Source organism: Janthinobacterium aestuarii, from assembly GCF_051380835.1.
Lineage (GTDB): Bacteria > Pseudomonadota > Gammaproteobacteria > Burkholderiales > Burkholderiaceae_D > Janthinobacterium > Janthinobacterium aestuarii.
The window spans coordinates 1-55040 of record NZ_JBNYXU010000006.1; the positions used below are offsets into that span (position 1 = coordinate 1).

Below are 55040 nucleotides of genomic sequence, written 5' to 3' on the forward strand. Positions count from 1 at the left end.
GGGCGGATACGGCATCCAGTTACCCGGTCTTGATATGCCTACCAAGATTTTGACAGCGGTCGATACCGTTCGCAATATCACGAACGGCATGAAGGGAATAATACAAGGTCGGATTAGGCGGGGCCGCCGAGGCCGGAAGGCCGTAATCCGACAACATTGTTGGCTGTTCTTGTCGGATTACGCGGTTCGCGCTAACCCGACCTACACCGCCCGCACCGCTGGTGCAAACACCGGAGCGAGCAGGCGCGATTATTTTTACACCGCTGGCAAGCTGATCTGAAACGCCAGGCCGCCGCCTTCGCGGTTGCGCACCTGTAATTCGGCGCCGTGGCGCAGCAGCACGCGGTCGACGATGGCCAGGCCCAGGCCGGCGCCATTTGCCTGCCCGCGCGCCGTGTCGAGGCGGGTGAACGGCTTCATCAGCTGCTCGATCTTTTCCGCCGGCACGCCCGTGCCATGGTCTTGCACCTCGATGATGACCTTTTTCGCTCCGTGGCTGGTGCGCACCTGGCAGGCGATGTCGATTTCCGTCATGTCGCTGCCGGGCGTCTTGCCATAGCGGCGCGCATTCTCGATCAGGTTGTTCAATACGCGGCGCAAGTCGGTGGGGTTGCCCATCGCATGCGCGCCGTCGGCGATGGTGGCGTTGATCTTCACGTCCGGCAGGCGCATCGCTTCGCGCGTCATGTCGCCCAGCAAGCCGCTCAGGTCGACGTCCGTAAAGCTCGACGTTTCCGTCGGCTTGGCATAGTCGAGGAACTGGCCGATGATGGCGTCCATTTGCCCGATATCGGACTGGATGCCTTCGCGCGCCTCGTCCGACAGGTTGGCCATTTCCACTTCCAGCTGCATGCGCGCGAGCGGCGTGCGCAAGTCGTGTGAAATGCCGGCCAAAATCACGGCGCGGTCCGATTCCACCTGTTTCAGATCATCGACCATCTGGTTGAAGCTACGGTTCGCCTCGATGATTTCGATCGGGCCTTTTTCCGGCAGTGGCGCCGGCTGCTTGCCCTTGGCGATGTCGCGCGCGGCCGCCGTCAGGCGCGACAGCGGCAGATTGATCAGGCTGGAAATGATGGCAGCACCCAGCAGTGACAGCAGGGACACCAGGCTGGCCCAGCCCAGCCACTGGAAGCCCGTCAGGCCGCGCAGGCGCTCGCGGTCCAGCATCAGCCAGTACTCGTCGTCGTCGATCTTGAAGCTGACCCAGAAGCCGGCCACGCCATTGACGCGCGCGGAAAAGCGCGTGTCCTTGCCCAGCTTGGCCTTCACCAGCGCCTCGATCTCGGGCATCAGATAATTGTCGGGCGGCGGCTCGATGCGGTCGTCCTCTTCCAGCGAGAAGATGCGGATGCCTTCATTGCTGACGAGGTCGAACAGCAGCTCGCGCCGTAGTTCGGGAGCCGAGTGCGTCAGTGCCGCATGCGTGATGGTGACGACGGAAATGATCTGGGCGGAAATCTGCTGCGCCTGCGGCTCGCGCTGGATGACGGAAATCATGCCGATCCAGGTGATCATGCTGACGGTGGTCAAAGTACCCAGCAGCAAAAAGGTGCGCCAGAACAGGCCGCTTTTCAGCCGCGCCAGGCTGATATCGGGAACAAGCTTCATCATGCCTCGCCTGCGATCAGCGCGGCTGTCCGTCCGGAATAAAGACGTAACCGAGACCCCACACGGTCTGGATGAACAGCGGGCTCGACGGATCGGGTTCGATCAGTTTGCGCAGGCGCGAAATCTGCACGTCCAGGCTGCGGTCGAACACTTCGTATTCGCGGCCGCGCGCCAGTTCCATCAGTTTCTCGCGCGACAGCGGCTGGCGCGCATGGCGGGCAAACACTTTCAGCACGGAAAATTCACCGGTCGTCAGCGGCACCGTTTCGCCATTCTTTTTCAGGGTACGCGTACCCAGGTCCAGCACGAAGTCGCCGAACTCGAAGGTTTGCGGCGTTTCCGACGGCGCACCCGGGATTTCATCGGGACCCTTGCGGCGCAGCACGGCGCCGATGCGGGCCACCAGTTCGCGCGGATTGAACGGTTTCGGCAGGTAATCGTCGGCACCCATTTCCAGGCCCACGATGCGGTCCACGTCCTCGCCCTTGGCCGTCAGCATGATGATCGGCGTCTGGTCGCCCGCGCCGCGCAGGCGGCGGCAGATCGACAGGCCGTCCTCACCGGGCAGCATCAGGTCGAGCACCAGCAGGTCGTAGCGTTCGCGCAGCCACAACTTGTTCATGGCCGTCGCGCTCTCTGCCGTGAAGACGTTGAAGCCCTGTTCGGTCAGGTAGCGCCGCAGCAGGTCGCGCAGGCGCACATCGTCATCGACCACCATGATTTTTGCCTGGTGGCCGTGGATCGATTGCGTTGTTGTATTGCTGCCGGTAGTGGAGGTTGTGGTCATTTCAGGTGTCGTGTTATCTTATATTAGTTGCTATAGTAACGCCTCGCGCGGCGTCGGCAAGGGGCTGTGGCGACCCATTACAAAGTGTTACAAACTTTACCCAATTACTCTTACTGCACCGTGTAAAGCATCATACACTGGGGCCACAGTGGAAATCAGCTTTAGTTTATACGGCATCGCGGAAGAGGAACTCAATGAATATCTTTACTAAAAAAATTCACGCCGCTCCCAGCGCAGCTATTGCCGCACGTACAGTTGTGCTGTCCGCATTTGCCGTATGTTCCGTGTTTGCCGCCAGCCTGGCGTCGGCGCAAAACCAGCCGCCGCCACGCCGTGACGACCAGCAGCAAATGCAGGCCCAGCGGTATGAACAGGTACAGCGCAGCAACAGCAATGATACGCGACTGCGCGAACAGCGTGACGCACGCAGTTTCGACACGCGCGTCGAAGAGCAGCGCCGCGCCAACGAAGGCGCCGACGCTTCGCGCCGCACGGGCCGCATGACGCCCGACGAACGCCGCGACCTGCGCCGCCAGATCAACGAAGTGGGCCAGGACATCTATTCGAATCCGCCGCGCCGCTAGGCACCGCGCACCCCATCCGACAGGGCCATCTCGCAAGACATGGCCCTGTCTGCATTTGGCCACCAACATTATTGCCGAGTCAGGCACACGGCCATTCCCCGTGATATTGTTCTAACGCAATGAGGTAATTCTCTGACATTGTTGCTGGGGGAGGCAAGTGGTGAGCGACGACGACACACCGGTTCCGGATGCGGCCCCCGCAGGCGGCTTGCCGCTCGGCCTGCTCCAGCGCGACGACGGCGTGTTCCTGGACCTGTCGCTGGCGCCGGCGCAGCTGCGCGCCGCCGTCGACCAGCTGTTCCAGTCGGGCCAGCTGCTGGCCGGTCTCGATTACGGTTTGTTCCTGCTGACCCTGTTTCACGCTCCTGTCCCCCGTGCCGCGCCCAAGGGCGACGCCTTGCTGCGCATCGCCGTGCGCGTGGCGCCATTCCCGCCCCCGCGCCGCGCGCTGTACCAACAGATCAAGATCCGTGGCGACAGCGCCGAGTTTTACTTTGAAGCCTTGCCTGCGGACGCGGATGGCCAGGTGCCGGCGCGCCGCGAGTTTGACGAGCTGGTGGCGGACCTGTGGTGCAAGGGCGTGCACTACGGTATCGATAGCGCGGCCGTGCGCGCCATGCTCGCCAGCGGCAAGGCCGAGCGCATCACGGTGGCGCGGGTGCTGCCGCCGCAGCCGGGCCGGGACGCCCAGCTCGTTGAAGTGTCGCAAGGCATCCACCGCGACGATGCGCCGCGCGAACGCTCCGATGGCCGCCTCGATTTGCTCAGTTTCAAGAACCGCTTTCCGCAAGTGAAAAAACACGCGCGCCTGCTGCGTCTGCTGCCGGGTACGCCCGGCTTGCCCGGCTACGACCTGGCCGGCAAGGCGCTGCCGCCGCCCGCGCCGCAGGAACTGGACCTGGCCACGGTGGCGGGGCCAGGCACGGCGGTCGAGCATTTCAGCGATGGCAATTTCCTCGTTGCCACCCAGGATGGCTATGTAAATGTCGATGAGCACGGCAAGATGGCGATCGAAAACAAGATCGTCAGCCGCGAAGGCGTCAGCAGCCGCACCACGGGCAATCTGAAGCTGCGCGCCGCCTACGAGGAGTACGGCGAAGTGCAGGAGCAGCGCCAGCTCGACGGCAGCGACATCACCATCCATGGCGACGTGTATGGCCATCTGCACTCGCATGGCGGCTTGATCTTGTTACACCGTAACCTGGTGGGTGGCTCGGCGTTCAATGCGCATGGCGATGTGCGCGTCGAGGGCGTCGCTTCCGGTTCCGTGCTGCAGGCGCTGAACGGTGAAGTGCATGTAAAACGCGCGGAAAGCTGCGTCATCGCCGGCACGCGCGTGGTGATCGACAGCGCCAGCAATTGCGAGATCATTGCCGATGAGGTCGTCATCGAGCTGGCCGAAGGCTGCGCCGTGGCGGCGCGCACCATCCGCATCGGCAGCGCCGGTCCCCGCAAGCAGGTGGAGATGCTGCTGTTTCCCCTCGTGCCCGACCTGAGTGCGCTGGAGCAAAAGATCGCCGAGAGCCTGACGAAGGCGGCGCACTACCTGCAGGTGCAGCACAAACGCCAGCAGGAAATCGATGCCATCGCGCAATTGCCCGAGGTGCGCAATTACCTGACCCTGGCGGGCCAGCTGCGGCGCGGCGAATTGCAGCTGCAGCCAGCGCAACAGCTGCAGTACGACAAGCTGGCCGCGCGCATCGCTCCCGTCCTGAAAGAGGTGGCGCGCTTGCGCGTGGAGGTAAAACAGTCGGAAATCCTGCACGCGCAGATGCTGGCGCTGGTGGAGCAAGTGCGCCAGGAGCGGCAGGCGACGGCGGGCCAGTCGCGCTGCACCCTGGGCCTGGTCGATGGCGAGACGACGGTGCGCGCGCTGGTCGTGCCGCCCGGGCCGGCCAAGGCCTACGACCGGCCGCCAAAAGAAATCAAGGCCTTGCTGCGCAGCGCCACGCCGGCCACGCAGCCCGTGTTTGCGGACAGCACGGGCAGCCTGGACTGGACTTACCAGCCGCCGCCGTAATCAGTCCGTGACCTTGCCGCGAGATTGCTTGAGTACGCTGTGCGTGCTCTTGCTGTCGAGGCGGCGCCGCTGCGAGCCGCGCGTGGGCTTGGTGGCGCGGCGCACGGCGGGCAGGAAGGTCACGCTGTCGATGATTTCCTGCAAGCGCCGCAACGCTTCTTCCTTGTTCTGCTCCTGGCTGCGCGACTGCTGCGCCTTGAGCACCAGCACGCCATCCTTGCTGATGCGGCTGTCGCGCAGGGCCAGCAGCCGTTCCTTGTACGCTTCCGGCAGCGACGAGGCGGCGATGGGGAAGCGCAAATGGATGGCGCTGGAGACCTTGTTGACGTTCTGCCCGCCCGGGCCCTGGGCGCGGATGGCGGAAAATTCAACTTCAGCGGGGTTGACGAGGTGTTGCATGGCCTGCCTGTGGGGGAATGATGTGGGTATTGTAAGGGAAGATGGCTGCGCCGGCGCAAGGGCCGGGCGGCCAGCCGATGCCGCCTACCGGGAAAGTTGATGTTTCTCAACGCCGCCTGTGGTGATGCTGGTTAGCATGGGGCCAACGTTGCGCCACTGCGCATCCTGGCAGCGCTTACCGGATGAAAGGAACACCATGCAGCCCACGACCACGCCTGGCGCCGCAACCGCGCAATCCCTGACGCAGTACTTGAGCTTCCGGCTGGGCGGCCTGGAATATGGCCTCGATTACCGCTGCGTGCGGGAATTGCGTCCGCTGAAGGAACTCGACCGCTTTTCCTCGGAAGGGGAAGTGCTGCACAGCGTGGCCGTCTCGCGCGGCGTGATCATTCCCATCGTCGACATGCGCGCCGCGTTCGGCAGCGCCCACGGCGCGCCCGACCCGGCCACCGACGTGATCATCCTGCAGCTGAGTAATGGCGTGATGGGCATGGTGGTCGATGGCGTCACCGATATCGTCAGCCTGGCGCCCGGCGACATCGCCACCGTGCCGGGCCTGGGCGAGGCGGAAGCCGATTACCTGCTGGGCCTGGGCACGCTGGCGGGGCGCCGCTTGATCCTCGTCGACATCGACCGCCTGATGGCGATCCGCAGCCCCAGCCCCATGCAGGCGGCGTAAAAAAAGACGACCCATGAGTCGTCTTTTGTCGCTACTTGATTAGCCGAGCTTTTCCAGCTGATCCTGCAGATCGAGCCATTCCGCTTCCAGCTGCGCCAGGTCCTTGGTGAAGAAGGTCTGGTCGGCCAGCAGTTGCTTCAATTTCGCCTTGTTGGCGGCGTCATAGATGGTCGGCTCGCCCAGCTTGGCGTCGGTTTCCGCCTTTTGCGCATTGCGCTTGGCGATCTGCTCTTCCTGACGCTTGATCTTGTTTTCGATCGGCTTGCGCAGGGCAGCCGTTTTCTGGCGCTCTTCCGCTTCCTTGCGCTTGTCGCGCACGGGCGCGGCAGGGGCGGCGGCTACCGGCGAAGGTACGGAAGACGTCACGGGGAAGTCGGTCTTGTTGGCCTTGCCTGCGGCCGGCAGCACGTCCGTGCCTTTGCCCAGCTTGGTCTTGAACAGCCAGTCCTTGTAGTCGTCCAGGTCGCCGTCGAACGGTTGCAGCTTGCCGTCGGCAACGATGATGAATTCGTCCGTGGTGGCGCGCAGCAAATGGCGATCATGGGACACGACGACCAGGGTGCCTTCGAACTGGGCCAGCGCTTCCGTCAGCGCTTCGCGCGTTTCCAGATCCAAGTGATTGGTCGGTTCATCGAGCAGCAGCAGGTTCGGACGCTGCCAGACGATCAGGGCCAGCGCCAGGCGGGCTTTTTCGCCGCCCGAGAACGGTGCGATCGAGGCGGTGACCATGTTGCCGGGGAAGTTGAAGCCGCCCAGGAAGTTGCGCAGTTCCTGCTCGCGCACGGTCGGGGCGATCTTCGCCAGATGCCACAGCGGCGATTCGTCGTGGCGCAGCATTTCCACCTGGTGCTGGGCGAAGTAGCCGATGTTCAAGCCCTTGCCCATGGTGGCGTCGCCGCTCAAAGGCATCAGTTCGCCGGCGATGGTCTTGATCAGCGTCGATTTGCCGGCGCCGTTCTGGCCCAGCAAGCCGATACGCTGGCCGATCTGCAGCGAAAACTTGATGCCGTTGACGATGGTTTTATGCGTGATTGCGCCCGTCGCTTCGTTCTCGATCTTGTAGCCCGCATCGACGTCTTCCATCACCAGCAGCGGGTTCGGCGCGCTCAATGGTTCGCGGAATTCGAACGAGAATTCGGCGGCGGCGCGCAATGGCGCCAGCTCTTCCATCTTCGCCAGCGCTTTCATGCGGCTTTGCGCCTGGCGGGCTTTCGACGCTTGCGCCTTGAAGCGGTTGACGAACGATTCCAGGTGGGCGCGTTTGCGCTGCTGCTTTTCCAGCGCGCCGGCGGCCAGGATCATCTGCGCCGCGCGTTGGCGCTCGAAGCTCGAATAGTTGCCCGAGTAGCGTTTCAGCTTGCGCTCGTCGATATGCACGACCACGTTGACCACTTCGTCGAGGAAGTCGCGGTCATGGGAAATGATCAATAATGTGCCGGCGTAGCGCTTGAGCCAGTCTTCCAGCCAGATGATGGCGTCCAGATCCAAGTGATTGGTCGGTTCATCGAGCAGCAGCAGGTCGGACGGGCACATCAGCGCTTGCGCCAGGTTCAGACGCATGCGCCAGCCGCCGGAGAAACTCGCCACCGGCTGCTGCATCTGGTCCAGGGTGAAGCCCAGGCCCAGCAGCAATTGCTCGCCGCGCGACTGCACGGTATACGCGTCGGCATCGGCCAGCGCGCTGTAGATTTCGCCGATGGCGATACCGTTTTCCGACGTGGCCGGCTCCGATTCCAGGCGCGCCAGTTCCGCTTCCAGTTTGCGCAGGGTGACGTCGCCATCGATCGCGTAGTCGAGCGCGGCACGGTCCAGCGGCGGCGTTTCCTGCGCCACGTAAGCCACGCGCCATTTGGCCGGGAAATCGATCTCGCCCTGGTCAGGGTGCAATTCGCCACGCATCATGGCGAACAGGCTCGATTTGCCCGCGCCATTGGCGCCGATCAGGCCGATCTTGTCGCCCGGATTGAGGGTGACGTCGACTTGTTCGAGCAACGGTTTGATGCCGCGCATCAGGCTTACTTGTAGGAAACGTATCATTTTTTTCTTTGTAGAGGCTGGGGTTTAACCCTCGCCGTAAAATTCAGGTAGGTCGGATTAGCCTGAAGGGCGTAATCCGACGGGCAGCACGCACACTTGTCGGATTACGCTACGCTCATCCGGCCTGCCAAGTCGATCAAACCAGCTTCAGCTGCTCGGCCGTCAGCAGGAATACCATGTCGTCGCCGGCGCTCGTCGTCAGCCAGGTCAGGCCCAGCTCGCCGAAGGCCGCTTCCGCGTATTCGCGTTCGTTGCCGATTTCAATCATCAGGATGCCGTCGTCCGTCAGGCGCTCGGCCGCACCGGCGATGATCTTGCGTACCAGGTCCATGCCGTCGCTGCCGCCGTCGAGGGCGATTTGCGGTTCGGCCAGGTATTCCTGGGGCAGGGCGCCCATCGAGGCGGAGTTCACGTACGGCGGGTTGCTGATGATCAAATCATATTTCTTGGCCGGCACGTTCGCGTACAGGTCCGATTCGATCAGGTTCACGCGGCCCTGCAGCTTGTACGTGTCGACGTTGCGCTTGGCCACGGCCAGCGCGTCGGCGGAAATGTCCACGGCATCGACGGTAGCGTTCGGGAAGGCGTCGGCCATCATGATCGACAGGCAGCCCGAACCGGTGCACAGTTCCAGGATGTTTTCCACGGCTTCCGGTTCCGCCACCCATGGCGAGAAGTATTCGGGGATCAGCTCGGCGATGAAGGAACGGGGCACGATCACGCGCTCGTCCACGTAGAAATTGTAGGTGCCCAGCCAGCCTTCCTTGGTGATGTAGGCGGCTGGCACGCGGTCGATGCTGCGGCGGTCGATGACGCTCATCACGCTGGCCACTTCCGACGGCAGCAGCTTGGCGTCGAGGAACGGTTCGAGCTTGTCGAGCGGCAACTTCAAGGTGTGCAGGATCAGATAGGCCGCTTCGTCGAACGCTTCGGCGCTGCCGTGGCCGAAAAACAGCTTGGCGGTATTGAAACGGGTAACGGCGTAGCGCAGCAGATCGCGTGGCGTGGAAAACGGGTTCGGGGTCATGGCATTCTCGAAAAGACGGTGTTCTGGCCCGCCGTGACGGGCCTCGGTATTCTGGTTCAGACGGGCAGCAAATGCTCCAGCGTGCGCCGGTAAATATTCTTCAGGGGATCGATGTGGCGCAGTTCGATGTGCTCGTCGATCTTGTGAATACTGGCATTGGGCGGCCCGAATTCTATCACTTGGGGGCAGATTTGCGCGATAAACCGGCCATCCGAGGTACCGCCCGTGGTCGACAGCTCTGTCGTGAGGCCCGTTTCTTCGAGGATGGCGGACGACAGCGCATCGCTCAAGGTGCCGCGCGGCGTGAGGAAGGGCAGGCCGCTCAGGGTCCATTGCAAATCGTACTGCAAGTCATGCTTGTCGAGGATGGCGTGGACTCTTTCCTGCAAGTTTTCCGCCGTGCTGGCCGTGGAAAAGCGGAAGTTAAAGTCGATCACCATGTCGCCGGGAATCACGTTGTTGGCGCCCGTGCCCGCGTTGATGTTGGACATTTGCCATGACGTCGGCAGGTAATACTCGTTGCCCGCATCCCATTTTTCCTCGACCAGATCGGCCAGCGCCTGCGCCGCTTCGTGGATCGGGTTTTTCGCCAGGTGCGGGTAGGCGATATGGCCTTGCACGCCCTTGATCGTCAAACGGCCCGACAGCGAACCGCGGCGGCCGTTCTTGATCATGTCGCCCAGCTGCGCGCTCGACGTCGGCTCGCCCACCAGGCAATAGTCGATCTGCTCGCCCCGTTCCTTCAATTTGTTGCAGACGATGACGGTGCCGTCCGTGGCCGGGCCTTCCTCGTCGCTGGTGATCAGAAAGGCGATCGAACCCGTATGCTCGGGCGTGGCGGCGATGAATTCCTCGCAAGCGACCACCATGGCGGCGATCGACGTCTTCATGTCGGCCGCGCCACGGCCGTACAGCTTGCCGTCGCGGTGCGTGGGAATGAAGGGCAGCGAGCGCCATTGCTCGACGGGGCCTGTCGGCACCACGTCCGTATGGCCGGCGAAGACGAACACGGGTGCCGTCGTGCCGCGGCGTGCCCACAGATTGGTGACGTCGTTCGACTGTATCGTTTCGCAGACAAAGCCCAGCGGCGTGAGGATGTCGATCAGGTGCTGCTGGCAGCCCTTGTCATCGGGCGTGACCGAGGACAGGGCGATCAGTTTTTCGGTCAGGGCGAGGGTTTTGGAGGTGGTCATGGGTAAGGTCGTGCCGGCAACATCGTTCCGGTGGTCAACTAGAGGGTTACAGCGAGAAAATGGTCTTGTACTGCGCATCCGAAAACGCCACGCTGAACTGGCCATCCTTGTCCAGCACGGGACGCTTGATGATGGACGGGTTTTCCAGCATCAGTTCCAAGGCGCTGGCCGCATCGACGGTGGACGCCTTGCGCTCGTCGGACAGGGCGCGCCAGGTCGTGCCTTTCTTGTTGACCAGCACATCCCACGGCAATTGCTGCAGCCACGCTGCGACGGTAGCGCGTTCCAGGCCCTGCTTCTTGAAGTCGTGGAAGGTGAAATCGAGTTGCTGCGCGGCCAGCCAGGTGCGGGCCTTTTTGACGGTATCGCAGTTGGGGATACCGTAGAGTGTAATGGTCGTCATGGGTAGGGCTAAGGGGAATGAATGCGGTTCGCTTGATCGCGGCGCTTGCGCCAGCGAAAAATGCGATGGTCGCCGCCATTATACAGTTGATGCGCAGTCAATGCGGCAGTGCAACACAGCCCGGTGATTTTCCCTACACAGGCCGTGGCGCCGCCTTGTCCATCTCTGCCGGGCCGAAATGCAGGCCCAGCCGCAAGGCCAGGGCGCGCAGGGCGCCGCTTTCCTGCAGATGCAGGGCCAGTGCGATATGGCCGTCGGGACGGATCAGGTAGGCCGCGTCGCGGCCCAGGCCGGCCAGCTTGGCGGCCACGTTATAGGTGTAGCAATGCACGGGCAGTTTCAGCACGCGCGCTTCGTCCAGCAGTTCGGGTGCCGGCTCGCCATAGATGTGCAATTGCCAATCCATGCTGCGCAGGGCCGTGAAATTGTCTTGCGTGCCGTCGGAAAACCACGGCAGGCGGTCGCCGCCGCGCAGATAATCCGCATGGCCTGCGGAAAGGGGGCTGTCTTCATAGCTGATCTGGATCTGCGACACGGTCTGGAACAGCAGACGGCGCGCCCGCGCGAAGCCCGAGAGGAAGGGCAGCGCGTGCGGCACCAGCCAGCGCCGGAGGAATTGCCCGGCGATGCCTTGCGCGACGATGGCCTGGAAGGCGCGGTCGGTGGTGGCGACGAGCTTGCGGGCAAACACGATGCGCTCGCTTTCATAGGTGTCGAGCAGGGCATCGTTGCTTTGTCCCCGCAGTTTTTGCGCCAGTTTCCACGCCAGGTTGACGGCGTCGCCCAGGCCCGTGTTCATGCCCTGGCCGCCCACGGGGCTGTGCAAATGGGCCGCGTCGCCGAGGATGAAGCAGCGCCGCTCGCGGAACTGCGCCGCCACCCGGTGATGCACTTTATACGTGGAAAACCAGTTCACGTGTTCGACCTCGATGCCGAGCAATGTTTGCACCTGTTCCCGCACATCGTCGAAGACGGGCGCGGGCGCGCCGTCGGGGCGGTCGGGCAGGATGCCGATCAGGCGCTGCATGCCGCTGGTGCGCACAGGCAGCATCAGCGCAAATGAGTTCGCGCCCAGGTGGGCGTGCAAATCCGTATTCTTGCCCGCCACTTGCGCGTCGGCCACGTAATACAGGTGGTCGTAGGTGCCGCCGGAGAACTCGAAGCCGGCGATTTCGCGCACTTTGCTGCGGGCGCCGTCGCCGCCGCAAATATAGTTGAACGTGCAATATTGGCGTTCGCCATCTTTCAGCAGGATGGCTTGCACTTCGCTATCGTCCTGCGTCCACAGGTCCAGCGCGACATTCCATTCCACGTGCACGCCGGCCGCCGCCAGCTTGCTGATGAGAAAGCGTTCATGCTCGTCCTGTGGCAGGCTCAGCACGAAAGGGTAGGGGCTCAAGCCTTCGCCGATCTCGCCCAGCGCCAGTTTCACCAGTTCCTCGCCGCCTTCATGGATGTGCATGGCATTGATCTTGATGCCCAGGCTGACCAGCTCGTCGGCAAAGCCCAGCTGCTGGTAAAACTCCAGCGTGCGCGCATGCACGGCCATGGCCCGCGACGCCTGGCCCGGACCGCTGTTCCTGTCGATGATGCGGCAATCGACACCATGGCGCGCCAGGCGCAAGGCCAGCATGAGGCCGGTAGGGCCGGCGCCGACGATCAGGACGGGAGGTGTATTCATGCCATCCAGTATAGGACAGGATGGGCGATGGCTGCGCGACGATTGAAGTTGCTAGGTGGAAATGAAAATGTCCCGCCGAAGCGGGACATGCAGGTATTACCGATACTTCACAGCGCAGTGATTAAATGCCGCGCAGCAGTTCGTTGATGCCCGTTTTCGCGCGGGTTTTTGCATCCACGCGCTTGACGATCACGGCACAGTACAGCGAGTACTTGCCATCTTCCGAAGGCAGGTTGCCCGAGACCACGACGGAGCCGGCTGGCACGCGGCCGTAGGTGACTTCGCCCGTGGCGCGGTCGTAGATCTTGGTCGACTGGCCGATGTAGACGCCCATCGAGATGACCGAGTTTTCTTCGACGATCACGCCTTCGACGATTTCCGAACGGGCGCCGATGAAGCAGTTGTCTTCGATGATGGTCGGGTTTGCTTGCATTGGCTCCAGCACGCCGCCGATGCCGACGCCGCCGGACAGGTGGACGTTCTTGCCGATCTGGGCGCAGGAACCGACGGTGGCCCAGGTGTCGACCATGGCGCCTTCATCGACGTAGGCGCCGATGTTGACGTAGGATGGCATCAGCACGACGTTCTTGGCGATGAAGCTGCCGCGGCGGGCAACGGCTGGCGGCACCACGCGGAAACCGCCCTTGGCGAAGTCTTCCTTGGTGTAGTTGGCGAACTTGGTCGGGACCTTGTCGTAGAACTGCATCGTGCCATCGGATGGCAGGACGACGTTGTCTTCCAGGCGGAACGACAGCAGCACGGCTTTCTTGACCCACTGGTTGACCACCCAGTCGCCCGTGGTTTTTTCGGCCACGCGGATGCTGCCGTTGTCCAGGCCATTGATGACGTGGGAGACGGCGTCGCGCAGTTCGGCCGTGCCGTTGCCTGGATTGATTTCGGCGCGGTTTTCCCAGGCCTGGTCGATGATGGTTTGCAGTTGTTGGCTCATGATGATGTCTTGTTTATTTAGTTGGTTGATGCGGATGCGGAAAGCTGCTGGCAGAATTTTACTATGCGCAGTGCGGCTTCCAGCCCTTCGGCCGTTTCGGCCACGAGGGCCATGCGGATGCGGTTGCGGCCCGGATTGATGCCGTGCGCGTCGCGCGCCAGATAACTGCCAGGCAATACCGTCACATTATATTCGGCGTACAGGCGTTGCGCGAATTGCGTGTCGGACAGTCCCGTGCGGCTGACGTCGGCCCACAGGTAGAAGCCGGCGTCCGGCAATTGCACGTCCATCACCGATTGCAGCAGCGGTGTGATGGCGTCGAACTTGGCGCGGTACTTGGCGCGATTTTCCTCGACATGGGTTTCGTCGTTCCAGGCCGCGACGGAGGCCGCCTGCACGGCAGGGCTCATGGCGCCGCCGTGGTAGGTTCGGTAGAGCAGGAATTTTTTCAGTACTTCCGCGTCGCCGGCGACAAAGCCCGAGCGCATGCCCGGCACGTTCGAGCGCTTCGACAGGCTGGAAAACACGACCAGGCGCGCATATGGGCGCTCGATGGTGGACAGGCCCAGCATGTGCGCCGCCTGCAGCGCGCCCAGCGGTGGCGTGTCGCCGTGGTAGATCTCGGAATAGCACTCGTCGGCGGCGATGACGAAGTCGTAGCGCTCGGACAGGGCGAACAGGTGTTCCCAGTCCGTCAGGGTGAGCACGGCGCCCGTCGGGTTGCCGGGTGAGCACAGGAACAGCAGCTTGACCTTTTCCCACACGGACGCGGGCACGCTGTCGTAGTCGCAGCCGAAATTGCGCGCCGGATCGGAATTGACGAAATACGGTTCGGCACCGGCCAGGTAGGCCGCGCCTTCATAGATCTGGTAAAACGGGTTCGGGCTGATCACGAGCGAACCGGCCGATGGATCGATCACCGTTTGCGCCAGCGCAAACAGCGCTTCGCGTGAACCGTTCACGGGCAGGATTTGCGTGGCAGGATTGAGCTTGGGGATGCCGTAGCGGCGCTCGAGCCAGCCGGCGATAGCGGTACGCAAGGCTTCCGAGCCGATGGTGGTCGGATAGCTGGCCAGGCCATGGATATTGTCGGTCAATGCCTGCTCGATGAAGGCCGGCGTCGGATGCTTGGGTTCTCCCATGCCCAGGCTGATGGGCGCATATTCGGGGTTGACCGTCACGCCGGCAAACAGCTGGCGCAGCTTTTCAAACGGGTATGGTTGCAGTTTAGCAAGAAGTGGATTCACGGAGCGGACCAGGGCAAGAGTGGGGTGATAGTGTCGCGTATGGATTGCCGGGCATGGCGCAATGACGCCGGTCAAGCAATCAGCTTAGCCTTTTATTATAGCCGTCCTCGCGCACGGGCTGTGCAAGTGGGCTGTTGTTGGCCGGCACGGCATGCCGTTACCGGGCCTGGCAAGGTAAAATACGCTATGTCTACCTTACTTCCCACCTTACTTGCTATTGAAACGTCGTCCGAACTCGCCTCCTGCGCCTTGCTGCGCGGCGATGTCGTCCTGTCGCGCGCCTCGTCGGGCGTGCGCACCCATTCCCAATCCATCTTGCCGATGGTGCAGGAATTGCTGGCCGAGGCTGGCGTGACCCTGGCGGACGTCGACGCCATCGCCTACGGCTCCGGCCCCGGCTCGTTTACGGGCGTGCGCACGGCTTGCGGCATCGCGCAAGGCCTGGCCTACGGCGCCAATCTTCCCGTCGTGCCCGTCGTCACGCTCGATGCCATGGCCCTCGCGTGCCACCAGCAGTATGGCGCGCAACGCATCGTCACTGTGCTCGACGCCCGCATGGGCGAAGTGTACTGGGCGCAATATGACTATCAAAATGGATTGCAGGCCGTGCTGCCGCCGGCCCTGAGCGCGCCGGCCGGCGTCGCGCCGCAAGGCGACGTCACCGCTTGCGGCAACGGTTTTAGCGCCTATGCCGACGCCCTGGCCGCGCTGCCATGCGCCGCCGCTGCCGACGCGGCCATCATGCCGCACGCCGTCCAAGTGGCGCAGCTGGCGCGCATCGCGTTTGTGGCCGGTCAGTTCGTGACGGCGGCCGAGGCGCAGCCTCTGTACTTGCGCAACAAGATCGCTTACACAAGTGCCGAGCGTCTCGACATGCAGGCCGCCAAGGCCGCTGCGGAGTCGGCGCAATGATGGAAGCGGGCAAGGACAGCGCTGCAGGCTGGGACTTGCTGCGCCTCGACTATCAGCCGATGCAGGAAGCGGACCTGGTCGAAGTGCTGGCGCTGGAGCAGCGCGTGTATCCGCATCCCTGGACGCATGGCAACTTTGTCGATTCGCTCAAGAGCGGCTACCCGGCCTGGGTGCTGCGCGACGTGGATGGCACCTTGCTCGGCTACTTTTTGCTGATGCTGGTCGTCGATGAAGCGCATTTGCTGAACGTGGCCGTCGAGGGCGCCATTCAGGGCCAGGGGCTGGGGCGTTTCCTGCTGAACCAGTCCTGCGCCTGTGCGCGCCAGCTGGGCATGGAATCGATGCTGCTGGAAGTGCGCCCGTCGAACGTGCGCGCGCTCGATATTTACCAGCGCTATGGATTTGAACAGATAGGCCGCCGCAAGGGATATTATCCGGCGGCCAATTCGCAACGTGAGGACGCGATCGTGATGCGTTTTAACTTATGAGCCGCAGCGCTGTTTTCCTCGATGAAATGGGCGTCGGCCCCCTGTGGCGCTTGCGCCAGGGCGCAGCACCCGAGACCGTTGACGCCGTCGTCGAAGCGCCCGTGGAGATGGAAGCGGCCGTGACGGCGCCCGTGGCCGAAGCCGTGATTGAGGTCGTCACAGAGATGGTTGCCGAAGTCGTCGAGGTGGCTGCCGAGGCGAAGGTCGAGGTGCAGGCCGAAGCACCTGTCGCCGTTGCCGCGGCGCCAGTCCCCGCCGCCGAGCCTGACGACACTGCCTGGTTCGACGATGCGCCGCCACCGCCGCCCGCCAGACAGTTCAGCGACGCAGACATCGCCGCTCTCGACTGGGATGGCTTGACGGCGGCCGTCGCCAAGTGCGCGCGCTGCGACTTGTGCAAGACGCGCAAGGGCGTCGTCATGGGCCGTGGCGACCGCCAGGGCGATTGGCTGATGCTGGCCAGCAGCCCCTCGCGCCTGGAAGAACGGGAAGGGCGCGCCTTGCCGGGCGAGCAGGGCAAATTGCTCGACAACATGCTGAAAGCCATCGATATCGACGCGGGCAGCGATGTGTACATCACGCATTTGCTGAAATGCCGTCCGCTCGACGAGGCCGGGCAGGAACGCTTGCCCACTGAATCGGAGTCCGCCGCTTGCCGCCCGTACTTCGACCGCGAACTGGCCCTGCTGCAGCCGCGCACCATCGTTACCCTCGGTTCGATGGCCGCCGCCGGTATCAATCCCGGCGAAAAGCCCGTACGCGGCAAGGTGCGCCAGCTGGGCAGTGCGTCCGTCGTGGCGACCTTCCATCCGGAAATATTGCTGCAGGACGAGACGGGCAAGGCCAAGGCGCGTGCCTGGGCCGACCTGTGCCTGGCGAAAAGCACGCACGGTGGTTGAGTCCGCCGTCGACAGCTTCCAGGCCCGCTTCGAGCGCCGCTGGGGACATTTGACGCACCCCCGCGTGCGTGCGCTGGCCTGGCTGCTCGACTCGCCCGATTTGCTGGACCCGGCCAGCTCCCATTGGGGCGGGCGCATCGCCAGCCTCGCGCCCGTCACGCCTGCCGTGGCGGCGTGGCTGGGTGCGCTGCAGGATGATCTATCGCCGCTCGATGCGGCGCTGGGGCCGAAATTCTATTCCCGCCTGGGCCTGTATGCTGAAAAGCTGCTGGCCTTTTATTTTGAGCAGCACGGTGTGCTGGCTGCGCATGGCTTGCAGGTGCAAATGAACCGCAACGAGACGGTGGGCGAGTTCGATTTCCTGCTGCATGACGGGAGTGAGCTGCTGCACTGGGAATTCGCCACCAAGTTCTACCTGCTCGAAGGCGCTCCCGATCCTGGCGTTTTCAACCATTTGATCGGTCCCAACCTGGCCGATACCCTGGGCTTGAAGATGCGCAAGATTCTCGACAAGCAATTGGCGCTCTCGCGTCATCCGGCCGCGCAAATCCTGCTGGCGCAGCCCGTGCGCGCGGCGCAGGCGCTGGTCAAGGGCTGGCTGTTCTATGCGGCAGGCGCCACGCCCGCCATGGACGGCATTTCCCAGGAACATGGACACGGCTTCTGGTGCACGCCAACCCAATTGCCGCAGCAGCGCTATGTTGTGCTGCCCCGCTTGCAATGGCTGGCGCCATTCAAAGGGCGCGACGTGGAGGTGCTCGATGTCGATGCCTTGCAGGCGCAGTTGTTTGATCTGGCGCAACCGGTGCTGGTGGCCACGGTGGACAATGTCGAAGGCTGGGAAGTGGAGCGCACGCGCGGTTTTGTCGTGCCCCATGACTGGACGGAGCAGGCTGCCGCGCGGCGGCTGTTAGGTACGCTGCCAGCGTAATGCTGGGGTCAGACCCGTCGGGTCTGATCCCAAAATTAGTGTTTCTGCTCGCCGATCAAAGAAAGATTGTCATGCTCAGCCTGGTTCAGCTTGTGCTTGCGCATGATCATGTACATGGTGCCGGCGACGAACAGGCCGAACAGGGTGATGATGATGTTCAGCGGCAGGTGCAAGCGGATCATGATCGAATACACGGCCAGCATGGTCAGAATCGACAGGTTTTCATTGAAGTTCTGCACGGCGATCGAGTGACCTGCGCTCATCAGCACGTGGCCGCGGTGTTGTAGCAGGGCATTCATTGGCACGACGAAGAAGCCGGACAGGGCGCCGATCAGTATCAGCAGCGGGTAGGCGATCCACACGGAGTGCACTTGCGTCATCATCATGACGATCACGCCCATGGCGATGCCGAGCGGAATGACGGTCAGCGATTTGCGCAGCGGAATGAAGCGCGCCGACAGCACGGCGCCGGCGGCCACGCCGATGGCGACCACGCCCACCAGGCTGGTTGCCTTGTCAAACGGCATGTTCAGCGATTGTTTGGCCCATTCCAGTACGATCAGCTGCAAGGTGGCGCCAGCGCCCCAGAACAGGGTCGTCACGGCCAGGGTGATCTGGCCCAGCTTGTCTTTCCACAGGATGGAATAGCAATTGGCAAAATCGGTAATCAGTTTGATAGGATTGCGTTCCTGGTGCGCATACACGCAGCCCGTGTCGGGAATCTTCAGGTTGGCCAGGGTCGCCAGCGCATAAATGCCCACTACCACGCACAAGGCCGCTTCTGTCTTGCTGGTGATGCCCGTATTGATCAGGGGAATGTCGATGGACAGCAGCATGTCGGACACGTGGCCGCTGACGAGCGCGCCGCCCATGACGGTGCCGAGGATGATGGAGGTGACGGTCAAGCCTTCGATCCAGCCATTCGCCGCCACGAGTTTTTCCGGCGGCAGCAGTTCCGTCAGGATGCCGTACTTGGCGGGCGAATACACGGCAGCGCCAAAACCGACGACGGCGTAGGCCAGCAGCGGATGCACGTGGAAGAAGACGAGGGCGCAGCCGAAGATCTTGACCATGTTGGCGATGAACATGACCTTGCCTTTCGGCAGTGCATCGGCGAAGGCGCCGACAAAAGCGGCCAACAGCACGTAAAACAGCACGAATGACAATTTGAGCAGCGGCGTGATCCACGCCGGGGATTTCATGGACACCAATAAATCGACGGCGACAAAAAAGAGGGCGTTATCTGCCAGCGAAGAAAAGAACTGCGCCGCCATGATGGTATAAAAACCACGATTCATTCTGGATTGCCTGAAATCATATCTGGCTTGCTTTATACCACGAAAAAACGGCAAACCCCAAGTTTGGAAGGGGCTGCTTTGCATCCTCTTGCCTAAGCGAAGCTTAATTTTTCTGCCGTAGAAAAATACACATACATGTGAGCATTTTATAAATGATGTCCTATGCGCACGACCTGCGGTGCCTGCCATGTCCTTGTACGGCCCATCCGGTAAAATATGACTTTCCCACTTGCCGTGTGTCACGCTTATGCCCAGGCCCCTCATCGCCACCATCGATCTCGACGCCATGCAACACAATCTGGCGCGCGCCCGTGCCGGCGCCCGCGGCGCCAACGTGTGGGCCGTCGTCAAGGCAAATGCCTATGGCCACGGTCTGGAGCGGGCCATGCGGGGCTTTGCCGACGCCGATGGCCTGGCGCTGGTCGAAGTTGATTACGCCGTGCGCCTGCGCGAACTGGGCTGGACCAAGCCCATCTTGCTGCTTGAAGGGTTTTTCGATGCCGGCGATTTGCCTGGCATGGCGCAATATGGCTTGAGCGGCAGTGTGCATTGCGAAGAGCAGATTACCATGCTGGCAGCGGCGCGCTTGCCGCACGCCATCGATGTGCACCTGAAGATGAATACGGGCATGAACCGCCTGGGTTTCATGCCGGGCGCCGTGGCGGGTGCGTATGCGCGCCTGCGCGCCATCCCGCACGTCGGCACGATCACCCTGATGACGCATTTCGCCAATGCGGACGAGGCGGCGCCCACGCGCTTGCCCCTGGCCCAGCAGATGCTGCGTTTTGAGGCGGGCGCGGCCAGCATAGGCGTACCCTTGCCGCGCAGCCTGTGCAATTCTGCCGGCGTGCTGCTGCATCATCTGGACAGCGACTGGGTGCGGCCCGGCATCATGCTGTATGGCGGCACGCCCAGCGGCGCTCCCGGCGGCACGTCCGCGCAAGCGTTCGGCTTGCTGCCCACCATGACCTTGCGCAGCAAGATTATCGGCATCCAGGATATCGCCGCTGGCGAAGTGGTGGGTTATGGCAGCCGCTACGAGGCGGCCGGCAATATCAAGGTGGGCGTGGTGGCCTGCGGCTATGCGGACGGCTATCCGCGCCACGCGCCCGAAGGCACGCCCGTGCTCGTCGATGGCGTGCGCACTGGCCTCATCGGCCGGGTGTCGATGGACATGCTGATGGTCGATCTGACGCAGGTGCCGGGCGCAAAAGTCGGCAGCGCCGTCACCCTGTGGGGCCAGGGCATGCCGATCGACGAGGTGGCGCTGGCCGCCGGCACCATCGGCTACGAGCTGATGTGCGCACTGGCGCCGCGCGTTCCGGTGATCGAGGCGTGACCTCACAGCCTTGTTTGTATATACTGTATATATAGACAGCAGTTTCACCTTACCCGGGCAAAATACACCATGGCAAAAGTCAAGACCATCTACACTTGCAGCGATTGCGGCGCCATCAGCAACAAATGGATGGGGCAATGCACCTCGTGCAACCAGTGGAATACCATGGTGGAAACCCTGCCCGAGACGGGCGGCAACAACCGCTATTCGAATCCGCAGCACATGTCGCTGGCGCAGACGGCGCCCGTGCTGTCGCTCGACGATATCGATGCCATCGACGTGCCCCGCTTCGGCACGGGCATCGAGGAATTTGATCGCGTGCTGGGCGGCGGCATGGTGGCGGGCGGCGTCGTGCTGATCGGCGGCGATCCCGGCATCGGCAAGTCGACCCTGCTCCTGCAGGCGCTGGCAAACATGTCGCACCACAAGCGCGTGCTGTACGTCAGTGGCGAAGAATCGGGCGCGCAGATTGCCCTGCGCGCCAAGCGTCTCGTCATCGACGCCAAGGAACTCAAATTGCAGGCCGAGATCCAGCTGGAAAAGATCCTGTCCACCTTGCACGACCTGAAGCCGGAAGTGGTGGTGATCGATTCGATCCAGACCGTGTATTCGGACGCGCTCAGCTCGGCACCCGGTTCCGTGGCGCAAGTGCGCGAATGCGCGGCGCAACTGACGCGCGCGGCCAAGCAGACGGGCGTGACCATCATTTTAGTCGGCCACGTGACGAAAGAGGGCGCGCTGGCTGGCCCCCGCGTGCTCGAGCACATCGTCGACACGGTGCTGTATTTCGAGGGGGACGCCCATTCCAGCTTCCGCCTCGTGCGCGCCATCAAGAACCGTTTCGGCGCCGTCAATGAACTGGGCGTGTTCGCCATGACGGAAAAGGGCTTGAAAGGGGTGTCGAACCCGTCGGCCCTGTTCCTGTCGCAGCACGACAACCAAGTGCCCGGTTCCTGCGTGATGGTGACGCAGGAAGGCACGCGCCCCTTGCTGGTGGAAATCCAGGCCCTCGTCGACACAAGCCACTTGCCCAATGCGCGCCGGCTGTCCGTTGGCCTGGAGCAGAACCGCCTGGCCATGCTGCTGGCCGTGGCGCACCGCCACGCGGGCATCGCGGCGTTCGACCAGGACGTGTTCATCAATGCCGTCGGTGGCGTGAAGATCACGGAACCGGCGGCCGATCTGGCCGTGTTGCTGGCGATTAACTCGTCGATGCGCAACAAGCCCTTGCCACGGGGATTGGTCGTGTTTGGCGAAGTGGGGCTGGCCGGTGAAATTCGTCCCGCGCCGCGCGGCCAGGAGCGCTTGCGCGAAGCGGCCAAGCTGGGCTTTACCCTGGCCGTGGTACCCAAGTCCAATCTGCCCAAGCAAGTCATCGAAGGCCTCAAGGTCATCGGCGTCGAGCGCATCGACGAGGCATTCAACAAGTTGCGCGATCACGAGTAACAGTCGGTATGGTTTAAATGCCAAGCTTGAGACAAGTAAAACATAATTTCCGTTTGGAACTATAATATTTGTCCGATGAGTTCGCATGGCGAATTCGTATCGACAATGCATAGAGAGAAGCGGAATACAGTGTCAGTAGAGCAAAGGCAGGGCGCACGCAAGATTTTGCGTGCCAAGGCAATGTTGGTCATCGATGGTGCGGGTCCCGTGGCGGCGCGCACCCTCGACGTGGGGCCCGGCGGCATGGCGGCCGTCATCGCGGAGCCGGTGCCGACAGGCAAGCAGGGCAAGGTGCTGTTCGAGCTGTTTTACGATGGCGCGGCGCACATCATCGAGGCGCGCGTGTCCGTCTCGCACTGCATTTTCAGCAGTGCCGGTTTCAAGGTGGGACTCACTTTCCTGCAGCTGGACATGGCCGTCAGCAGCGCCATTTCAAGATTCATGCGCTGAGGCATGCCCGGGATAAGCGGCAAGTGACATGCGCTAAAATGGTGCATATGGGTTTGCAGTCAGGAAAAACTTGTTCTGTTCGCTGTTTTGATATTCCGGTAATACTGCATAATTATCAACCAGAAGAGGGATGCTGCCGCGCCGCGCGCGCCTGCCGTCCGTTTCTAGCGCAGCACGGTCAGGACCTGAACCGTGTGTCATGACCTTACACCCGACGGGAACGCCTACCATGTTTAATTCGACCATCAACAGCAGGGCTTACACCAACAACACGCAGCAGACGACGCAGGGCAATATCTCTGCCGATGTGTATGCGAAGGTGGAGCGCCAGATGCAGTCGCAGAACACGGGCGTCGTCAAGCTCAACGCCAGCCTGGCGCGCGACCAGGCCAAGTTCTCGGGCCTGGGCCAGCTACAATCGGCGCTGGCAAAATTCCAGACCGTGGCCAAGAACATGGCCGGCAACGGCCTGGCCACGTCGGCCACGTCGAGCGCCAAGGATGTGCTGAACGCCACCACCACCGACAAGGCCGCCAGCGGCAGCCATGAGCTGAACGTCAAGCAGCTGGCGCAGGGACAGACCCTGCTCAGCGGCGCGCAGAAATCCTCCAGCGCGGCGATCGGCACGGGTGCGCCCGCGCTGGTCAAGATCGAAGTGGGCACGGCCGACGGCAAGCAATTTACCCCAGGCAGCGGCAAGATCATTTCGCTGACGATAGACAGCAGCAACAATAGCCTCGACGGCATCGCCGCCGCGCTCAAGCAGCAAGGCATCGACGCCAGCGTCGTCAAGGGCCCCGATGGCTACTCGCTGGCCTTGAACGGCAAGAGCGGCGCCGACGGCAGCATGCGCATCAGCGTGGCCGGCGACGCGGCCGTCAGCAATCTGCTCAGCTATGCGCCTGGCGCCGGCAAGGGCATGCAGCAGACGGCCGCCGCGCAGGACGCGCTGCTGACCGTCGACGGCAAGGAGATCAAGAGCGCCACGAATACCTTGACGACAGCTGTCGAGGGCGTCACCATCGAATTGAAGAAAAAGGGCACGACGGACCTCGTCATCGCCAAGGACAGCAGCCAGATCGCGACCAACGTGGCCAGCTTCGTCACGGCCTACAATGAACTCAACAGCAAGCTGCAAAGCCTGCAGCAGGGCGACTTGAAGTCCGATACGGCGCTGGGCCAGGTGCGCTCGCAGATGGAGCAAGTGCTGCGCACGGCCAGCACGGGCGTGCCCGCTTCCATCTTGAGCAGCGCCGGCGTGACCCTGGGCAAGAGCGGCGAGCTGGTGCTCGACGATAAAAAGCTCAAGGCCGCCATTGCGGCCGATCCGGATGCCGTCAGCAAGCTGTTTACGAATAACGGCAAGGGCGTGGCCGACCAGTTCTCCAGCAAGATCGGCGAGCTGACGGGCGAAACGAGCATCATCCGCAAGGAAGTGCAGACGGTGGGCAAGGACATCACCACCCTGACCAACAAGAAAGCCGTGCTGGCCAAGGCCCTGACGGCCCAGGCGCAGGCGCTGGTGAAAGCGTATTCGGCGCAGGAACAGATGGGAACGAACTCGGCCTTGCCGGGTTATACCGGTAAAAATTCGCTCTTCGACTTCATGGCTTAAGAGCGTTCGCCCTGGGCAAAGAAGGCCGATGGCGAACTGCCGAAAGTCTTCTTGAACATGGCGGAAAAGGCTGACTGGCTGGCGTAGCCCAGTTCTTCGGCCACCTGCGACAACGGCACGCCGCGCGCGATCAGGGGCGCCGCGTGCGCCAGGCGCACTTGCTGGCGCCACTGGCCAAAACTCATGCCCAATTCCCGTTCGAACAGCCGCGCCAGGGTACGCTCCGATGCGCCGACCAGCTGCGCCCAGTGTTCCAGGGTCTGGTTCAAACCCGGTTTCTCGATCAGGCTGTCGCACAGGGTTTTCAGGCGCTTGTCGCTGGGCAAGGGGACGCGAATGGGGCGCGTGTCCGAGCGTTTCAATTCATCGAGGATCAGTTCGGCCAGCAGCGCTTCGCGCGCCGGTTCCTCCCCCGGGTCCAATTGCTCCAGCGCCATGATCAGCTGGCGCAGCAGGTTTGATACTTCCAGCACCTTGCAGTCGCGGCCCGCGAACGGCGCGCGCGCGGCATGGATGCACAGGGGGCGCAAGCGGGTTTTTTCCAGTATCGTGACGGCATGCTCCACGTTGGGCGCGATCCAGATGGCGCGCATGGGCGGCAGCACCCAGCTGCTGTTGTTGGCGGTGATACGCAGCACGCCTTCGAGCGCCATCGTCACCTGGCCCCAGGGATGGCTGTGCGGCAAGAGAAATTCATCGGGTTGCAGGTCGCGCGCGACCATGGTCACGGGGATGGTCGCGCTGGGCGCTTCCCGTGGTGGACACATGCGCGTATGGTGGAGGATAGGTACACCCATCAGCTTGGCCTTAATTCGATAAATTATGTCGTTCTGTCGGAAAACAGACGATGGTATTTTGCATACACTTGAGCTTCACCAGTATAAGACAGGGTATGACATGATAACAACTAACTCGGCATCCGAACTTCCCACCTTGCGCAGCGATGCGCGCGTCATCGCCCTCGTGGGGCTGGCGCATGGCGTGTCGCACTTTTACCACCTGATCCTCGCGGCCCTGTTCGTCTGGTTGAAACCGGCCTTCGCCCTGTCGTATGCGGAACTGGGCCTGCTGATGACGGTGTTTTTCATCATTTCGGGTGTGGGGCAGGCGCTGGCGGGCTTTGTCGTCGACCGTTTCGGCGCCCGCGCCGTGCTGTTTTCCGGCATTTTCCTGCTGGGCGTGTCGGCGCTGGCCCTGTCCACCGCGCACAGCTATGCGGCGCTGATGCTGGGCGCCATGCTGGCAGGCATGGGCAACAGCGTATTCCACCCGGCCGACTACACGATCCTCAACCAGCGCGTCTCGGCGGCCCGCGTGGCTTACGGCTTTTCCGTGCATGGCATCAGCGGCAACATCGGCTGGGCCCTGGCGCCGCTGTTCATGACGTACGTTGCCACCCATTATGACTGGCGAGTGGCTCTGCAGTGCGCGGCCGTGCTGCCGTTCGGCGTGCTGCTGATCCTGTTCCTGAACCGCCACGCCATCCGTCCCGAGCCCGTGAAAAAGGCCGCACCGGGTCAGCCAGCTGGCGGCGAAGGCACCTTGGATTTCCTGCGCCTGCCGGCCGTGTGGATGTGCTTTGCCTTCTTCTTCATTACCGCCATCGCCCTCGGCGGCATCCAGAGCTTTGCCAGCGTGGCCCTCGTCAAGCTGTACGGCATGAGCCTGGCGCTGGCCACCAGCGCCTACACGGCCTATATGCTGGCCTCGGCCGTGGGCATGCTGGCCGGCGGCGTGGTGGGCGCGCGCAGCAAGCAGCCGGACCGCAACGTGGCGATCGCCTTTTCCGCTGCCGCGCTGCTGGCCGTGCTGCTGTCCATGGCCGCCGTGCCGGCCTGGGGCGCCGTGGTGCTGATGGGCGCCATCGGCTTGACGTCGGGCGTGGCGGGACCGTCGCGCGACCTGATGATACGCGCGGCGGCGCCGAAGAATGCCACCGGGCGCGTGTATGGCGTCGTGTATTCGGGCCTCGACAGCGGTCTGGCCGTCGGGCCCCTGTTCTTTGGCGCGCTGATGGATGGCGATCATCCGGCCCTGCTGTTCGTGTTCATCGGCTTGTTCCAGGCGCTGGCGATTGCCACGGCCGTGGGCGTGGGCGGTAAAACACGTGCCGCGGCGTTGCAAAAGGCATAGAATCGTTGCCATCAGCCACGAAAGGAATCCCCATGACCTTTGCCACCACCGACCTGTGCGACGACTATGCGGCCATGCTCGACGACGGCACTCTGGCCGTGCTGCCACCCGTGTACCGCGCTTTCGGCCAGCGCATGCGTTTCAGCGGCCCCGCCACCACCTTGCAAGTGTTCGAGGACAATGCCCTCGTGCGCAGCACCCTTGAAACGCCGGGCCAGGGCCATGTGCTGGTGATCGATGGCGGCGGCAGCCTGCGCCGCGCGCTGGTGGGCGGTCAGCTGGGCGTGCTGGCCGAAAGCAACGGCTGGGCTGGCATCGTCGTCGACGGCTGCATCCGCGACAGCGAGGAAATCAATGTCTGCCAGATCGGCGTGCGCGCACTGGCCACGCATCCGCGCAAGAGCAACAAGACGGGCGCCGGCCAGCGCGACGTGCGCGTGCAGGTCAGCGGCGTGGCCGTGCATCCGGGCGACTGGATCTACGCCGATGCGGATGGCATCCTGGTGGCGCGGCAGGAACTCGATTGAGCGCTTGCATCAGGGGTCTTGCGCGTAGCCGTCGACCTGCACGACAAAGCGGTCGATCCGCGGCCAGGCGTCGCGCGTCCTGACCAGCGTTTCGCCCGAGCCCATCAGCAGCACATAGCCGTAGCCCGTGCGGCGGTCGCGCCAGGAGTGGGGCGAGCTGTCCCAGGCGCAGCAATAGCGCTTGAGCCTGGGCAAGCCATACGCGTGCCGCAGATATGCTTCCGCCTGCCGGGCATGCTTGCCGTCCACTGCGTAGCGGGCTTCGAACGGCTGGTCCTGGCGTTCCCTGTTTTGCTGGCAACCCTGATAGACGAGATACGCGGGCTTCTTGCCCAGCAGGGACAGGAAGTCGCCGCAGGCCAGCTCTGCGCCCTGCGCGCCGCCAGCGCCCAGCAGGAATAGCCACGGCAGCAGTGTAGCGAGTTTAGTGACTGGCATCGGCATCTCCCCGCAACGGACACGCGGCCGCTGCGGGCCCCATACGCAGTACCAGTTCGCCGCGCAACTGCGTCAATCCCGCGATGCGCGCATCGATTTCACCCAGCTTGCGCGCCAGCGCCGCGCGCAGCAGTTCCGCCGTGGCGGGATCGCCGGCGGCCGCCAGCAGCGGCATGTCGGCCTCGATTTCCGCCAGGGTAAAGCCCAGCTGCTGCGCCGTGCGCAGGTAGCGCAGCCAGTCGGCCGCCTCGGGCGGGTAGTCGCGGTAGCCATTCGCGCCGCGCCGTGCGCGCAGCAAGCCCCGCTTTTCATAAAAGCGCAGGGTATCGCGGCTCAAGCCCGTCGCCTGCGCCATCTCGCCGATCTGCATGGTGATTTTTCTTTCATAAAATGCTTGACCATGGAGTGTACTCCAACCCTGATCATGGGCGCTTTCCAAAGACAGGAGTTCCCATGTTGTCCGTTTCCGCCTTCCGCCGTGTAGTGCGCGCCAGCGCCATTTATGATGTGCTTATGACGGCCCCGTTTGCCACGCCGTGGACGTTTTTGCTGCTGCGCGAGCACTTGAACGCCGTCAACGTGAGCCTGGGCGGCCTGCCGCTGCCCGTTTTCGGACCGTTTCATCTGCTCATCAGCAGCTTGTTTGGCAGCGTGGTGATGGTCTGGTCCGTGCTGCGCATGCTGGACCCGCAGCCGCGCTTCGGCCGCTATGATGCGGCAGCCCGCTATCTGTTTTCCACGTGGATGGCGTGGGCGCTGTTCACGACGGGCCAGCCGCTGCTGTGGCTGTTCTTCGTGCCGGAATTGGCCTGGGGCCTTGCGCAAAGCTTGCCATTGCGCCGCGGCGAGGGCGCGCGCACGAATCGTTGTTGAGATGGCGATAACGAAATGCAATAATGGCCGTGCTTTACAGCAATAAACGACTATTAAGGGATGATTATGCAGCAGGATGCCGCTGGAAAAAACATGGCGTTGCTCGATCCGGTGGTGGCACCGCGCATCGCGGTGACGCGCCTGGTGACGGGCCTGCTGCAAGGCGTGCTGCTGTACTGGCTGTACAGCACGGCGCAAGACAAGGTGTGGCCCGCCACGGAAGCCTATCTGCTGGCGCCGCTGATGCTGATCAGCCTGCTGTTGCCCATCCTGCTGGTGTCCAGCCTGGGCCATATGTCGGTCAAGCGCATCGCCCTGTGGATGGCGGGCGCCGCCGTCGTGATGGCCGTGCTGGCCTGGCATGACGTGGCGCGCGGCGCCGAGCATGTGATCTGGGGCAACTACAAGCCGGGGGCACCGCTGCGCGTCATTTCCGCGCAGCTGTTCGGTTTTTGCGTCGTCGGCTTTTATATCGCCCACGCGCTGGTGCTGGCCAGCGCCCAGGATGGCCAGCGCATCGCCCGCTATCCCACCTACTTTGAAATCGCCTGGAAGCTCGGCATCCAGCTGCTGTTTTCTCTGCTGTTCGTGCTGGGCCTGTGGCTGGTGCTGTGGCTGGGCGGGCAGCTGTTCCTGCTGATCAAGCTCAGTTTCCTGAAAAAACTGCTGGGCCAGGCCTGGTTCGTGATTCCCGTCATCTGCTTCGCGTTTTCGTTCGCCATCCACATCACGGACGTGCGCCCGTCCATCGTGCGCGGCATCCGCACCTTGCTGCTGGTGCTGCTGTCATGGCTGATGCCGATCGCCGCCGTGCTCGTCTCCGGTTTCCTGCTGACCTTGCCCTTCATCGGCTTCGAGCGTTTGTGGGCCACGCGCCATGCGGCGTCCGTGCTGCTGGGCATGGCTGGCGTGCTGGTGGTGCTGATCAATGCCGCCTTCCAGAATGGCGAAGTGGGTCATGGCGTGGCGCGCGGCATCCGCCTGGGCACGCGTCTGGCTTGTCTGCTGCTGCCGTGGGTGGTGGGCATCGCCATCTATGCGCTGACCCTGCGCGTGATGTCGCATGGCTGGACGTCCGACCGCCTGATCGCTGCAGCCTGCCTGCTGATCGCCACCTGCTACGCCGCCGGTTACGCCTGGGCGGCGAGCAAGTATGGCGACTGGCTGCACTTGATCGCCAACGTCAACGTGGCCACCGCCTTTGTTACTCTGCTGGTGCTGTTCGTGCTGTTCTCGCCGCTGGCCGACCCGGCGCGCATTTCCGTGGCCAGCCAGATGGCGCGCCTGAACAGCGGCAAGATAGGCGTGGACAAGTTCGATTTCGAATACCTGCGCTTCCAGGGCGCCCGTTATGGCCAGGCGGCCTTGCAGGAATTGACGAAACGCACGACGGGCCCCGACGCGGCCATCGTGCGGGCCCGCGCCGAGGCCATGCTCAAGCGCCAGAACCGCCTCGACGAGACGGGCGCGCTGAGCGACGTGTCGATCAACCTGACCTTGCGCCCGGCCACGGCGAAACTGCCGGAGAGTTTCCTGCGCCAGGACTGGACGCAGGTTGGCCCGGCCTGGCGCCTTCCCGCCTGTTTGAAGCGGGCAGGGCCGCAGTGCGACGCGTATCTGCTCGATTTCGACGGCGATGGCAAGCAGGACGTGCTGCTGATCAGCAATGACCCGCGTGCCTCGTCGGTGTTGCTGGCGGAAAAGGAAGACGGCAGCTGGACCGCGCGCGGGCAAATTCCCATGGATGCCCTGCGCTGCAAACCGCTGCGCGAGAAACTGCAGGCGGGCGAGTTCCAGCTGGTGCCGCCGAAAGTGCGCGAGCTGGAAATCGATGGCCAGCGCGTGCCGATGACCTTGTATACGCCAGAGGACGAGGTCAGTTGCCCGGATGAGACGGCGCCGGGCCCGTAAATGGCGGAGAGAGTATCTGGCGCGGCTGACCGATGGAATCCGCAGCCAGAAGCGGGCATCTCATGGGAAGGTCATGTCCAATCCGACCATCCTGACAACGACGAAGGTGACGAGCCCCAGGACCATGAGCAATAGCATGAAGCCTGCGACCACCTTGCCGCTCGCGCGCAGCACAGCGCGATTCTGCTTCGCCTTATCCTTGTCCTTCTTGCCTTGATCGTAATGCCACTTGATGGCGAAGAACATGCCCGTGCCGAGCACGAGAGCCTTGAAGGTAACGAAGACTATAGGTGTCCAATCCATCATTTGAGTATTTCCAGTCTATTACTTGACACTATCTATCGTGAGGAGCACTGCCTCAAAACGCTGCTTCAGCAGCTTCCGTTCAAACCGTCCCCAGGCATCCTGTTTGACTCTTCCATTATAGCTACCCATGAAATAACAAGGGCATCGAACGCAGCGATGTGCCGAATGCGGATGCGCGAGGAGAAACGTCAGCGACTTCCATACAAGATTGGTGTTGCTGCACGTTATAAGGCATACTACCTTAAAACAATCTCCATACATTGAGACAAAATGTCCCAGTTGAAAACCATACAAGATGACAATGTGGCGATCTGGTTGCCGCGATTGGCCGCGCACGGGGGGCCGCGTTTTTTGCAGATTGCCGATGCCTTGCAGGCGGCGGTGGCAGACGGATCCTTGAGACCGGGTGACCGCCTGCCTCCGCAGCGCCACCTGGCAGCGCAGCTGGACGTCGACCTGACGACGATCACACGCGCCTACGATGAAGCCAGACGCCGCAACTTGCTGGAGGGCCGCGGCGCTCGCGGCACGTATGTCGCGGCGCCGAAAGTCGAATTGACCGCTATCCTCGACCTCTCCATGAATACCCCGCCACCGCCCGATGGCGTGGACTTCGACGACATGTTGAAACAAGGTTTGTCTCAGGTATTGATGCGGGCAGATAATGAATTGTTGATGACTTATCACCTGGGCGGGGGAAGCGATTCCGACCGTCAGGCTGGGGCCGCATGGCTGGCACCGATGTTTGGGCATCTGGATGCTCGACAGGTCCTTGTCTGTCCCGGTGCGCAAGCGGCGATCGCCGCATTGATCCTTGCGCTGACGGAGCCTGGCGATGTCATCCTGGCAGAGCCGATGAGTTACCCCGGCTTGCGTGCCGCAGCGAGCCAATTCGGCCGGCACGTCATTGCGGTGGAAGCGGACAAGGACGGGATGCTGCCCGAGATGCTCGAGCAAGCATGCCGCCAGCACAAGCCCGGGCTGGTCTACCTCAATCCCACATTACAGAACCCGACCGCCATCACCATGCCGGAACGCCGGCGCAAGGAGCTCGCCAGCATCGCGCAGCGCTGCAATGTGCGCATCGTCGAGGACGATCCCTACTGGCTTCTTGCCGAAGCCCCGCCGCCGCCTGTTGCCACGTTTGCCCCGGAACAGGTGATCTACATCTCCACCCTGTCGAAATGCCTGACACCCGGCCTGCGTGTCGCGTTCGTGCTGATACGCGACCCGATTGAGCGCGAACGTTTCCTGGTCGCGCTCAGATCCTTTGCGCTGATGGTCGCGCCTCTGACGGCCGCACTGGCCACGCAGTGGATACTCGACGGTTCGGCTGACGGATTGCTGGCAGGCGTACGCAACGAGGCGCGCCTGCGCCACCGGATGGCGCGCGATATTCTGGCGGGGCGCTACAGCGGCTTGGGTGACGGCCTGCATGTATGGATCGAGTTGCCGGCGTATTGGAACTCTTCGCAGCTTGCGCGTGCAGCCGCCAGCTCCGGCATCGCGGTCACGCCGGCGGAGGCATTCGCCACCGGCAGCGACTCCGTGAATGCCATCCGGATCTCGTTGGGCAGCATCAAGGACCGTGAACGCTTGCAGGCGGGTCTGCAACGACTGTCTCATCTGCTTGCGCGGCGGCCCGAGTCGTTCAGCGCTGCCGTGGTTTAATTGCCCAGCAATCACTGCGCTGGTTTATTGATATTCTAGAGGAACCATTTTTTCGCCAGCGTGTCGATTTTGTATGCCGTCCACCGTTGCAGGAAGGACGCACCGGTAGCCCGTTCCACTCAGTCCACCTTCAACCAGGGAAACAAGGAAGCGCCATGCACAAACAGATCATTCTCAACCTGCCCGTAAAGGACCTGGACAAATCCAAGGCCTTCTTTTCCGCCCTCGGCTTCACCTTCAATTCCCGCTTCAGCGGCGAGAATGCGGCGTTCATGAATATCGTCGAGGGCAACATCGAGGCCATGCTGACGACCGAACCGTTCTTCCAGTCACTGATCGGCAAACCCGTCGCGAATGCGAAGGAGGCCAATGAAGTCGTCATTTGCCTCAGTTGCGAAAGCCGGGAAGAGGTGGACAGCCTGATCGCCAAGGCCCAGGCCGCCGGTGGCCGCATACCGCATCCGCCCGAAGACCATGGCTTCATGTATGACCAGGGCTTCGAGGATATCGATGGCCACCTGTGGAACCTGGTCTGGACGGCGCCGGAAGCCTGACGCGCCGAGCAAGCGGAACAGGCCGTATCAGTTCTTCGTGCGCACCTGGCGCACGTGGTTTTCCAGTTCGCTGAACGACGGGCGCTCCGTGGCGGAAATGACCTTGCGGCCGAATTCCACGGCCAGCGCGGGGGCATAGCCGTTCAGGCTGGCCAGTAACGTCACCTTCACGCACTGGTACATCTTCGCCGTTTCATGGTGCTTGCGGCGCAGCAAGCTGGCCAGCGGGGCAATGAAGCCGTAGGCCAGCAAGATGCCGATGAAGGTGCCGACGAGCGCCTGCGCGATCAGCACGCCCAGCTCGGCCGGCGGCAGGCCGACGGAGGCCATCGTGTGCACGACGCCCATCACGGCGGCCACGATGCCGAAGGCGGGCATGGCGTCGGCCAGCTGCGAAATCGTCTGGATCGGCATTTCCGCATCTTCATGGTGCGTCTCGATCTCGTTATCCATCAGGTTTTCGATCTGGTAAGCGTCCATATTGCCCGACACCATCAGGCGCAAATAATCGGTGATGAATTCCAGGATGTGTTCGTCGCCGAGCGTGTACGGGTATTTCACGAAGATGGGGCTGCGGTACGGGTCGTCGATATCGTCCTCGACCGACATCAAGCCTTCCTTGCGGATCTTGCTGAGGATTTCATACATCAGCCCCATCAGTTCCATATAGCGCGCCTTTGTGTATTGCGAGCCGTGGAACAGGGTGGGCAGGGCGGCGAACGTGGCGCGGATGGCCTTGGCGTCATTGCCGACAAAGAAGGTGCCCAGCGCGGCGCCGCCGATCATCAGCAGTTCCAGCGGCTGGAACAGGGCGCCCAGGTGCCCGCCCTGCATGGCGAAACCGCCGAAGACGGAAAACAGCACGACGAGAAATCCGAGTATGACTAGCAAAACCTACTCCTTCATATTATTGCCATATCGCAATATTGTAGTGTAACCCTATTTTCCCGTATTGGCCGAGTCCGGCTGCAACTGCCCGATGAGAAAATTGATAAAAGCGCGCACTTTGGCGGGCAGCTGGTGGCGGCTCGGGTAGTAGGCGTACAGGTCGGCCGGCGCCAGCGCGTACTCTTCCAGCACCACGCGCAGGCGGCCGCTGTCGAGGTAACGGGCCAGGTCCCATTCCGAGCGCAGCAGGATGCCGTGGCCGTCCAGGGCCCAGCCCAGCACCACGTCGCCATCGTTGCTGGCCACCGTGCCGCGCACTTTGACGGTGTGGGTGGCGCGGCCACGGCTCAAGCGCCAGATGCCGTAGGCGTCGTCGTTTTGCCGGTGCACGATGCAGCGGTGCCGCGCCAGGTCGTCCGGCGTCTGCGGCGTGCCGTGCGCCTGCAGGTAGGCGGGCGAAGCGCACAGGAAGCGCCGGTTCGACATGATGCGCCGCGCGGACAAACGCGTATCGGGCAAGGCGCCGAAGCGGATGCCCAGGTCGTACGCCTGCTCGACCAGGTTGATAGGGCTGTCCGTCAGCTGCAGCTGCACTTCCAACTGCGGGTGGCGCAGGGCGAATTGCGACAGCAGGGGCGCGATCACCGTGCGTCCGAAACCCAAGGTGGCATTCACGCGCAGTAGCCCGCGCGGTTCCGCGCTGCCGCTGGCCAGCGACTCTTCCATGGCGCGGATATCGTCGAGGATGTGCCGCGCCTGTTGCAGATAGCTTTCGCCGTCGCCCGTCAGGCTGATGCGCCGCGTGCTGCGGTTCAGCAAACGCACGCCCAGGCGCTGCTCCATCAGCTGCAGGCGCTTGCTGACGGCGGGCGGCGTGATGCCCAGTTCGCGCGCCGTGGCCGACAGGCTGCCCAGCTTGGCCAGCAGTACAAAGAAAGCCATTTCCGTCGTGGCGTCGTTTTTCATTGTTAATTTGAAGTGAAGAATGGTTTAAATTCGTGTCGATTATACGGCTTGAAATCGGGGCTAAGCTGGCGTCATTGTTTTCACCCACAGGAGGCCCGCATGAAAATCGTTGACATCCGCGAAAAGACCATTCCCATCTCTTCCCCCATCCGCAACGCCTATATCGATTTCAGCAAGATGACCTTGAGCCTCGTGGCCGTCGTCACTGACGTGATGCGCGACGGCAAGCCCGTCGTCGGCTACGGCTTCAATTCGAATGGCCGCTACGGCCAGGGCATGCTGATGCGCGAGCGTTTCATCCCCCGCATCCTCGACGCGGACCCCGCTTCGCTCGTCACGGATGACGGCGGCAATCTCGATCCGCACAAGGTGTGGGATTGCATGTACACGAATGAAAAGCCGGGCGGCCATGGCGAGCGTTCGGTGGCCATCGGCACCATCGACATGGCCATCTGGGATGCCGTGGCGAAGATCGAGAACAAGCCTTTGTTCCAGCTGCTGGCCGAGTGCCACGGCACGGGCGTGCCCGATAAAAAAGTCTTCGTGTATGCGGCGGGCGGCTACTACTATCCGGGCCAGAGCCTGTCCGCCCTGCAGGATGAAATGCGCAGCTATATCGACCGCGGCTACACGGTGGTCAAGAAGAAGATCGGCGGCGCTTCGCTGGACGAGGACTTGCGCCGCATCGACGCCATCATGGAGGTGCTGCAGGATGGGCAAAAGCTGTGCGTGGATGCGAACGGCCGCTTCGACCTGGACACGTCGATCGCCTACGCCAAGGCGCTGCGCCAGTACGACCTGTTCTGGTACGAGGAGGCGGGCGACCCGCTCGACTTCGAGCTGCAGGCGACCCTGCGCAGCTACTACGACAAGCCGATGGCGACGGGCGAAAACCTGTTTTCCATGCAGGATGCGCGCAACCTGATCCGCTATGGCGGCATGCGCGCCGACCGCGACTGGCTGCAATTTGACTGCGCCCTCAGCTACGGCCTCGTGGAATATTTGCGCACCATGGACATGCTGCACCAGCACGGCTGGTCGCGCAGCCGCTGCATCCCGCACGGCGGCCATCAGATGTCCTTGAATATCGCGGCCGGCCTGGGCCTGGGCGGCAATGAATCGTACCCGGATTTATTCCAGCCGTTCGGCGGCTTTCCCGATGGCGTCAAGGTGGAAAACGGCCACATCACCATGCCGGAGCTGGTCGGCATCGGCTTCGAGGGCAAGGCTAACCTGTATGCGGAGATGCGCGCGCTGAGCGGGCAGTAAGGTCAGGCCGGCGCCTGCCGTTTGCTCAGCGCGGCGGCGCTGGTCTTGCCCGAGCGCCAGATCAGGCGGATCTGGTGCGCGTAGCCCTGCGCCAGCAGCACGGTGGCGGCGACGATCAGGCTTTGCGAGATTACGCGCTTTTCATCGGTGAAGGGGGGGGCCGAAGGCGAGACCGCCACGCTGGCGCCCAGCAACAGCGCGCAGGCCAGCAAGGCATTGCGCGATGCCGGGCTGCGGCGATCGCGGTCAATTTCATGCAGGATGGCCAGCGCGATCAGCGCAGCGATCAAACCGGGCCAGACGATGTAGTGGTTGAACGGCGTGATCGAATAGCCGTACACGAAGAACGCGCAGTAGGCGAGGCAGCTGACGGTGAACTGGTTGATCGACAAGATGTCCGTCGTCTTGCCGGAGCCGATGCCGGCATCGTGCTTGCGCTGCCAGATTTTCTGCAACTGCGACCACAGGCCGGCCAGGCTGACGACGATGAAGAGGGAATTGAGGCTGCCGGCGAGGGGGTAGAGCGCTTGATGCTGCAAGGTGTCACCTGAATGTTGTCGTGGTTGTATTGTTGTTGCTCTGCTGCGATGGATGTGGCCATGTATGCAGGTCAGTGTGGGAAAAGCTGGTCCGATGCCATGGCCTATCCGGCGCCAAGGAAAATGCGTGCTTCGGCGGCAGCAATCTTGATGCTCAGGCCACTCATGAATATGCACGAGAGATCCGTGCAGCCTACGCTCGCTGCATGCGATGCGACGCCATCCATGTCATCGCGCATGGCATTCCACATGAAGCCGATGGAGGAAAGGCATTTCTCCCCGTTGACATGTTCATCTTCGTCCGATTCCCGGATTTTCAGCACATGCACGCCCACACATACCAGCGTCAGCGCAGAGGGCATGGATGGCCGAACCCAGTCGCCGGCACTGCGTTGCCAATGCAGTTGCAGCCGCCGTTCAGCGATACGGTAGTCGATCTGCGTGAGCTCATAATCGTTGTGCAAGTCAATCTCTTGCTCTTCAAGCAATATTTTGCTTAAACCCTGGACGATGGAGAAGCCATGAAGTTTCATACGAGGGCGGAAATGATTGCAAAAGAAATCATTATGCCATCGAAATAATCTGGCATGTCTGTCCCAAGAGAGGCTGGGCACGCCCGGAATACTTGCACATCGTCACTTGCCCCTATAATTGAGGGATGACTTTCTTATCACTGCGTGCCCGCTCCGTGCTGGCCACCCTCGGCAACATGGCCGTTTCCCTGATTATCCTGTTGACTGCATTGTGGGGTGCGCTGGCGCTGTGGTACCAGCTGTCCGGCGGCACGGCGGCGCAAGCCATCGGCGCGCTGCTGTGGGGCGCGCTGGGCGTGGCCAGCATCGCGCTGTGGTGGACGCGCGGCGACGCGCGCGTGCTGCTGACGTATGCGGCCGGTTTTATCCTGCTGCTCGTGTGGTGGAGCCTGATCGCGCCGAAACAGCAGCGCGTGTGGGCCGACGACGTGGCGCGCAATGTGGCGGGTTCCGTGAAAGGCAATCTCGTCACCCTGGACAATGTGCGCAATTTCGACTGGCGCAGCGATGACGACTACACGGTCAAGTGGGAGCAGCGCAGCTACAACCTCGACGAACTGCGCACGGTGGATACGGCGCTGTCGTACTGGACGGGGCCTTACATTGCACATACCTTGATTTCCTTCGGCTTTGCCGACGGGCGCTTTTTGACGTTTTCCATCGAGATCCGCAAGGAGAAGGGCGAGAGCTTTTCCGCCATCGGCGGCTTTTTCAAGCATTTCGAGATGAGCCTGATCGCCGCCGACGAGCGCGACATCCTGCGCGTGCGCACGAATGCGCGCGGCGAGGACATGCACCTCTACCGCGTCATGATGCCCAAGGCGGCCATGCGTTCGCTGTTCCTCGCCTACCTGGACGAGGCGCAAGCGCTGAAGAACCAGCCGCAGTTCTACAACACGCTGACGGCCAACTGCACCACCATCGTCTTCGAGATGGTGCGCCGCATCGTGCCGGGCCTGCCGCTCGACTACCGGCTGATGGCCTCTGGCTACCTGGACCGCTACCTGTTCGACGTGCAGGGCCTGGTGCCCGGCCTGAGTTTCCGGCAGCTGCGCGATGGGGGCCACGTCACGGCGCGCGCGCGGGCGGCCAACGACGACGCGGATTTTTCGCACGCGATCCGCCGCAGCATGCCGGGCTACGATGAAGCGGGTTATCCGAAGCTGGAAATGCCACGCCAGTAGCTGTCTGCCTTATACTGTCGCCATATCCGACCGGCCGCCTTTCGCGGCCGGTCTCACTTTACGAATAAAGAAGGCCCGCTATGCCATTTTCCTCACTGGGTCTGATTCCCGCCCTGGTCCGCGCCGTTGACAAGGCCGGCTATGCCGCGCCGACAGCCATCCAGGCGGCCGCCATTCCCGCCATCCTGCGCGGCAGCGACGTGCTGGGCGCGGCCCAGACGGGTTCCGGCAAGACGGCCGCCTATGCGCTGCCGCTGCTGCAGGCGCTGATGGCACCCGTTTCCGGCCCGCGCCAGGTGCGCGCGCTGATCCTCGTGCCCACGCGCGAGCTGGCGGCGCAGGTGGGGCAGACGGTGCACGCGCTGGCCAAGCCGTTGCCGATCAAATTGAAGATTTCCGTGCTGTTCGGCGGCGTGTCGATCAATCCGCAGATGATGGATTTGCGCGGCGGCGCCGATATCGTCGTTGCCACGCCGGGCCGTTTGCTGGACCTGGTGCGCCAGAACGCCGTGAAGCTGGGCGGCGTGTCGCTGTGCGTGCTCGACGAGGCCGACCGCCTGCTCGACATGGGCTTCAGCGAGGAGATCAACGCCATCCTTGCGCTGTTGCCAGCGAAACGGCAAAACCTGTTCTTTTCCGCCACCTTCCCCGACAGCGTGCAGACGCTGGCCGACAGCCTGCTCAAGGAACCCGTGCGCATCGAGGTGGCGTCCGAACCGCAGGACAAGCCCGACATCGTGCAACGTGCCATCACGGTCGACGTGCCGCGCCGCACGCAGCTGCTGCGCTACCTGATCCTGCAGCAGCAGTGGGAGCGCGTGCTGGTGTTCGTTGCCACCAAATACGCGGCCGAGCACGTGGCCGACAAGCTGCAGCGCGCGGGTCTGCACGTGGGCGCCTTCCACGGCGAATTCAGCCAAGGCACGCGCAGCCAGCTGCTGGCCGACTTCAAGGCCTGCCGCTTGCAGGTGCTGGTGGCCACCGACGTGGCGGCGCGCGGCATCGACATCGCCGGCTTGCCGGCCGTCGTCAACTATGACTTGCCCCGTTCGGCCGTCGATTACACGCACCGCATCGGCCGTACGGGCCGCGCCGGCGAAAGCGGCACGGCCATCAGTTTCGTGACAGCCGACACGGAAGCGCATTTCCGCCTGATCGAAAACCGCAACGACTTGCGCATCGTGCGCGAAGTGGTGGCCGGTTTCGAGCCGACGGAATTGCCCGCACCGGTGAATCCCGTCACGGACACGGTGAATGGCGGCGTGAAGGGCGCGCGCAAGAGTAAAAAAGATAAATTGCGCGAAGCGGCTGCCAAGGCGGCCGAAGGCAATTAAATCCGCCTTATGTGCGCTAGCCGCTTGAACGGCCAGCCGTCCCGCTTTAAGATGATGTTTCTATAAAGCAAGGGGGCGGGAATGCACAGGATCATGATCAAACGGATGGCCGCTGCCACCTGCATCGCGGCGCTGGCCGGTTGCGCCGGCTTGGGCGGAAACAATGGCACGGCCGGCATGCAGATGCCGGGCAAGACGCCTGCCGATGCCGCCGTGGCCGCCACCTGGTACAACCCGCCCAGCGAATTCCCCGGCATTTGCCTGACCCAGTTCAAGGATGGCAGCCTGCGTTTCGATGGCGGTTTCGCCTTTTTCAACCCGGGCCGCTGGGCGTACGATGGCGCCGCGTCCGAACTGCGTTTGCAACTGGCGCCGACGCCGTCGCTGGAACTGTCGCACGCGCAAATCGTCCAACATATGAACCTGTTGCGCATTGAGGCGGACAGGAGCACGCTGGTGTATGGCGTGAAAGCCGATACCAAGGCCATCGGCCTGGGCGGTTTTGTGTTTTACCGCGACACGCCTTGTCCTGCACAGCGCGGATAAGTGCCGGATTAGTGTCATACGGGAATATTTAGTCGTATAATTTCAACGCAAGCTGGCTGCCGCGCAAGACTCGCAAGATTGTCACGTGCGGCGGATTCCCCCTCCAGGCAAGCTCCGATTTCGCCATGGCGATGAGAGGATGGTCCGATGGATGTGCACGACGAGCATGGCATGCCGGGTACTGCGGCGCTGGTGGCGGATGCCGGGCAGCAGGCTGCTGCGCCGCCGCGCACCTTGCTGCTGGTCGATGACGAACCGAATATCCTCGCTTCCCTCAAGCGGCTGCTGCGGCGCGATGGCTACCATATCCTGACGGCCAACAGCGGCCAGGAAGGGCTGGACGTGCTGGCCGGCCATACGGTCGACGTGATCGTGTCGGACCAGCGCATGCCCGGCATGCTGGGCGCCGACTTCCTGCGCAAGGCCAAGCTGCTGTGTCCGCAAACCATACGCATCATGCTGTCGGGCTATACGGAATTGCAAGCCGTCACGGACGCCGTCAACGAGGGCGCCATCTTCAAGTTCCTCACCAAGCCCTGGGAAGACCATCAGCTGCGCGAACATATCGCCGAAGCCTTTCGCCTGAAGGGCATCGACGACGACAATGCGCGCCTCAATGCGCAGCTGCGCGACGCCAACCAGGCGCTGGCGGCGGCCAATGCCGCCATGCAGGCGCTGGTGCGCCAGCAGCAGCATCAGATCAGCCGCGACGAAGTCAGCCTTGGCATCGCGCGCGAATTGTTGCAATTTTTGCCGCTGCCCGTGATCGGGCTCGATGAGGATGGCATGATCGCCTTCATCAACGCGGCGGCGGCCAATCTGTTCGAACGGGGCGCGGCCCTGCTGGGCAACGAGGCGGCGATCGTCTTGCCGCAGCTGTTCGACGGGCAGGGCGCGCCTCGCCTGGCCGCCATCGATGGCCAGCCGTATGCCGTGGCCGTCCATCCGATGGGCCTGCATTCGCGCTCGCGCGGCAGCCTCGTCACCCTGAGTCGTCATGGAGCAGATACATGAGTGAAAGCGGACGCGAGATTTCCATGGAACAGGCGCAGGAAGGCATGGTGCTGGCGCAGGCCTTGAGTGACGCCAGCGGCGCCGTGCTGCTGGCCCAGGGCGCCACCTTGACGGCGGCGAACCTGACGGCCTTGCGCAGGCGCAATGTGGAGCGCTGCCACGTTGTCATGGACGAGGCGGTCGACCCCGTCGCGCAAGCGCATGCCGAGCAGGAACGCTTGCGCCGCCTGGAACGGCTGGCCGTGCTGTTCCGCGCCACGCCGGCCGATTCCGCCGGGGCCGAACTGCTGGCGCTGCTGCAGCGCTACCGGCAAGGGGGCGCGGCATGACACGGCTCAGTTTTGAACACATCATCCGCCAGATCCAGGAGCTGCCTTCGCTGCCCGTGGTGGTGCTGGAGCTGCTGTCGAGCATGGACCAGGACGACACGGACGTGCACGTGCTGGCGCAAAAGATCGAGCTGGACCAGGGCCTGGCGGCAAAGACCCTGCGTATCGCCAATTCCTCGTTCTATGGCATGCAATCGAAGGTCACGAGCATCCCGCAAGCCGTTTCCGTGCTGGGCTTTCACAGCATCCGCACCGTCGTCACGGCCTGCGCCTTGACAGGCAGCTTCGCGCCCGTCAGCGGCGGCTTCGATTTCCAGGCATTCTGGCGCCACTCGCTGGCCACGGCCGTCGCCGCGCGCCTGCTGGCGCCGCACTTGCGCGTCAATCCCGAAACGGCGTTCACGGCCGGCTTGCTGCACGACTTGGGCACCCTGGTGCTGGTGACGCGCTTCCCGGCCGAGCATGCGCTCGTGCGCAGCTACCGCCAGGCGCATGACTGCCAGATGGCCGATGCGGAACTGGCCGTCATCGGCATCGATCACGCGCAGGTGGGCAGCGCCCTGGCCGCCTACTGGAAATTTCCCGAGGCGATACAGCAGGCGGTGGCCGACCATCACAGCATCGACCGGCTGGAAGCGGGCGGCCTGCCGCTGGCCGTGCATCTGGCCAATGCCGTCGCCCTGGCGCTCGACCTGGCCGGTGTCGACGATGCGCTGGTGCCGCCCCTGTCGCCCGCGGGCTGGCGCAGCATCGCGTTGGACGAACAGGCCTGGCTGGCGCTGCTGGGACAAACGGAACATACCTTCGATGAAATGTCGCGGATCATGCTGGCATGAACAAGAAAGAGGCCATGGAAACAGACGCAGGGCAGGCGTTGCCCGCCACGCCGGAGCGCCGCCAGGGCGACACCATCGCGCTATCGGCGTTTTTCGATGGCCATCCCGTGGCCACTTTCGCCATCGACACGGACCATGTGGTGACGCACTGGAACAGCGCCTGCGAACAACTGCTGGGCTTTACGGCCGCGGAGATGGTCGGCACGCGCGACCACTGGAAGGCATTTTATCGGCAGCCGCGCGCTTGCCTGGCCGACCTGCTGGTGGCCGACGACATCGCGCTCGGTGAAAATGACCGCTACCTTGGCAAGCTGAAGCGCTCTTCCGTGATCCCCGGCGCCTTTGAGGCCGAGGATTTCTTTGCCGATATCGGCCCCGACGGTCACTGGCTGCATTTCACGGCGGCGCCCCTGCGCGACCGCCAGGGCCGGCTGGTGGGCGCCATCGAAACCCTGCGCGACGTGAGCGAGCGGCGCCTGGCGGAACTGGCGCTGCGCAAGGCGCACGACAACCTGGAACACCTGGTGGCCGAGCGCACGGCCCAGCTGGCCGAAATGAACGAGCGCCTGGCCGACGATATCCGCCAGCGCCAGATCGCCGATCTGGAATTGCGCGAGCGTAACCTGGCCCTGACGGAATTGAACAGCAAACTGTCGCTGGCCCAGCAAAAGCTGCTGCAGTCGGAAAAACTGGCCTCGATCGGCCAGCTGGCCGCCGGCGTGGCGCACGAGATCAACAATCCCATCGGCTATGTGTTTTCCAATGTGGGCACCCTGGAAGGCTATCTGGACGACCTGTTCAGCATGCTCGACGCCTATGAGGAAGCCGAGCCGGCCGTCGCCGACCCCGTGGTGGCGGCGCGCCTGCGGGCGCTGCGCGAACAGATCGACCTCGATTTCCTGCGCACCGACATTCCCATGCTGATGGGCGAGTCGAAGGAGGGCATTTCGCGCGTGCGCCGCATCGTGCAGGACCTGAAGGATTTTTCGCGCACGGATGCGCACCAGGAGTGGGTCTGGGCCGACCTGCGCCAGGGCATCGATACCACGCTCAATATCGTGAATAACGAGGTCAAGTACAAAGCCGACGTGGTGCGCGAGTATGGCGACATTCCCGATATCGAATGCCAGCCTTCCGAGCTGAACCAGGTGATCATGAACCTGGTCGTCAACGCGGCCCATGCCATGAACGAGGAGCGCGGACGCATCACCCTGCGCACGGGCAGCGACAACGCGACGGAAGTGTGGATCGAGGTCGAGGACACGGGCGGCGGCATCGCGCCCGAACACCTGTCGCGCATCTTCGACCCGTTCTTCACCACCAAGGCCGTCGGCAAGGGCACGGGGCTGGGCCTGTCGCTGGCCTACACGACCGTACAAAAGCATCACGGCCGCATCGACGTGCGCAGCGTCATCGGCAGCGGCACCACCTTCCGCATCACTTTGCCCGTGCGCCAGGCGCAGGCCGTCGCACCATGACCGAACAGGACAGCATGAGTATGAGCACCAGCATCGCGGCCGCGCCGCCCACCATCCTGTGCGTCGACGACGAACCGAATATCCTGTCGTCGCTGCGGCGGCTGTTCCGTCCGCACGGCTACCGCGTGCTGACGGCCGATGGCGGCGCGGCCGGCCTGGCCCTGCTCGAGAGCGAGACGGTGGACCTGGTCATCTCCGACATGCGCATGCCGCACATGGATGGCGCGCAGTTCCTGGCCCGGGTGCGCCAGCGCTGGCCCGGCACCATACGCTTGCTGCTGACCGGCTATGCCGATATCCAGTCCATCCTCGACGCCATCAACCAGGGCGAGATCTACCGCTACGTGACCAAGCCCTGGGACGAGAACGATATTGTGCTGGTGGTGCGCCACGCGCTGGAACGGCGCGCGCTGGAGCAGGAAAAACTGCGCCTCGAAGCGCTGACGGCCAGGCAGAACGTGGAGCTGCAGGCGCTCAACGCCAGCCTGGAAGCGAAGGTAGCCACGCGCACGCAGCAGCTGAAACAGTCGCACGACGAGGTGCAGGCGGCCAACGAGCGCCTGAAGGCCACGTTCGTGACGACCATCAAGGTGTTTTCCAACCTGATCGAAATGCGCGGCGGCAAGCTGGCCGGCCACGCGCGGCGGGTGGCCGAACTGGCGCGCAAGCTGGCGCAGGCGCTGGGCCTGGAAGGGCAGGATGCGCGCGACGTGTTCATTGCGGCCCTGCTCAAGGATATCGGCAAGCTCAGCTTGGGCGATGACGTGCTGGAACTGCCGGCCAGCGCCTGGACGGGCGAGCAGCTGGCCGCCTTCCGCAAGCATCCGCTGCGCGCCGAACAATTATTGATGGCGCTCGACGAGTTGCGCGCCGTTTCCGTGATCCTGCGCTCGCAGCTCGAGCGTTTCGACGGCGGCGGCTTTCCCGATGGCCTCGTGGGCCTGGCCATTCCGCTGGGCGCGCGCATCCTGGCGCTGGCGTCGGACTACGACGGCTTGCAGATCGGCGCCATGGTGCAGCGCAGCCTGCGCGCCGAGGAGGCCCGCACCCTGATCTACGACAGCGTCGGCAAGCGTTACGACCCGGCCGTGGTGGCCGCTTTCCGCAGCATCATGGATGAGACGGAACCGCCGGCGCGCGACCTGACCGTTCTGTCGGGGCAGCTGGAGCCGGGCATGGTGCTGTCGCGCGACCTGATCAGCCGCGACGGCCTGATGCTGCTGGCGGCCGAACACGTGCTGACGGCCCGCGTGATTTCCCAGCTGCTCGATTTCGAAGGCAAGAATGGCGGGCGCCTGAGCATCCGCGTGTACGCGCCCTTGAAAGAAGGCTAGGGCGGGAAGGCTAGGGCGCTGCCGGGGCCGCCGGCGGCGATACGGGCAGGTGCACGGTAAAGCGCGTGCCACGGCCCACTTCCGACGCTACCTCGATGCGTCCGCCGTGCTTGTTGACGATGCCGTACGACAGCGACAGGCCCAGGCCCGTACCGCTGCCCACGGCCTTGGTGGTGAAGAACGGTTCGAAGATGCGGTTCAGGTGCTCGGGCGCGATGCCGGCGCCCGTGTCGCCGATCTCCACCCACACCCAGTCGCCGGCATGGCCGGTGCGGATGCTGATCACGCCATCGCTGCTGATGGCCTGGCCCGCGTTGACGAGCAGGTTCATGAACACCTGGTTCAGCTGCGAGGCCAGGCAGAGTATCTGCGGCAGCTCGCCATAGTGCTTCTCGATGCGCGCCTTGTATTTCAATTCGTTGGCGACGATATTGAGGGTACTGTCCAGGCCAGCGTGCAGGCTGGCCACTTGCCAGTCCGTCTCGCCCACATGGGAAAAATCCTTCAGCGACTGCACGATGTCGCGCACGCGTTTCAAGCCATCCATCGATTCGCGCACCAGGTCCACCATGTCGTCTTGCAGGAAGGCGAGGTCGGCCTGAGCGCGCACCTGGGCCACGCGTGCGGCCAGGGCCGGGCCGTCGGGCGTCTCGCGCATCGCCGCCTCATACTGGCCGATCACGCCGAACAGGGTATCCACATAGCCTTGCAGCGAACTCATGTTGGAGTTGACGAAGCCGATCGGGTTATTGATTTCATGCGCGATGCCGGCCGCCAGCTGGCCGATGGAGGCCATTTTTTCCGATTGCAGCAGCTGGTCGTGCGCTTCCTGCAACTTGCTGATCAGTAGTTGCTGCTCTTCGCCGCGCGCCTGCAGCATCGCTTCCATGCGCTTGCGTTCCGTGATATCGGTCAGCGAGCCGATCACTTCGAACGGCACGCCGTGCTCGTCGCGCACGAGGCGCAGGCTGTCGTGCATCCACAGGTAGCTGCCGTCGCGCACGCGGAAGCGGTATTCATAGGCGCGCGCACCTTCGACGAAGATCTGCGCCAGGCTGGAAAAAATGCCGGGCGCATCGTCGGGGTGGATGTGGTCGAACCAGAAATTGGGATCGGCAACCATCTCCTCTGGCTGGTAGCCCAGCACATTCAAGGCATTGTTGCTGACAAACGTCATCTTGAAGTCGCCGCTGGGCACGGTGCAATAGATGATGGAGGGTGTATTGTCGAGCAGGTATTGCAGGCGCACGGCCGTGGCGGCCGGTGCGTCGGCATTGGGCGCCGCCCCGGCATGCCGGCCGGTATCGGGGGTGGAAAGGTCGAAATCCTCGAACTGCATTGTTACACCTCGCGGCCTGCACGGCATTGATGTCATCCTGGTTCGATTATGCCTGATTCTGCCTGCCTTGGGCCGTCATCGGCGCGCTCAGGGGGCCAGTGGCTGCTCGACGATCGCCATGCGCCGCGCGATGCGCTGCGCCGCTTGCGCATCGCCCGCCTGTTCGGCGCGCAGGCGCTGCACGCCCAGCCATGCCAGCAGCGGACGGCGCCAACCCTGGTCCGAGGCGGTGGCGACGGCCGTATCGAGCAGCTCCGGCGTGGCGCGGCCAGAGCGCAGCAGCACGCCGGCGGCCACCAGCTGCGACAACGGATCCTTGATGGCCGCCACGGCGCTGGCGGCGGCCGTGTCCGAGCCGGCGCTGGCGGCCGCCCGCTGCGCTTCCGGCAGCAGGGCGGCGTCGGCCGCCTGCGTCTTGCCTGCCAGCCAGGCCGCATAGGCGCGGTCGGCGGCTGTCGCGTCGGCTTGCAGAGCCTCAAAGCCGGCGCAGTCCTCGAAGGCCAGGCTGGCCACGCGCGCGGCGCAGCGCAGCAGTTCGATGCGCGCCACGAGATCGAGCTTGCCCGTGCCCGCGACTTGGCTGCGGGCGCGCCGGAATTCCGTCTGCTCGACCAGGGCGTTGCCGCTCAAATAAGCCGCTTGAAACCGTTCGACGGAACTTTGCGCATTCATTTTCCAGTCCGGCACGGGCGGGCCGCTAGAGCAGGCGGCGAGCGCGGTCAGGGTCAGTGCGGACAAGGTGACGTTGAGTTTTCTCATGGCAGTTTGATCTCCGGATTGCGCTTGAACGGCCATTTGCGGTTGATTTCATTGACCAGCTGCTCGACCTTGCGCAGATTGCTTTCCACGTCGGCGCGCAGCGGGCCCAGGTCGGCTGTGGCCGCCTTGGCGTTGGCGCCCACGGCTTGCGCCTCGACCAGCACGGCATCGACTTTTTTCAGGCTGTTGCGCGTATCGGCCAGCAGGGCGTTCAGCTGCACGATGGTCGCCTGCGCATCCGTCATCATGCCCTTGTCGCCGAAGACGCGCGTGTCGGCATTGGCCACCAGGCCATCCGTGCGGCGCGCCAGCTGGTCCGCCGTGATCAGCAGGGCGTTGGCCCGTTCGATCAGCAGGCGCGATTGCTTGTCGTCGCCCGTCAGCAAGCCCATGGCGCCACCCGGACCACTGAGCTTGCCCGTCACGGCCTGCACGTTGCGCATGGTGCCGTCGAGCGCGGAATCGGTGCCCGTCAGGTTGCCCAGGTTGTTCAGCAAGTCTTTGGCGGCGGCCAGCAGGCGGGGGATTTCCGCCGCCATGTCGCCCACCAGCAGGTCGCGCGTGGCGTCGTCGGGCAGCGGCGGGTCCGTCAGGATGCCGCTGTAGGCGCGCAGCTTGGCGCCGCCGACGATGCCCCGTTCCAGGGTGAAGATGGAGCTGGTGCGCAGCCAGTGCGCGTCTTTGCGCGGCACGTCGATGATGACGCGCGCGCGGCCGTCCGGCGCCAGCTCGATGCGCTGTACGCGGCCGATGGGAAAGCCGGAAAAGGTCAGGTCGGCGCCCACGCCCACGCCGTCCGAATCGTCGGCCGTCAGCACCAGGGTTTGCGTGGCCTCGAAAGCGCCGCGCGCATACATCAGGTAGACGACGGAGCCGACCACCAGCACGAACATGAAGACGAGCAGGATGGCCGCCTTCAGTTCGGCGTGGCGCACGGGCGGCGGGGCGGGCAGCACGGCGTCTGGCGCCGTGACGTCGGTCTGGTCGGGATTTGGAGGTTGGCTCATGGCTTCTGGCTCTGGTATGGGTGGTTCAAGGTTGGCTGGGTGGCGGCGGGCATCAGTAGTAATTGCCCATCAGCGAAGCCACTTCGACCAGCAGGATGACGGAAAACAGGCGCAGCATTTCGGACAGCCCGTGCGCGGCCCACAGGCGGTTGCGCCGGCCGTGCGGCTCTTCCGGATAGTACGAAGACGCCAGCGGGATCAGGGCCACGGCAAAGCTGAAGAAGATCACCTTGAGCATCAGGATCAGCGCCACGGCCGGATTGAAGATCTGCCCCACGACGCGCGTGTAGCCTTGCAGCGCCCACGGCGTAAAACCGTAGATGGTGACGTAGGCGAGGACCAGCGACGTGACGCAGCTGACGATGGCCAGCATCCACACGGCGAAGATGCCCGACATGACGCGCGGAAAGTATTCGCGGCGCAGCAGGTCGACGCCCTGGCGCTGCATGTTCTCTAGCATGCCGGACGAGCGCATTTGCGCGAACGCAATACCGTCGGGCAAGGTCAGGCGCAGCGCGACGAACAGGGCGGCCGTCAGCGGTATCAGTTCCAGCACCAGCACGCGCACCACCATTTCCAGCGCATAGCGCGACAGGCCGTAGCTTTGCGCGCTGACGACGACGATGCGTATCAGCACCAGGCTGACGAGCGCGCAAGCCACGCTGAACCACACGAGATTGGGCGCCGTGTTCGTCACAAGGCGGTGCGCGAGGATGGGGCGGTTGTCGCGGTTATAGCTCGATGGCGACAGGGCCAGCGAAAACACGAGGATGGCGAAATGCAGCATGCGCCACCAGCTGACCAGCCAGGCCATGGTGGCCCGGTGCAGGCGGCGCAGGCTGATGATGAGGGAGACGGATAGGGTCATCATGGCATCTTAACATTGGATGCGTTCGATACAAGCGATTGTGCAGCCGTGCACGGCAGGCCCTTTATTGACCTGCCACGCTGGCAACGCTGTGGATAATCGCGTCGGCCGCCGCCCGCACGCGGGCCGAGCGGTTCAGGTCCGCATGCATGACCAGCCACACGTCATACGTTTCCGCCCGCTCGGGCCAGATGCGCACGAGCTGCGGGTCGATGTCGCCCAGGTGGGTGGCCAGTTCGGCCACGCCCAGGCCCGCGCGCGTGGCTTCCTGCAACATCGCCGCCGAGTTCACTTCCATGGCGACCCGGGCGTTGGCGACGGATTCGCCGGCGATTTTCTCGCCATGGCGCGGCGTCACGGAATGGTGGTAGATGACGATGTCGTGGCCGGCCAGCGCCGTGCCGCGCACGGGCTCGCCCCGTTCGGCCAGGTAGCTTTTCGACGCATACAGGCCCAGGCTGCGCTTGACGAGGTGGCGCGAGATCAGGTCCGGGTCGGTGGGGCGCACGCCGCGCACGGCCAGGTCCGCTTCGCGCCGCGTCAGGCTGGCCAGCGCGGGCGCCACGTTGAGCACGATGCGGATGTCCGGGTGGGCCGCGTGCAGCTGCTGCATGGCGCGGATGATGAAATGGCTGGCCATGGTGTCCGTGGTGGCCACGCGCACCAGGCCGCATAAACGGTTGTCGACGCCCTGCATCTCGCGCTGCAGCTTGTCGGCCGCCCGCTCCATGGCTTCGGCGGCCGTGAGCGCCAGCTCGCCGGCCGGCGTGGGCACGTAGCCCGACGGCGTGCGCAGGAACAGGGTGGCGCCCAGCGAGCTTTCCAGCGCGGCCAGGCGGCGCCCGCACGTGGCCTGGTCGATGCGCAGCAGGGCGGCCGCGCCGCGCAGGGTGCCGGCCCGGCCGATGGCGAGAAAGATGCGTGCGTTATCCCAGTCCATCCGTTTCCTTGTGATTGGTGATGCATTTTTGCATCAAGGCGCTGATTTTATGCCTGTTTACTGCATCATGCAACGCTCGCATAATGGCTGCCCCGCTGTCCCTGCAAGGAATATTATGTTTGCCCCCACACCGCGCCGCGCCAACGGCTTGATCCTGCTGACCCTGGCCTTCGGCTTCGTCATGGCGATGATCGACGTCACGGCCGTCAACGTGGCGCTGTCCGATATCGCGCTGGACCTGGCCATACCGCTGACGGGCCTGGTCTGGGTGGTCGACGGCTACACCCTGACGTTTGCCGCGCTGCTGCTGGCCGGCGGAGCGCTGGCCGACCGCTACGGGCCGAAAGCCGTGTACCAGGGCGGCCTCGGCGTCTTTCTGCTCGGCTCGATCCTGTGCGGCGCCGCGCCCGACGGGCATTTTTTGACGGCCGCGCGCCTGCTGCAGGGCGCGGGCGCGGCCCTGTTCATGCCCAGTTCGCTCAGCCTGCTCACGCACAGCTTTGACGACGAGCGCGAGCGCACGCGCATGCTGGGCGCCTGGTCGGCGCTGGTGGGCGTGGCCGGTGCATCCGGCCCTCTGATCGGCGGCATCCTCGTGCACCAGTTCGGCTGGCGCAGCGTGTTCTGGGTGAACGTGCCGCTGGGCGTGCTGGCCATCGTCATGGCGCAGTTGCTGCTGGCGGCACCGGCGCGCCAGCCGCGCGATCTGTCGCTGCTCAGCCATGCGCTGGGCGTGGCGGCGCTGGCGGGCCTCAGTTTTGTGCTGATCGAAGGGCCCGTGCTGGGCTGGCTGTCGCCCGGCGTGCTGGCGGCGGTGGCATTGGCGGTGCTGTCGGCCGGGCAATTGCTGCGGCGCGAGCGCAGCGGCAGCCATCCGCTGTTGCCGCGCGCACTGTTTCACAGCAGCAGCTTTGGCGCGGCCAATGGCGTGGGGTTTTTGATTAATTTCTGCGTCTTCGGCCAGCTGTTCCTATTGAGCCTGTTCCTGCAGCAGTCGGGCGGCGCCGATGCCTTGCACTCGGGCTTGCGCCTGCTGCCCATGATGGCGGCCTATACGGTGGGGAACTTCATGGCGGGAAGTATTGCGGCCCGTCATGGCACGCGCTTGCCCATGCTGGCCGGCTTGCTGGTAGGGGCCGTCATGGCCTTGTTGCTGATGGGCTTGCGTCCGGGCACGCCGTTTGCGCTGCTGGCGCTGGGCACGGCCGTCATGAACGTGGCCATCGGCATCGCCATTCCCGCCATGACGGCCACCGTGATGCGGGTGGCCGGCAAGCAGCATGCGAACAGCGCGGCGGCGGCCCTGAATGCGAACCGGCAAATCGGCGCCCTCGTGGGCGTGGCCCTGATCGGCAGCATCCTGCACATGGTGCAGGACTGGTCGCTGCGGTTGCCGCTGGCCTACGCGACGATTGCCGTCGCGTATGGCCTGGCGGCGGGCCTCGTCTATCGGCACGTGCATCTGCCGAAGGCCGTCGCCGTCTGACAGTTTATTGCTCGCGCGTGCTGCGCCATTCCACCAGTTCTTCGATGGTCAGAATCGGCATGCCGTGCAGTTCGGCGAAGCGTTCGATATCGTCGCCGCGCATCATGGTGCCGTCCGGATTCATCAGCTCGCACAGCACGGCGGCCGGGTTCAGGCCCGCCATGCGCGACAGGTCGACGGAGCCTTCCGTGTGGCCACGGCGCTCGAGCACGCCACCGGGCGCGGCGCGCAAGGGGAAGACGTGGCCGGGGCGCACCAGGTCGGCGGGCTTGGCATCGGGCGCGATGGCGGCGCGGATGGTGGTCACGCGGTCGGCGGCCGACACGCCCGTCGTGACGCCGTCGCGCGCCTCGATGGACACGGTGAACGGCGTACCGTAGCGGCTGCCGTTGTCGGACGACATGGGCGGCAATTCCAGCGCGCTGACGACGTCCGTCGGCAGGCACAGGCAGACGATGCCGCTGCATTCGCGGATCAGCAGGGCCATGGTTTCGTGCGTGAGTTTCTCGGCAGACAGGATCAGGTCGGCTTCGTTTTCACGGTCGAAATCGTCGAGCAGGATGACGGGAATGCCGGCGCGCATGGCGGCCAGGGCGGATTGGATGCGACCTTCGAGGTCGTTGGAAAGCAGGGTATAGCTGTTGACTAACATGGTGAAACGCTCCTCGCATAGGCGAAAAACGCTGCAGGGCAAGCGAATAGACGCAGCCGGCCGCATCGACAGGTCGAGCGGACATCGCGTTTACTGCACATCTTCTTTCATCCGGACTATACCGTCGGCCCCGGAATCACACCGGATCTGCTGACCTTTCCTCGGATTGGCTTATTAACCTGCTGCGCAGCCCACTCTCGACTTTGCGTTGCTCACTGTACCTTCGTACAGTTGCGCCACTCAAGCCGATATTGAGCTTGCTCGCGACGGTTACTAATGCCAATCCTTGTCGGAAAGCGCTCGCGGGCTTGACCGTTGCCGGTCTTACCGCCGGTGGGGAATCGCACCCCGCCCCGAAGACGTATTGTTGTGCCGGTCCACATGACCGGCGGCAATACTTTAGCACAGATGAAAAAAAGGGGCAGGGCACTGCTGAGTTTGTTATTCGGCAAAGTTGCCTGGGGAAAGCAGTTTTTCCTAAGCTGTTTTTAATGGCGGAAACAGGATTTCAGTGTAAGGTACGCTTACTGAATCTTACCGTTGAGAATACATGAAGCTGAGTAAATTACGCCTGATCTCGGGCGCCGTCTTGCTGGCGTGCGCCTGCATGGCCCAGGCGGAAATCCGTTTGAGCGATCCCCTGCCGCTGGCACCAGAAGTTACCGTCGGAAAACTGCCGAATGGCTTGACCTATTACATCAAGAAAAATGCCCGTCCCGCGCAGAAAGTGGAATTGCGCCTGGTGGTGAAAGCCGGTTCCATCCTCGAAGATGACGACCAGCAAGGCCTGGCCCACTTCACGGAACACATGGCCTTCAACGGTTCCACGCATTTCAAGCGCAATGAACTGATTTCATATCTGCAATCGATCGGCGTGAAGTTCGGCGCCGACTTGAACGCCTACACGAGTTTCGATGAAACCGTGTACGTGCTGCCGATTCCGACGAACAAGAAGGAAAACCTGGAAAAGGGTTTTCTCGTGCTGGAAGACTGGGCGCATGGTTTGAAATTCAACCCGGCCGACATCAATAGCGAGCGCGGTATCGTGCTGGAAGAGGCGCGCCTGGGCAAGGGCGCCAGCGACCGCATGAACAAGGTTTTATATCCGAAGCTGCTGAACGGTTCGCGCTATGCGGAACGCATGCCGATCGGCAAGGAATCCGTGCTGAAAACCTTCAAGCCCGAAGCCATCAAGCGTTTCTACAAGGATTGGTACCGGCCCGATCTGATGGCCGTGATGGTGGTCGGTGATGTGGAGCCGGAACAGGCTGAAAAGCTGATCCGGCAGCATTTCGGCAAGCTGAAAAACCCCGCGAAACCGCGTCCGCGCCTGTATGCGGAAGTGCCGCAGCGCTCGCAGACGGAAGCGCTGGTGATCACGGACAAGGAAGCGCCGGACGACAGTGTCTTCATCCGCTACCCGATCCGCGCCGCGCAGGAACCCGTCACCATTGCCGACTACCGCCGCCAGATGATCGAGAACCTGTATGGCCAAATGCTCAGCGCGCGCATGCAGGAATTGACGCAGCAAGCCAATCCCCCGTTCATCCAGGGCGGCAGCAGCATGGGCAAGCTGGTGCGCGGCTATGAATCGTTCAGCGCGTATGCCTTGCTGGGCAAGGGCGGCGTGCAGCCGGCCGTCGATGCGCTGGTGCAGGAAGATGAGCGGGCGCGCCGCTTCGGTTTCAGCCAGGATGAACTGGACCGCGCGCGCAAGGACATGCTGCGCAATTACGAGCGCGCCTACAGCGAACGCGACAAGTCCGATTCGGCCGGTTTCGTCGCCGAGTATTCGCGCAACTTCCTGGAGCAGGAAGCCATCCCCGGCATCGCCAATGAATTGCTGTACGCGCAGGAACTCTTGCCGCAGGTAACGCTGCAGGAAATCAACGAAACCGTGGCCAAGGTGATTCCCGACCAGCAAAAGAAACTGGTGGTCTTCATGGGCGCCGAGCCGAAACCGGGTGCCAGCGTGCCGACGCAGCAGCAATTGCTCGACGCCGTGGCGAAGGCCGAGCAGCAAAAGGTCGAGCCGCGCACGGAAAAAGTCCTGGCCAGCAAGCTGATGGATGGCCCGCCGGCCGGCGGCAGCATCGTCTCGGAAAAGTTGAACAGTGCCATCGGCGTGACAGAACTGACCCTGGGCAATGGCGTGCGCGTGCTGCTCAAACCGACGGACTTCAAGAATGACCAGGTGCTGATGGGCTCGACGCGCTTCGGCGGCCAGTCGCTGTTCGGCGACGCCGACATCTACAACGCCCGCTACGCCAGCGCCGTGGTCGGCAGCATGGGCTTGAAGGACCTGGCGCCGCTGGACTTGCAAAAAGTGTTGGCCGGCAAAACGGTCAACGTGGGCGCGTCGCTGGGCGAGCTGAGCGAAGGTTTTGGCGGCTCGGCCAGCAGCGCCGACGTGGAAGCCATGCTGCAACTGGTGTATTTGTATTTCAATGACGTGCGCAAGGATGCTGGCCTGTACCAGTCCTTCATCGGCAAGCAGCAGGACCTGGCGAAAAACAGCATGGCGCAGCCGGAAGCCGTGTTTTACGACGCCATCCAGCACGCCATGTTTGGCGATAATCCGCGCGTCGATGGCGTGCCGCGCGCGGCCGACTTCGACAAGGTGGGCCTGGACCGTTCGCTGGACATCTTCCGCCAGCGCTTTTCCAGCGCGCGCGGCATGACCTTCATCTTCGCGGGCAGCTTCGAGCTCGACAAGATCAAGCCGCTGATCGCCAGCTACCTGGGCACCTTGCCCGTGGGCGACGTGCCGCATGCCTACCGCGACGTGGGCATGCGCCCGGTGACCGGGGTCGTCAAGAAGGATATTTACATGGGCAGCGAGCCCAAGAGCACGATTTCCATTACCTTCAATGGCGACGTGGCGTATTCGGACGAGCAAAAGCTGACCTTGCAGGCGCTGGGCGAAGTGCTGAACCTGAAAGTCATCGAAGTGCTGCGTGAAAAGATGAGCATGATCTATGGCGGCGGCTTCGAAACCTCGATGGGCCAGCACCCGTATGGCCATTATTCGGTGGCCTTGAACTTGCCGACGGGACCCGAAAACGTGGACAAGGTGATCGCCGCCGCGTTTGCCGAAATCAACAAGATGAAAACGGACGGGCCATCGGCGGCCGACCTGGAAAAGGTCAAGCTGAACTGGATCACGCGCCAGCAAAAGTCGCTGCGCGAAAACCGCTACTGGATGAGTCAGCTGATGGGTTCCGTGACCCAAGGGCGCGACCCCGCGCACATCCTGCGTTACGAGCAGCGTGTGCGCGCCATCACGCCGCAAGCCCTCAAGCTGGCGGCGCAGCGCTATCTGGACATGCAC

The 55040-nt window shown here is 63.3% G+C and carries 54 protein-coding genes and 1 riboswitch (1 of these 55 running past the window's edge); of the genes, 29 read left to right on the top strand and 25 right to left on the bottom strand.

Annotated elements, in window-relative coordinates:
* A partial coding sequence (locus ACQ4WO_RS16490; protein ID WP_436482369.1) for a hypothetical protein occupies positions 1 to 280 on the top strand: 280 nt, incomplete at its 5' end.
* On the opposite strand, the gene ACQ4WO_RS16495 is transcribed toward ACQ4WO_RS16490, so the two are convergent.
* Complete coding sequence (locus tag ACQ4WO_RS16495; protein ID WP_436482370.1) at positions 256 to 1614, bottom strand: sensor histidine kinase family protein; 1359 nt, start codon at positions 1612 to 1614, stop codon at positions 256 to 258. The two genes, ACQ4WO_RS16490 and ACQ4WO_RS16495, sit on opposite strands and share 25 nt — an antisense overlap.
* A gap of 13 nt (positions 1615 to 1627) precedes the next feature.
* Complete coding sequence (gene ompR / locus ACQ4WO_RS16500) at positions 1628 to 2329, bottom strand: osmolarity response regulator transcription factor OmpR (protein WP_223278807.1); 702 nt, start codon at positions 2327 to 2329, stop codon at positions 1628 to 1630.
* A gap of 263 nt (positions 2330 to 2592) precedes the next feature.
* On the opposite strand from ompR, the gene ACQ4WO_RS16505 reads away from it, so the two are divergent.
* Together ACQ4WO_RS16505 and ACQ4WO_RS16510 are read left to right on the top strand one after the other, a co-directional pair.
* The gene (locus ACQ4WO_RS16505) at positions 2593 to 2982 is read left to right on the top strand and encodes a hypothetical protein (RefSeq protein ID WP_436482371.1); all 390 of its coding nucleotides are present in this window, start codon (positions 2593 to 2595) and stop codon (positions 2980 to 2982) included.
* A 160-nt stretch (positions 2983 to 3142) separates the two neighbouring features.
* Positions 3143 to 5002 carry a flagellar assembly protein A gene (locus ACQ4WO_RS16510; RefSeq protein WP_436482372.1) on the top strand — a complete coding sequence of 620 codons (1860 nt, stop codon included), beginning with the start codon at positions 3143 to 3145 and terminating at the stop codon, positions 5000 to 5002.
* Here ACQ4WO_RS16510 and arfB read toward each other — a convergent pair whose 3' ends face one another.
* Complete coding sequence (arfB, locus tag ACQ4WO_RS16515; RefSeq protein ID WP_436482373.1) at positions 5003 to 5401, bottom strand: alternative ribosome rescue aminoacyl-tRNA hydrolase ArfB; 399 nt, start codon at positions 5399 to 5401, stop codon at positions 5003 to 5005. It lies immediately after the preceding gene.
* A 196-nt stretch (positions 5402 to 5597) separates the two neighbouring features.
* Here arfB and ACQ4WO_RS16520 point away from each other — a divergent pair, with 196 nt between their 5' ends.
* Entirely contained in the window at positions 5598 to 6080 is a 483-nt protein-coding gene (locus tag ACQ4WO_RS16520; protein WP_436482375.1) for a chemotaxis protein CheW, read from the top strand.
* Positions 6081 to 6119: 39 nt separating this feature from the next.
* Here the strand turns inward: ACQ4WO_RS16520 and ACQ4WO_RS16525 are convergent, their stop codons facing one another.
* From ACQ4WO_RS16525 to dapC, 7 genes are all read right to left on the bottom strand, one after another.
* Positions 6120 to 8117, bottom strand: coding sequence for an ATP-binding cassette domain-containing protein (locus tag ACQ4WO_RS16525; RefSeq protein WP_436482376.1), 1998 nt, complete (start codon positions 8115 to 8117; stop codon positions 6120 to 6122).
* 136 nt (positions 8118 to 8253) lie between these two features.
* Positions 8254 to 9144 (bottom strand): 50S ribosomal protein L3 N(5)-glutamine methyltransferase, encoded by an 891-nt coding sequence (prmB, locus tag ACQ4WO_RS16530; RefSeq protein WP_436482377.1) that lies wholly within the window; start codon positions 9142 to 9144, stop codon positions 8254 to 8256.
* 56 nt (positions 9145 to 9200) lie between these two features.
* Positions 9201 to 10337, bottom strand: a complete 1137-nt coding sequence (dapE, locus tag ACQ4WO_RS16535) for a succinyl-diaminopimelate desuccinylase (protein WP_230518026.1) — start codon at positions 10335 to 10337, stop codon at positions 9201 to 9203.
* Between the two features lie 46 nt (positions 10338 to 10383).
* Positions 10384 to 10740, bottom strand: a complete 357-nt coding sequence (locus ACQ4WO_RS16540) for an ArsC family reductase (protein ID WP_319992842.1) — start codon at positions 10738 to 10740, stop codon at positions 10384 to 10386.
* A gap of 133 nt (positions 10741 to 10873) precedes the next feature.
* Entirely contained in the window at positions 10874 to 12421 is a 1548-nt protein-coding gene (locus ACQ4WO_RS16545; RefSeq protein ID WP_436482379.1) for an FAD-dependent oxidoreductase, read from the bottom strand.
* Positions 12422 to 12542: 121 nt separating this feature from the next.
* A complete protein-coding gene (gene dapD, locus ACQ4WO_RS16550; RefSeq protein ID WP_046683916.1) occupies positions 12543 to 13370 on the bottom strand; it encodes a 2,3,4,5-tetrahydropyridine-2,6-dicarboxylate N-succinyltransferase in 828 nt (275 codons plus the stop codon).
* Positions 13371 to 13387: 17 nt separating this feature from the next.
* A complete protein-coding gene (gene dapC / locus ACQ4WO_RS16555) occupies positions 13388 to 14617 on the bottom strand; it encodes a succinyldiaminopimelate transaminase (RefSeq protein WP_139089867.1) in 1230 nt (409 codons plus the stop codon).
* Positions 14618 to 14803: 186 nt separating this feature from the next.
* Here dapC and tsaB point away from each other — a divergent pair, with 186 nt between their 5' ends.
* Genes tsaB through ACQ4WO_RS16575 form a run of 4 tightly spaced genes read left to right on the top strand, consistent with a single transcriptional unit; the run spans position 14804 to position 17847 of the window.
* Positions 14804 to 15529, top strand: a complete 726-nt coding sequence (tsaB, locus tag ACQ4WO_RS16560) for a tRNA (adenosine(37)-N6)-threonylcarbamoyltransferase complex dimerization subunit type 1 TsaB (protein ID WP_436482380.1) — start codon at positions 14804 to 14806, stop codon at positions 15527 to 15529.
* Complete coding sequence (gene rimI / locus ACQ4WO_RS16565) at positions 15529 to 16017, top strand: ribosomal protein S18-alanine N-acetyltransferase (protein ID WP_436482699.1); 489 nt, start codon at positions 15529 to 15531, stop codon at positions 16015 to 16017. The genes tsaB and rimI overlap by 1 nt, the downstream gene beginning before the upstream one ends.
* Positions 16014 to 16916 carry a uracil-DNA glycosylase gene (locus ACQ4WO_RS16570; RefSeq protein ID WP_436482381.1) on the top strand — a complete coding sequence of 301 codons (903 nt, stop codon included), beginning with the start codon at positions 16014 to 16016 and terminating at the stop codon, positions 16914 to 16916. The genes rimI and ACQ4WO_RS16570 overlap by 4 nt, the downstream gene beginning before the upstream one ends.
* The gene (locus ACQ4WO_RS16575; protein ID WP_436482382.1) at positions 16909 to 17847 is read left to right on the top strand and encodes a DUF1853 family protein; all 939 of its coding nucleotides are present in this window, start codon (positions 16909 to 16911) and stop codon (positions 17845 to 17847) included. Before ACQ4WO_RS16570 ends, ACQ4WO_RS16575 begins: the two co-directional genes overlap by 8 nt.
* Positions 17848 to 17882: 35 nt before the next feature.
* On the opposite strand, the gene lplT is transcribed toward ACQ4WO_RS16575, so the two are convergent.
* Positions 17883 to 19145 (bottom strand): lysophospholipid transporter LplT, encoded by a 1263-nt coding sequence (gene lplT / locus ACQ4WO_RS16580; protein ID WP_034749808.1) that lies wholly within the window; start codon positions 19143 to 19145, stop codon positions 17883 to 17885.
* Between the two features lie 247 nt (positions 19146 to 19392).
* On the opposite strand from lplT, the gene alr reads away from it, so the two are divergent.
* From alr to fliD, 4 genes are all read left to right on the top strand, one after another.
* A complete protein-coding gene (gene alr, locus ACQ4WO_RS16585; protein ID WP_436482383.1) occupies positions 19393 to 20484 on the top strand; it encodes an alanine racemase in 1092 nt (363 codons plus the stop codon).
* 69 nt (positions 20485 to 20553) lie between these two features.
* Positions 20554 to 21930 carry a DNA repair protein RadA gene (gene radA, locus ACQ4WO_RS16590; RefSeq protein ID WP_230518039.1) on the top strand — a complete coding sequence of 459 codons (1377 nt, stop codon included), beginning with the start codon at positions 20554 to 20556 and terminating at the stop codon, positions 21928 to 21930.
* Positions 21931 to 22035: 105 nt separating this feature from the next.
* On the top strand, positions 22036 to 22380 hold the full coding sequence (locus ACQ4WO_RS16595; RefSeq protein ID WP_268991975.1) for a PilZ domain-containing protein: 345 nt from the start codon (positions 22036 to 22038) through the stop codon (positions 22378 to 22380).
* A gap of 229 nt (positions 22381 to 22609) precedes the next feature.
* On the top strand, positions 22610 to 23995 hold the full coding sequence (gene fliD, locus ACQ4WO_RS16600; protein ID WP_436482384.1) for a flagellar filament capping protein FliD: 1386 nt from the start codon (positions 22610 to 22612) through the stop codon (positions 23993 to 23995).
* On the opposite strand, the gene ACQ4WO_RS16605 is transcribed toward fliD, so the two are convergent.
* Positions 23992 to 24762 (bottom strand): AraC family transcriptional regulator, encoded by a 771-nt coding sequence (locus ACQ4WO_RS16605; protein WP_080698515.1) that lies wholly within the window; start codon positions 24760 to 24762, stop codon positions 23992 to 23994. The genes fliD and ACQ4WO_RS16605 overlap by 4 nt on opposite strands.
* A gap of 130 nt (positions 24763 to 24892) precedes the next feature.
* Between ACQ4WO_RS16605 and ACQ4WO_RS16610 the strand changes: the two genes are divergently transcribed.
* Both ACQ4WO_RS16610 and rraA read left to right on the top strand, forming a co-directional pair.
* Positions 24893 to 26128, top strand: a complete 1236-nt coding sequence (locus tag ACQ4WO_RS16610; RefSeq protein ID WP_436482385.1) for an MFS transporter — start codon at positions 24893 to 24895, stop codon at positions 26126 to 26128.
* A 32-nt stretch (positions 26129 to 26160) separates the two neighbouring features.
* On the top strand, positions 26161 to 26655 hold the full coding sequence (gene rraA / locus ACQ4WO_RS16615; RefSeq protein ID WP_070302082.1) for a ribonuclease E activity regulator RraA: 495 nt from the start codon (positions 26161 to 26163) through the stop codon (positions 26653 to 26655).
* A gap of 9 nt (positions 26656 to 26664) precedes the next feature.
* Here the strand turns inward: rraA and ACQ4WO_RS16620 are convergent, their stop codons facing one another.
* Together ACQ4WO_RS16620 and ACQ4WO_RS16625 are read right to left on the bottom strand one after the other, a co-directional pair.
* Complete coding sequence (locus ACQ4WO_RS16620) at positions 26665 to 27093, bottom strand: DUF4952 domain-containing protein (protein WP_436482386.1); 429 nt, start codon at positions 27091 to 27093, stop codon at positions 26665 to 26667.
* On the bottom strand, positions 27080 to 27463 hold the full coding sequence (locus ACQ4WO_RS16625) for a MerR family transcriptional regulator (RefSeq protein WP_072452836.1): 384 nt from the start codon (positions 27461 to 27463) through the stop codon (positions 27080 to 27082). The genes ACQ4WO_RS16620 and ACQ4WO_RS16625 overlap by 14 nt, the downstream gene beginning before the upstream one ends.
* Positions 27464 to 27546: 83 nt before the next feature.
* Here ACQ4WO_RS16625 and ACQ4WO_RS16630 point away from each other — a divergent pair, with 83 nt between their 5' ends.
* Together ACQ4WO_RS16630 and ACQ4WO_RS16635 are read left to right on the top strand one after the other, a co-directional pair.
* Complete coding sequence (locus ACQ4WO_RS16630) at positions 27547 to 27966, top strand: hypothetical protein (RefSeq protein ID WP_436482387.1); 420 nt, start codon at positions 27547 to 27549, stop codon at positions 27964 to 27966.
* A 93-nt stretch (positions 27967 to 28059) separates the two neighbouring features.
* A complete protein-coding gene (locus ACQ4WO_RS16635; RefSeq protein WP_436482388.1) occupies positions 28060 to 29877 on the top strand; it encodes a DUF4153 domain-containing protein in 1818 nt (605 codons plus the stop codon).
* A 60-nt stretch (positions 29878 to 29937) separates the two neighbouring features.
* Here ACQ4WO_RS16635 and ACQ4WO_RS16640 read toward each other — a convergent pair whose 3' ends face one another.
* Positions 29938 to 30183, bottom strand: coding sequence for a hypothetical protein (locus ACQ4WO_RS16640; protein WP_128142543.1), 246 nt, complete (start codon positions 30181 to 30183; stop codon positions 29938 to 29940).
* Between the two features lie 270 nt (positions 30184 to 30453).
* Here ACQ4WO_RS16640 and ACQ4WO_RS16645 point away from each other — a divergent pair, with 270 nt between their 5' ends.
* Both ACQ4WO_RS16645 and ACQ4WO_RS16650 read left to right on the top strand, forming a co-directional pair.
* Positions 30454 to 31854, top strand: a complete 1401-nt coding sequence (locus ACQ4WO_RS16645; protein WP_436482390.1) for an aminotransferase-like domain-containing protein — start codon at positions 30454 to 30456, stop codon at positions 31852 to 31854.
* Positions 31855 to 32009: 155 nt separating this feature from the next.
* Entirely contained in the window at positions 32010 to 32408 is a 399-nt protein-coding gene (locus tag ACQ4WO_RS16650) for a VOC family protein (protein WP_436482391.1), read from the top strand.
* Positions 32409 to 32435: 27 nt separating this feature from the next.
* On the opposite strand, the gene motA is transcribed toward ACQ4WO_RS16650, so the two are convergent.
* Together motA and ACQ4WO_RS16660 are read right to left on the bottom strand one after the other, a co-directional pair.
* Positions 32436 to 33299 carry a flagellar motor stator protein MotA gene (motA, locus tag ACQ4WO_RS16655; RefSeq protein ID WP_034779327.1) on the bottom strand — a complete coding sequence of 288 codons (864 nt, stop codon included), beginning with the start codon at positions 33297 to 33299 and terminating at the stop codon, positions 32436 to 32438.
* A gap of 48 nt (positions 33300 to 33347) precedes the next feature.
* Positions 33348 to 34262 (bottom strand): LysR family transcriptional regulator, encoded by a 915-nt coding sequence (locus ACQ4WO_RS16660; RefSeq protein ID WP_436482392.1) that lies wholly within the window; start codon positions 34260 to 34262, stop codon positions 33348 to 33350.
* Between the two features lie 99 nt (positions 34263 to 34361).
* Between ACQ4WO_RS16660 and ACQ4WO_RS16665 the strand changes: the two genes are divergently transcribed.
* The gene (locus ACQ4WO_RS16665) at positions 34362 to 35531 is read left to right on the top strand and encodes a mandelate racemase/muconate lactonizing enzyme family protein (RefSeq protein WP_436482393.1); all 1170 of its coding nucleotides are present in this window, start codon (positions 34362 to 34364) and stop codon (positions 35529 to 35531) included.
* 2 nt (positions 35532 to 35533) lie between these two features.
* Here ACQ4WO_RS16665 and ACQ4WO_RS16670 read toward each other — a convergent pair whose 3' ends face one another.
* Positions 35534 to 36070 carry a hypothetical protein gene (locus tag ACQ4WO_RS16670; RefSeq protein WP_436482394.1) on the bottom strand — a complete coding sequence of 179 codons (537 nt, stop codon included), beginning with the start codon at positions 36068 to 36070 and terminating at the stop codon, positions 35534 to 35536.
* Between the two features lie 104 nt (positions 36071 to 36174).
* Positions 36175 to 36603: a hypothetical protein gene (locus ACQ4WO_RS16675; protein ID WP_436482395.1), complete on the bottom strand. Its 429-nt coding sequence runs from the start codon at positions 36601 to 36603 to the stop codon at positions 36175 to 36177.
* A 125-nt stretch (positions 36604 to 36728) separates the two neighbouring features.
* Between ACQ4WO_RS16675 and ACQ4WO_RS16680 the strand changes: the two genes are divergently transcribed.
* The 8 genes from ACQ4WO_RS16680 (at position 36729) to nosR (ending at position 44658) form a co-directional block, all read left to right on the top strand.
* Positions 36729 to 37787: an Lnb N-terminal periplasmic domain-containing protein gene (locus ACQ4WO_RS16680; RefSeq protein ID WP_436482396.1), complete on the top strand. Its 1059-nt coding sequence runs from the start codon at positions 36729 to 36731 to the stop codon at positions 37785 to 37787.
* 80 nt (positions 37788 to 37867) lie between these two features.
* Positions 37868 to 39121, top strand: coding sequence for a DEAD/DEAH box helicase (locus tag ACQ4WO_RS16685; protein ID WP_436482397.1), 1254 nt, complete (start codon positions 37868 to 37870; stop codon positions 39119 to 39121).
* 93 nt (positions 39122 to 39214) lie between these two features.
* Positions 39215 to 39667, top strand: coding sequence for a hypothetical protein (locus tag ACQ4WO_RS16690; protein ID WP_436482398.1), 453 nt, complete (start codon positions 39215 to 39217; stop codon positions 39665 to 39667).
* A gap of 147 nt (positions 39668 to 39814) precedes the next feature.
* Positions 39815 to 40681 carry a response regulator gene (locus tag ACQ4WO_RS16695; RefSeq protein WP_436482399.1) on the top strand — a complete coding sequence of 289 codons (867 nt, stop codon included), beginning with the start codon at positions 39815 to 39817 and terminating at the stop codon, positions 40679 to 40681.
* Complete coding sequence (locus ACQ4WO_RS16700; RefSeq protein ID WP_436482400.1) at positions 40678 to 41010, top strand: hypothetical protein; 333 nt, start codon at positions 40678 to 40680, stop codon at positions 41008 to 41010. The genes ACQ4WO_RS16695 and ACQ4WO_RS16700 overlap by 4 nt, the downstream gene beginning before the upstream one ends.
* Complete coding sequence (locus ACQ4WO_RS16705; RefSeq protein ID WP_436482401.1) at positions 41007 to 41846, top strand: HDOD domain-containing protein; 840 nt, start codon at positions 41007 to 41009, stop codon at positions 41844 to 41846. The genes ACQ4WO_RS16700 and ACQ4WO_RS16705 overlap by 4 nt, the downstream gene beginning before the upstream one ends.
* Before the next feature lie 14 nt (positions 41847 to 41860).
* On the top strand, positions 41861 to 43324 hold the full coding sequence (locus ACQ4WO_RS16710) for a PAS domain-containing sensor histidine kinase (RefSeq protein ID WP_436482403.1): 1464 nt from the start codon (positions 41861 to 41863) through the stop codon (positions 43322 to 43324).
* A gap of 14 nt (positions 43325 to 43338) precedes the next feature.
* Complete coding sequence (gene nosR, locus ACQ4WO_RS16715) at positions 43339 to 44658, top strand: response regulator c-di-GMP phosphodiesterase, NosR family (RefSeq protein WP_436482404.1); 1320 nt, start codon at positions 43339 to 43341, stop codon at positions 44656 to 44658.
* Between the two features lie 10 nt (positions 44659 to 44668).
* Here nosR and ACQ4WO_RS16720 read toward each other — a convergent pair whose 3' ends face one another.
* The 5 genes from ACQ4WO_RS16720 to ACQ4WO_RS16740 form a co-directional block, all read right to left on the bottom strand.
* Complete coding sequence (locus ACQ4WO_RS16720; protein WP_436482405.1) at positions 44669 to 45997, bottom strand: ATP-binding protein; 1329 nt, start codon at positions 45995 to 45997, stop codon at positions 44669 to 44671.
* A gap of 87 nt (positions 45998 to 46084) precedes the next feature.
* On the bottom strand, positions 46085 to 46756 hold the full coding sequence (locus ACQ4WO_RS16725; RefSeq protein WP_436482406.1) for a hypothetical protein: 672 nt from the start codon (positions 46754 to 46756) through the stop codon (positions 46085 to 46087).
* Positions 46753 to 47763 (bottom strand): MlaD family protein, encoded by a 1011-nt coding sequence (locus tag ACQ4WO_RS16730; protein ID WP_436482407.1) that lies wholly within the window; start codon positions 47761 to 47763, stop codon positions 46753 to 46755. Before ACQ4WO_RS16730 ends, ACQ4WO_RS16725 begins: the two co-directional genes overlap by 4 nt.
* A 52-nt stretch (positions 47764 to 47815) precedes the next feature.
* A complete protein-coding gene (locus ACQ4WO_RS16735) occupies positions 47816 to 48634 on the bottom strand; it encodes an MlaE family ABC transporter permease (protein ID WP_436482408.1) in 819 nt (272 codons plus the stop codon).
* A gap of 61 nt (positions 48635 to 48695) precedes the next feature.
* Positions 48696 to 49571 carry a LysR family transcriptional regulator gene (locus ACQ4WO_RS16740; protein WP_436482409.1) on the bottom strand — a complete coding sequence of 292 codons (876 nt, stop codon included), beginning with the start codon at positions 49569 to 49571 and terminating at the stop codon, positions 48696 to 48698.
* 115 nt (positions 49572 to 49686) lie between these two features.
* Between ACQ4WO_RS16740 and ACQ4WO_RS16745 the strand changes: the two genes are divergently transcribed.
* Positions 49687 to 51057, top strand: coding sequence for an MFS transporter (locus ACQ4WO_RS16745; protein ID WP_436482410.1), 1371 nt, complete (start codon positions 49687 to 49689; stop codon positions 51055 to 51057).
* A gap of 4 nt (positions 51058 to 51061) precedes the next feature.
* Here the strand turns inward: ACQ4WO_RS16745 and ribB are convergent, their stop codons facing one another.
* The gene (gene ribB / locus ACQ4WO_RS16750) at positions 51062 to 51709 is read right to left on the bottom strand and encodes a 3,4-dihydroxy-2-butanone-4-phosphate synthase (RefSeq protein ID WP_436482411.1); all 648 of its coding nucleotides are present in this window, start codon (positions 51707 to 51709) and stop codon (positions 51062 to 51064) included.
* A 95-nt stretch (positions 51710 to 51804) separates the two neighbouring features.
* A riboswitch (FMN riboswitch) is annotated at positions 51805 to 52074 on the bottom strand.
* Between the two features lie 185 nt (positions 52075 to 52259).
* Between ribB and ACQ4WO_RS16755 the strand changes: the two genes are divergently transcribed.
* Positions 52260 to 55040 carry the 5' portion of a M16 family metallopeptidase gene (locus tag ACQ4WO_RS16755; protein ID WP_436482412.1) on the top strand. It continues 54 nt past the right edge of the window, so only the first 2781 of its 2835 coding nucleotides appear in the window; it begins with the start codon at positions 52260 to 52262; its stop codon lies beyond the right edge, outside the window.

Excerpts from the sequence above, each read along its gene's own strand:
- ACQ4WO_RS16620 (WP_436482386.1), bottom strand. The coding sequence starts at position 27,093 with ATGCCAGTCACTAAACTCGCTACACTGCTGCCGTGGCTATTCCTGCTG.
- ACQ4WO_RS16735 (WP_436482408.1), bottom strand. The coding sequence starts at position 48,634 with ATGATGACCCTATCCGTCTCCCTCATCATCAGCCTGCGCCGCCTGCAC.
- ACQ4WO_RS16630 (WP_436482387.1), top strand. The coding sequence starts at position 27,547 with ATGTTGTCCGTTTCCGCCTTCCGCCGTGTAGTGCGCGCCAGCGCCATT.
- tsaB (WP_436482380.1), top strand. The coding sequence starts at position 14,804 with ATGTCTACCTTACTTCCCACCTTACTTGCTATTGAAACGTCGTCCGAA.
- lplT (WP_034749808.1), bottom strand. The coding sequence starts at position 19,145 with ATGAATCGTGGTTTTTATACCATCATGGCGGCGCAGTTCTTTTCTTCG.
- ACQ4WO_RS16520 (WP_436482375.1), top strand. The coding sequence starts at position 5,598 with ATGCAGCCCACGACCACGCCTGGCGCCGCAACCGCGCAATCCCTGACG.
- alr (WP_436482383.1), top strand. The coding sequence starts at position 19,393 with ATGCCCAGGCCCCTCATCGCCACCATCGATCTCGACGCCATGCAACAC.
- ACQ4WO_RS16740 (WP_436482409.1), bottom strand. The coding sequence starts at position 49,571 with ATGGACTGGGATAACGCACGCATCTTTCTCGCCATCGGCCGGGCCGGC.
- ACQ4WO_RS16745 (WP_436482410.1), top strand. The coding sequence starts at position 49,687 with ATGTTTGCCCCCACACCGCGCCGCGCCAACGGCTTGATCCTGCTGACC.
- ACQ4WO_RS16680 (WP_436482396.1), top strand. The coding sequence starts at position 36,729 with ATGACTTTCTTATCACTGCGTGCCCGCTCCGTGCTGGCCACCCTCGGC.
- ACQ4WO_RS16725 (WP_436482406.1), bottom strand. The coding sequence starts at position 46,756 with ATGAGAAAACTCAACGTCACCTTGTCCGCACTGACCCTGACCGCGCTC.
- ACQ4WO_RS16525 (WP_436482376.1), bottom strand. The coding sequence starts at position 8,117 with ATGATACGTTTCCTACAAGTAAGCCTGATGCGCGGCATCAAACCGTTG.
- ACQ4WO_RS16545 (WP_436482379.1), bottom strand. The coding sequence starts at position 12,421 with ATGAATACACCTCCCGTCCTGATCGTCGGCGCCGGCCCTACCGGCCTC.
- ompR (WP_223278807.1), bottom strand. The coding sequence starts at position 2,329 with ATGGTGGTCGATGACGATGTGCGCCTGCGCGACCTGCTGCGGCGCTAC.
- ACQ4WO_RS16495 (WP_436482370.1), bottom strand. The coding sequence starts at position 1,614 with ATGATGAAGCTTGTTCCCGATATCAGCCTGGCGCGGCTGAAAAGCGGC.
- rimI (WP_436482699.1), top strand. The coding sequence starts at position 15,529 with ATGGAAGCGGGCAAGGACAGCGCTGCAGGCTGGGACTTGCTGCGCCTC.
- ACQ4WO_RS16570 (WP_436482381.1), top strand. The coding sequence starts at position 16,014 with ATGAGCCGCAGCGCTGTTTTCCTCGATGAAATGGGCGTCGGCCCCCTG.
- rraA (WP_070302082.1), top strand. The coding sequence starts at position 26,161 with ATGACCTTTGCCACCACCGACCTGTGCGACGACTATGCGGCCATGCTC.
- nosR (WP_436482404.1), top strand. The coding sequence starts at position 43,339 with ATGAGTATGAGCACCAGCATCGCGGCCGCGCCGCCCACCATCCTGTGC.
- radA (WP_230518039.1), top strand. The coding sequence starts at position 20,554 with ATGGCAAAAGTCAAGACCATCTACACTTGCAGCGATTGCGGCGCCATC.
- dapE (WP_230518026.1), bottom strand. The coding sequence starts at position 10,337 with ATGACCACCTCCAAAACCCTCGCCCTGACCGAAAAACTGATCGCCCTG.
- ACQ4WO_RS16660 (WP_436482392.1), bottom strand. The coding sequence starts at position 34,262 with ATGAAAAACGACGCCACGACGGAAATGGCTTTCTTTGTACTGCTGGCC.
- ACQ4WO_RS16710 (WP_436482403.1), top strand. The coding sequence starts at position 41,861 with ATGGAAACAGACGCAGGGCAGGCGTTGCCCGCCACGCCGGAGCGCCGC.
- ACQ4WO_RS16640 (WP_128142543.1), bottom strand. The coding sequence starts at position 30,183 with ATGATGGATTGGACACCTATAGTCTTCGTTACCTTCAAGGCTCTCGTG.
- ACQ4WO_RS16540 (WP_319992842.1), bottom strand. The coding sequence starts at position 10,740 with ATGACGACCATTACACTCTACGGTATCCCCAACTGCGATACCGTCAAA.
- ACQ4WO_RS16690 (WP_436482398.1), top strand. The coding sequence starts at position 39,215 with ATGATCAAACGGATGGCCGCTGCCACCTGCATCGCGGCGCTGGCCGGT.
- dapD (WP_046683916.1), bottom strand. The coding sequence starts at position 13,370 with ATGAGCCAACAACTGCAAACCATCATCGACCAGGCCTGGGAAAACCGC.
- ACQ4WO_RS16730 (WP_436482407.1), bottom strand. The coding sequence starts at position 47,763 with ATGAGCCAACCTCCAAATCCCGACCAGACCGACGTCACGGCGCCAGAC.
- ACQ4WO_RS16505 (WP_436482371.1), top strand. The coding sequence starts at position 2,593 with ATGAATATCTTTACTAAAAAAATTCACGCCGCTCCCAGCGCAGCTATT.
- ACQ4WO_RS16695 (WP_436482399.1), top strand. The coding sequence starts at position 39,815 with ATGGATGTGCACGACGAGCATGGCATGCCGGGTACTGCGGCGCTGGTG.
- ACQ4WO_RS16720 (WP_436482405.1), bottom strand. The coding sequence starts at position 45,997 with ATGCAGTTCGAGGATTTCGACCTTTCCACCCCCGATACCGGCCGGCAT.
- ACQ4WO_RS16685 (WP_436482397.1), top strand. The coding sequence starts at position 37,868 with ATGCCATTTTCCTCACTGGGTCTGATTCCCGCCCTGGTCCGCGCCGTT.
- ribB (WP_436482411.1), bottom strand. The coding sequence starts at position 51,709 with ATGTTAGTCAACAGCTATACCCTGCTTTCCAACGACCTCGAAGGTCGC.
- ACQ4WO_RS16645 (WP_436482390.1), top strand. The coding sequence starts at position 30,454 with ATGTCCCAGTTGAAAACCATACAAGATGACAATGTGGCGATCTGGTTG.
- ACQ4WO_RS16650 (WP_436482391.1), top strand. The coding sequence starts at position 32,010 with ATGCACAAACAGATCATTCTCAACCTGCCCGTAAAGGACCTGGACAAA.
- ACQ4WO_RS16595 (WP_268991975.1), top strand. The coding sequence starts at position 22,036 with ATGCATAGAGAGAAGCGGAATACAGTGTCAGTAGAGCAAAGGCAGGGC.
- fliD (WP_436482384.1), top strand. The coding sequence starts at position 22,610 with ATGTTTAATTCGACCATCAACAGCAGGGCTTACACCAACAACACGCAG.
- ACQ4WO_RS16625 (WP_072452836.1), bottom strand. The coding sequence starts at position 27,463 with ATGCAGATCGGCGAGATGGCGCAGGCGACGGGCTTGAGCCGCGATACC.
- prmB (WP_436482377.1), bottom strand. The coding sequence starts at position 9,144 with ATGACCCCGAACCCGTTTTCCACGCCACGCGATCTGCTGCGCTACGCC.
- ACQ4WO_RS16610 (WP_436482385.1), top strand. The coding sequence starts at position 24,893 with ATGATAACAACTAACTCGGCATCCGAACTTCCCACCTTGCGCAGCGAT.
- ACQ4WO_RS16705 (WP_436482401.1), top strand. The coding sequence starts at position 41,007 with ATGACACGGCTCAGTTTTGAACACATCATCCGCCAGATCCAGGAGCTG.
- arfB (WP_436482373.1), bottom strand. The coding sequence starts at position 5,401 with ATGCAACACCTCGTCAACCCCGCTGAAGTTGAATTTTCCGCCATCCGC.
- ACQ4WO_RS16665 (WP_436482393.1), top strand. The coding sequence starts at position 34,362 with ATGAAAATCGTTGACATCCGCGAAAAGACCATTCCCATCTCTTCCCCC.
- ACQ4WO_RS16605 (WP_080698515.1), bottom strand. The coding sequence starts at position 24,762 with ATGTGTCCACCACGGGAAGCGCCCAGCGCGACCATCCCCGTGACCATG.
- ACQ4WO_RS16675 (WP_436482395.1), bottom strand. The coding sequence starts at position 36,603 with ATGAAACTTCATGGCTTCTCCATCGTCCAGGGTTTAAGCAAAATATTG.
- ACQ4WO_RS16635 (WP_436482388.1), top strand. The coding sequence starts at position 28,060 with ATGGCGTTGCTCGATCCGGTGGTGGCACCGCGCATCGCGGTGACGCGC.
- ACQ4WO_RS16700 (WP_436482400.1), top strand. The coding sequence starts at position 40,678 with ATGAGTGAAAGCGGACGCGAGATTTCCATGGAACAGGCGCAGGAAGGC.